General features: G+C 72.3%; 46 protein-coding genes and 2 tRNA genes (2 of these 48 cut by a window edge). 25 read left to right on the top strand and 23 right to left on the bottom strand.

Annotated elements, in window-relative coordinates; translation table 11 throughout:
* Positions 1 to 470, bottom strand: partial view of a S66 peptidase family protein gene (locus FHX71_RS20555; protein ID WP_182619306.1) — the 5' portion only. 457 nt of this gene lie to the left of the window's left edge; only the first 470 of its 927 coding nucleotides appear in the window; its start codon is at positions 468 to 470; its stop codon lies beyond the left edge, outside the window.
* 237 nt (positions 471 to 707) lie between these two features.
* Here FHX71_RS20555 and FHX71_RS20550 point away from each other — a divergent pair, with 237 nt between their 5' ends.
* Both FHX71_RS20550 and FHX71_RS20545 read left to right on the top strand, forming a co-directional pair.
* Positions 708 to 1,238, top strand: coding sequence for a peptidoglycan-binding domain-containing protein (locus FHX71_RS20550; RefSeq protein ID WP_182619305.1), 531 nt, complete (start codon positions 708 to 710; stop codon positions 1,236 to 1,238).
* A 1-nt stretch (position 1,239) separates the two neighbouring features.
* The gene (locus FHX71_RS20545) at positions 1,240 to 1,923 is read left to right on the top strand and encodes a hypothetical protein (RefSeq protein ID WP_182619304.1); all 684 of its coding nucleotides are present in this window, start codon (positions 1,240 to 1,242) and stop codon (positions 1,921 to 1,923) included.
* 59 nt (positions 1,924 to 1,982) lie between these two features.
* Here the strand turns inward: FHX71_RS20545 and lat are convergent, their stop codons facing one another.
* Together lat and FHX71_RS20535 are read right to left on the bottom strand one after the other, a co-directional pair.
* Entirely contained in the window at positions 1,983 to 3,290 is a 1,308-nt protein-coding gene (lat, locus tag FHX71_RS20540) for an L-lysine 6-transaminase (RefSeq protein WP_182619303.1), read from the bottom strand.
* Between the two features lie 59 nt (positions 3,291 to 3,349).
* Positions 3,350 to 4,651: an MFS transporter gene (locus FHX71_RS20535; RefSeq protein WP_182619302.1), complete on the bottom strand. Its 1,302-nt coding sequence runs from the start codon at positions 4,649 to 4,651 to the stop codon at positions 3,350 to 3,352.
* Positions 4,652 to 4,808: 157 nt separating this feature from the next.
* Here FHX71_RS20535 and FHX71_RS20530 point away from each other — a divergent pair, with 157 nt between their 5' ends.
* Positions 4,809 to 5,225: a hypothetical protein gene (locus tag FHX71_RS20530; RefSeq protein WP_182619301.1), complete on the top strand. Its 417-nt coding sequence runs from the start codon at positions 4,809 to 4,811 to the stop codon at positions 5,223 to 5,225.
* Positions 5,226 to 5,250: 25 nt separating this feature from the next.
* Here FHX71_RS20530 and FHX71_RS20525 read toward each other — a convergent pair whose 3' ends face one another.
* Positions 5,251 to 5,754: a MarR family winged helix-turn-helix transcriptional regulator gene (locus FHX71_RS20525; protein WP_182619300.1), complete on the bottom strand. Its 504-nt coding sequence runs from the start codon at positions 5,752 to 5,754 to the stop codon at positions 5,251 to 5,253.
* A 100-nt stretch (positions 5,755 to 5,854) separates the two neighbouring features.
* On the opposite strand from FHX71_RS20525, the gene FHX71_RS20520 reads away from it, so the two are divergent.
* Positions 5,855 to 6,898 carry a maleylacetate reductase gene (locus FHX71_RS20520; RefSeq protein WP_312877154.1) on the top strand — a complete coding sequence of 348 codons (1,044 nt, stop codon included), beginning with the start codon at positions 5,855 to 5,857 and terminating at the stop codon, positions 6,896 to 6,898.
* A 46-nt stretch (positions 6,899 to 6,944) separates the two neighbouring features.
* On the opposite strand, the gene FHX71_RS20515 is transcribed toward FHX71_RS20520, so the two are convergent.
* Positions 6,945 to 7,637: a class I SAM-dependent methyltransferase gene (locus tag FHX71_RS20515; protein WP_182619298.1), complete on the bottom strand. Its 693-nt coding sequence runs from the start codon at positions 7,635 to 7,637 to the stop codon at positions 6,945 to 6,947.
* 135 nt (positions 7,638 to 7,772) lie between these two features.
* On the bottom strand, positions 7,773 to 8,348 hold the full coding sequence (locus FHX71_RS20510; RefSeq protein WP_182619297.1) for a DUF3800 domain-containing protein: 576 nt from the start codon (positions 8,346 to 8,348) through the stop codon (positions 7,773 to 7,775).
* Positions 8,349 to 8,576: 228 nt separating this feature from the next.
* Here FHX71_RS20510 and FHX71_RS20505 point away from each other — a divergent pair, with 228 nt between their 5' ends.
* Positions 8,577 to 8,777 (top strand): hypothetical protein, encoded by a 201-nt coding sequence (locus tag FHX71_RS20505; RefSeq protein WP_182619296.1) that lies wholly within the window; start codon positions 8,577 to 8,579, stop codon positions 8,775 to 8,777.
* A gap of 214 nt (positions 8,778 to 8,991) precedes the next feature.
* Here the strand turns inward: FHX71_RS20505 and FHX71_RS20500 are convergent, their stop codons facing one another.
* Positions 8,992 to 9,594: a TetR/AcrR family transcriptional regulator gene (locus tag FHX71_RS20500; protein WP_220490220.1), complete on the bottom strand. Its 603-nt coding sequence runs from the start codon at positions 9,592 to 9,594 to the stop codon at positions 8,992 to 8,994.
* A gap of 220 nt (positions 9,595 to 9,814) precedes the next feature.
* On the opposite strand from FHX71_RS20500, the gene FHX71_RS20495 reads away from it, so the two are divergent.
* The 7 genes from FHX71_RS20495 (at position 9,815) to FHX71_RS30165 (ending at position 19,492) form a co-directional block, all read left to right on the top strand.
* Positions 9,815 to 9,889, top strand: a tRNA-Gln gene (locus FHX71_RS20495).
* Between the two features lie 34 nt (positions 9,890 to 9,923).
* Positions 9,924 to 11,561, top strand: coding sequence for a bifunctional UDP-N-acetylglucosamine diphosphorylase/glucosamine-1-phosphate N-acetyltransferase GlmU (gene glmU, locus FHX71_RS20490; RefSeq protein ID WP_182619294.1), 1,638 nt, complete (start codon positions 9,924 to 9,926; stop codon positions 11,559 to 11,561).
* On the top strand, positions 11,561 to 12,544 hold the full coding sequence (locus FHX71_RS20485) for a ribose-phosphate diphosphokinase (protein WP_182619293.1): 984 nt from the start codon (positions 11,561 to 11,563) through the stop codon (positions 12,542 to 12,544). The genes glmU and FHX71_RS20485 overlap by 1 nt, the downstream gene beginning before the upstream one ends.
* A gap of 78 nt (positions 12,545 to 12,622) precedes the next feature.
* A complete protein-coding gene (locus FHX71_RS20480; RefSeq protein ID WP_182619292.1) occupies positions 12,623 to 13,828 on the top strand; it encodes a glycosyltransferase in 1,206 nt (401 codons plus the stop codon).
* A 223-nt stretch (positions 13,829 to 14,051) separates the two neighbouring features.
* On the top strand, positions 14,052 to 14,663 hold the full coding sequence (locus FHX71_RS20475) for a 50S ribosomal protein L25/general stress protein Ctc (protein ID WP_182619291.1): 612 nt from the start codon (positions 14,052 to 14,054) through the stop codon (positions 14,661 to 14,663).
* A gap of 135 nt (positions 14,664 to 14,798) precedes the next feature.
* On the top strand, positions 14,799 to 15,404 hold the full coding sequence (gene pth, locus FHX71_RS20470; RefSeq protein WP_182619290.1) for an aminoacyl-tRNA hydrolase: 606 nt from the start codon (positions 14,799 to 14,801) through the stop codon (positions 15,402 to 15,404).
* Positions 15,405 to 15,550: 146 nt separating this feature from the next.
* On the top strand, positions 15,551 to 19,492 hold the full coding sequence (locus tag FHX71_RS30165) for a DUF4082 domain-containing protein (RefSeq protein ID WP_182619289.1): 3,942 nt from the start codon (positions 15,551 to 15,553) through the stop codon (positions 19,490 to 19,492).
* A 120-nt stretch (positions 19,493 to 19,612) separates the two neighbouring features.
* Here the strand turns inward: FHX71_RS30165 and FHX71_RS20460 are convergent, their stop codons facing one another.
* From FHX71_RS20460 to FHX71_RS20445, 4 genes are all read right to left on the bottom strand, one after another.
* Positions 19,613 to 20,419 (bottom strand): hypothetical protein, encoded by an 807-nt coding sequence (locus FHX71_RS20460; RefSeq protein ID WP_182619288.1) that lies wholly within the window; start codon positions 20,417 to 20,419, stop codon positions 19,613 to 19,615.
* A 4-nt stretch (positions 20,420 to 20,423) separates the two neighbouring features.
* Positions 20,424 to 21,449, bottom strand: coding sequence for a hypothetical protein (locus tag FHX71_RS20455; protein WP_182619287.1), 1,026 nt, complete (start codon positions 21,447 to 21,449; stop codon positions 20,424 to 20,426).
* Positions 21,446 to 22,660 (bottom strand): MFS transporter, encoded by a 1,215-nt coding sequence (locus FHX71_RS20450; protein ID WP_312877153.1) that lies wholly within the window; start codon positions 22,658 to 22,660, stop codon positions 21,446 to 21,448. Before FHX71_RS20450 ends, FHX71_RS20455 begins: the two co-directional genes overlap by 4 nt.
* A gap of 307 nt (positions 22,661 to 22,967) precedes the next feature.
* Positions 22,968 to 24,038: an acyltransferase family protein gene (locus FHX71_RS20445; protein ID WP_182619285.1), complete on the bottom strand. Its 1,071-nt coding sequence runs from the start codon at positions 24,036 to 24,038 to the stop codon at positions 22,968 to 22,970.
* A 154-nt stretch (positions 24,039 to 24,192) separates the two neighbouring features.
* Between FHX71_RS20445 and mfd the strand changes: the two genes are divergently transcribed.
* The 6 genes from mfd to FHX71_RS20415 all read left to right on the top strand — a co-directional run bounded on the left by mfd (position 24,193) and on the right by FHX71_RS20415 (position 32,372).
* Positions 24,193 to 27,792 (top strand): transcription-repair coupling factor, encoded by a 3,600-nt coding sequence (mfd, locus tag FHX71_RS20440; protein ID WP_182619284.1) that lies wholly within the window; start codon positions 24,193 to 24,195, stop codon positions 27,790 to 27,792.
* Between the two features lie 115 nt (positions 27,793 to 27,907).
* Positions 27,908 to 28,834 (top strand): ABC transporter substrate-binding protein, encoded by a 927-nt coding sequence (locus tag FHX71_RS20435; RefSeq protein WP_182619283.1) that lies wholly within the window; start codon positions 27,908 to 27,910, stop codon positions 28,832 to 28,834.
* A gap of 183 nt (positions 28,835 to 29,017) precedes the next feature.
* Positions 29,018 to 29,320 carry a helix-turn-helix transcriptional regulator gene (locus FHX71_RS20430; protein WP_182619282.1) on the top strand — a complete coding sequence of 101 codons (303 nt, stop codon included), beginning with the start codon at positions 29,018 to 29,020 and terminating at the stop codon, positions 29,318 to 29,320.
* A gap of 86 nt (positions 29,321 to 29,406) precedes the next feature.
* Positions 29,407 to 30,597, top strand: coding sequence for a type II toxin-antitoxin system HipA family toxin (locus FHX71_RS20425; RefSeq protein WP_182619281.1), 1,191 nt, complete (start codon positions 29,407 to 29,409; stop codon positions 30,595 to 30,597).
* A gap of 73 nt (positions 30,598 to 30,670) precedes the next feature.
* Positions 30,671 to 31,531, top strand: a complete 861-nt coding sequence (gene kynA / locus FHX71_RS20420; protein WP_182619280.1) for a tryptophan 2,3-dioxygenase — start codon at positions 30,671 to 30,673, stop codon at positions 31,529 to 31,531.
* Positions 31,524 to 32,372 carry an amidohydrolase family protein gene (locus FHX71_RS20415; protein ID WP_182619279.1) on the top strand — a complete coding sequence of 283 codons (849 nt, stop codon included), beginning with the start codon at positions 31,524 to 31,526 and terminating at the stop codon, positions 32,370 to 32,372. The genes kynA and FHX71_RS20415 overlap by 8 nt, the downstream gene beginning before the upstream one ends.
* A gap of 96 nt (positions 32,373 to 32,468) precedes the next feature.
* Here FHX71_RS20415 and FHX71_RS20410 read toward each other — a convergent pair whose 3' ends face one another.
* Positions 32,469 to 35,867, bottom strand: coding sequence for a galactose-binding domain-containing protein (locus FHX71_RS20410; RefSeq protein WP_312877152.1), 3,399 nt, complete (start codon positions 35,865 to 35,867; stop codon positions 32,469 to 32,471).
* 179 nt (positions 35,868 to 36,046) lie between these two features.
* Here FHX71_RS20410 and FHX71_RS20405 point away from each other — a divergent pair, with 179 nt between their 5' ends.
* Complete coding sequence (locus FHX71_RS20405) at positions 36,047 to 37,282, top strand: kynureninase (protein WP_182619278.1); 1,236 nt, start codon at positions 36,047 to 36,049, stop codon at positions 37,280 to 37,282.
* Positions 37,283 to 37,354: 72 nt separating this feature from the next.
* Here the strand turns inward: FHX71_RS20405 and FHX71_RS20400 are convergent, their stop codons facing one another.
* The 10 genes from FHX71_RS20400 to FHX71_RS20355 form a co-directional block, all read right to left on the bottom strand.
* Positions 37,355 to 38,995, bottom strand: a complete 1,641-nt coding sequence (locus FHX71_RS20400; RefSeq protein WP_182619277.1) for an AMP-binding protein — start codon at positions 38,993 to 38,995, stop codon at positions 37,355 to 37,357.
* 297 nt (positions 38,996 to 39,292) lie between these two features.
* Positions 39,293 to 40,096: a serine hydrolase gene (locus FHX71_RS20395; RefSeq protein ID WP_182619276.1), complete on the bottom strand. Its 804-nt coding sequence runs from the start codon at positions 40,094 to 40,096 to the stop codon at positions 39,293 to 39,295.
* Positions 40,097 to 40,189: 93 nt separating this feature from the next.
* Positions 40,190 to 40,903 (bottom strand): type 1 glutamine amidotransferase, encoded by a 714-nt coding sequence (locus FHX71_RS20390; RefSeq protein WP_182619275.1) that lies wholly within the window; start codon positions 40,901 to 40,903, stop codon positions 40,190 to 40,192.
* A complete protein-coding gene (locus FHX71_RS20385) occupies positions 40,900 to 42,126 on the bottom strand; it encodes an ABC transporter ATP-binding protein (RefSeq protein ID WP_182619274.1) in 1,227 nt (408 codons plus the stop codon). Before FHX71_RS20385 ends, FHX71_RS20390 begins: the two co-directional genes overlap by 4 nt.
* Positions 42,119 to 43,252 (bottom strand): ABC transporter ATP-binding protein, encoded by a 1,134-nt coding sequence (locus FHX71_RS20380; protein ID WP_182619273.1) that lies wholly within the window; start codon positions 43,250 to 43,252, stop codon positions 42,119 to 42,121. Before FHX71_RS20380 ends, FHX71_RS20385 begins: the two co-directional genes overlap by 8 nt.
* Positions 43,249 to 44,190: an ABC transporter permease gene (locus tag FHX71_RS20375; RefSeq protein ID WP_182619272.1), complete on the bottom strand. Its 942-nt coding sequence runs from the start codon at positions 44,188 to 44,190 to the stop codon at positions 43,249 to 43,251. The genes FHX71_RS20380 and FHX71_RS20375 overlap by 4 nt, the downstream gene beginning before the upstream one ends.
* Positions 44,183 to 45,187 carry an ABC transporter permease gene (locus FHX71_RS20370; protein ID WP_182619271.1) on the bottom strand — a complete coding sequence of 335 codons (1,005 nt, stop codon included), beginning with the start codon at positions 45,185 to 45,187 and terminating at the stop codon, positions 44,183 to 44,185. Before FHX71_RS20370 ends, FHX71_RS20375 begins: the two co-directional genes overlap by 8 nt.
* A gap of 90 nt (positions 45,188 to 45,277) precedes the next feature.
* Positions 45,278 to 46,900, bottom strand: coding sequence for a peptide ABC transporter substrate-binding protein (locus FHX71_RS20365; protein WP_182619270.1), 1,623 nt, complete (start codon positions 46,898 to 46,900; stop codon positions 45,278 to 45,280).
* A 191-nt stretch (positions 46,901 to 47,091) separates the two neighbouring features.
* Positions 47,092 to 47,769, bottom strand: coding sequence for an ABC transporter ATP-binding protein (locus FHX71_RS20360; protein ID WP_182619269.1), 678 nt, complete (start codon positions 47,767 to 47,769; stop codon positions 47,092 to 47,094).
* Between the two features lie 104 nt (positions 47,770 to 47,873).
* Positions 47,874 to 49,403 carry an ABC transporter permease gene (locus FHX71_RS20355; RefSeq protein WP_182619268.1) on the bottom strand — a complete coding sequence of 510 codons (1,530 nt, stop codon included), beginning with the start codon at positions 49,401 to 49,403 and terminating at the stop codon, positions 47,874 to 47,876.
* Positions 49,404 to 49,625: 222 nt separating this feature from the next.
* Here FHX71_RS20355 and eno point away from each other — a divergent pair, with 222 nt between their 5' ends.
* The 6 genes from eno to FHX71_RS20325 all read left to right on the top strand — a co-directional run bounded on the left by eno (position 49,626) and on the right by FHX71_RS20325 (position 55,696).
* Complete coding sequence (gene eno, locus FHX71_RS20350; RefSeq protein WP_182619267.1) at positions 49,626 to 50,906, top strand: phosphopyruvate hydratase; 1,281 nt, start codon at positions 49,626 to 49,628, stop codon at positions 50,904 to 50,906.
* A gap of 268 nt (positions 50,907 to 51,174) precedes the next feature.
* Entirely contained in the window at positions 51,175 to 52,176 is a 1,002-nt protein-coding gene (locus FHX71_RS29445; RefSeq protein ID WP_246403351.1) for a septum formation initiator family protein, read from the top strand.
* Between the two features lie 84 nt (positions 52,177 to 52,260).
* On the top strand, positions 52,261 to 52,761 hold the full coding sequence (locus FHX71_RS20340) for a DUF501 domain-containing protein (RefSeq protein ID WP_182619266.1): 501 nt from the start codon (positions 52,261 to 52,263) through the stop codon (positions 52,759 to 52,761).
* A 118-nt stretch (positions 52,762 to 52,879) separates the two neighbouring features.
* Positions 52,880 to 53,830, top strand: a complete 951-nt coding sequence (locus tag FHX71_RS20335) for a Ppx/GppA phosphatase family protein (RefSeq protein ID WP_182619265.1) — start codon at positions 52,880 to 52,882, stop codon at positions 53,828 to 53,830.
* Between the two features lie 162 nt (positions 53,831 to 53,992).
* The gene (locus FHX71_RS20330; protein ID WP_182619264.1) at positions 53,993 to 55,447 is read left to right on the top strand and encodes an NAD(P)/FAD-dependent oxidoreductase; all 1,455 of its coding nucleotides are present in this window, start codon (positions 53,993 to 53,995) and stop codon (positions 55,445 to 55,447) included.
* 175 nt (positions 55,448 to 55,622) lie between these two features.
* A tRNA-Leu gene (locus FHX71_RS20325) sits at positions 55,623 to 55,696 on the top strand.
* A 66-nt stretch (positions 55,697 to 55,762) separates the two neighbouring features.
* Here the strand turns inward: FHX71_RS20325 and FHX71_RS20320 are convergent.
* Positions 55,763 to 57,671, bottom strand: the 3' portion of a protein-coding gene (locus FHX71_RS20320) for an ATP-binding cassette domain-containing protein (RefSeq protein WP_182619263.1). 332 nt of this gene lie beyond the right edge of the window; only the last 1,909 of its 2,241 coding nucleotides appear in the window; its start codon lies off the right edge, out of view — the gene reads right to left on this strand; it ends in the stop codon at positions 55,763 to 55,765.

The raw sequence follows: 57,671 nt of genomic DNA, 5'->3' as shown, positions 1-57,671 counted from the left end.
CGCCGCAGGTGCTCGCGGGCGACGTCGGACTTGAGGAACGACATGGTCCCCGACATCGGCCCGTGCAGCGACACCAGCCCCAGCCGCGCGGCCACCGCCTGGTGCAGCACCGTGCAGTCGCTGTACCCGACGAGCACCTTGGGGTCCGTCGCGGCCAGCGCGTCCCAGTCGACGAGCTCGACCATCCGGGCCGCGCCGTAGCCGCCGCGCGCCGAGACGACCGCCCGGACGTCGGGGTCGAGCCAGGCCTCCTGGAAGTCCGCGGCCCTCGCCTCGTCGGAGCCGGCCAGGTACGGGTGCTCCGGGTGCGTGTCCAGCACGTGCGGCATCACCTGCACGTCGAGGCCCCAGTCACGGAGGTGGGCGACGCCGTCGTCGAGCCGGTCCGCCGGGACGGGGCCCGACGGGGCGACGACGGCGACGGTGTCGCCCGGGCGCAGGCGCGGCGGGCTGGTCAGGGGCCGCAGCATGCGGCCGACACTACAGCGCGGATCGTCTTGCGCTCAGTGGTGGTGCTTTCTTTCACTCATCTGAAATCTGACTGCGTGGCGTCGTCACGAACCAGGAGGAGCCAGACCATCGAAAAGCATGAGATCCGGTTTCGACTGGTGCGTCGCTTCCGTCTAGTAAGTGCAGATTGTTACGCTCGCAGCTGCCAGTAGATCCGCCCGGCTCCGCCGTCGGGTACACGAAGGAGCGCCGAGGCAATGCCCACGACCCGAACCTGGCTGCAGGCGGGCGGTGGCACCGTGGTCGTCGCCCTGATCGTCGCCGCCGTGGTGCAGGCGGCCCACTCCAGCGCGAACTGGGTGTCCAACGACCCGGTCGGCGAGTGCGGCAAGACGTCGGGAGGGCAGGTGGTCGCGGCGCAGAACATCCTGTCGGCCGCCACCGGGCTGGAGCCCGTCGACGGCGCCTGGGACGCCGAGTCGGACGTCGCGACCCGGGCCTTCCAGGCGTACAACGGCCTGCCCGTCGACGGCTGCGTCGACACCAGCACCTGGGTGACGATGCGCGCGCTGGCGATCTCGCTCTGCGACCCGGACTACAACTGCCAGGGCCCGGACCACCGCATCCGCTACGACGCGCCGGGCGGCGCGCGCGACGCCTACCTCGCGGAGAACGACTGCGACTGGGGCTCCTACGTGCGGCCCGGGGTGGCGCGGAGCCCGGTCTCGTCGAACAAGGTGATCGCGTTCTCGCGCGACGGCGTCACCGAGATCGAGTGCGGGGGCTGACGTGGTCACCACGATCGAGGAACCCAGGATCAGGCCCGAGTGGCTGCTCGGCGGGGCCGTGACGGTGCTCGGCGCGATCATCATCGTGGTGGTCACGATGGTGATCGGCGCCGGCGAGGACGAGCCCGTCGTCGTGCCGGCGGACGCCACGGAGCTCACCGCGGAGACCTGTGCCGCCGACCTGCGCCAGCCGCACTGGGTGCCCGACGACGTGACCCGGGCCGTCGCGGAGTGCCCCGCCGAGATCTCGGCCGGCATGGGCCGCACGACGGCGGAGGACCACCTGGGCACCTGGATCACGTACCCGCTGGAGGGCGCCGAGAACGAGGAGACGTTCCGGGGCCGGCCGGGCGGCGCGTGGCCGGACGAGGAGGTCCGCGCCGGGGCGTACCACCCGGCGTCGGCGATCATCTACGTGGCGTACCCGGGGTCGGAGGAGCTGTCCGGCAAGCTGGCCGGTGACACGGTGACCATCGAGTGGCAGGACCTGACGGAGTCGGGCCTGGAGGCGCGGGTCACCCGCGTGGACAACAACGGGTTCGGCCCGGTGCGGGTCGAGTGGACCGACGACCTGGGCTCCTACCTGCTGCTCGCCACGATCGGCCGCACGCCCACGGAGAACGCGGGCCCGAGCATCGCGGAGCTGATCCGTATCGCCGACAGCGTCGCCGCGAACGACGAATGACCGTGTCAGACGCTCAGGTCCCCCGGGGGACCTGAGCGTCTGACACGTGGTCAGGTTGGTCAGAGGGCGGCGGTGAGGGCCTCGTCGAGGGCCTGGACGCCGGCCTCCAGGGCCTCCGGGGTGACGGTCAGCGCCGGGCGGAACCGGACTGACCGCTCGCCGCAGCCCAGCAGCAGCACGCTCCGCTCGGTGAGCGCGGCCAGGACCCGGTCGCGCACCTCGCGCGACGGCAGGGTCAGCGCGCACATCAGGCCCCGGCCGCGGACGTCGGTCACGCCGTCGTGCCGCCCGGCCAGCTCGGTGAGCGCGTCCTGGAGCTGCTTGCCCATGGTGAGAGCCCGCTCGACCAGGCCCTCCTCCTCGTAGGTCTCCAGGATGCGGCGGGAGCGCACCATGTCGGTCAGGTTGCCGCCCCAGGTGGAGTTGATCCGCGACGAGACGGCGAACGCGTTGTCCGGCACCTCGTCCACGCGGCCGCCGGCCATGATGCCGCAGACCTGCGTCTTCTTGCCGAACGCGACGACGTCGGGGGAGATGCCGAGCTGCTGGTAGGCCCAGGCGGTGCCGGTGATCCCGGCGCCGGTCTGCACCTCGTCCATGACGAACAGCGCGTCGAACTCCCGGCACAGCTCCTGCATGCCCTGCAGGAACGACGGGCGGAAGTGGTGGTCGCCGCCCTCGCCCTGGATGGGCTCCATGATGAAGGCCGCGATGTCGTGCGGGCTGGCCTCGAACGCCGCGCGGGCGGCCCCGAGCGCCGCCGCCTCGGCGGCGTCCATGTCCTTGCCCTCCGCGATGTACGGCGAGGGGATGCGCGGCCAGTCGAACTTGGGGAACCGCGCGACCTTGCCCGGCTCCGTGTTCGTCAGCGACATCGTGTAGCCCGAGCGGCCGTGGAACGCGTGCTCCAGGTGCAGCACCTTGGTGCCGAGCTCCGGGGAGCGGCCGTTCGCCTCGTTGTGGCGGGACTTCCAGTCGAAGGCGACCTTGAGCGCGTTCTCGACGGCGAGCGCGCCGCCGTCGATGAAGAACAGGTGCGGCAGGGCGGGGTCGCCGAGCACCCGCGCGAACGTGTCGGCGAAGCGCGCCATCTCGACCGTGTAGATGTCGGAGTTGGACGGCTTGTTGATCGCGGCGGTGGCGAGCTCCTCGCGGAAGGCCGGGTCGTCGGCCAGGGCGGGATGGTTCATGCCGAGCGGCGAGGAGGCGAAGAAGGTGAACAGGTCCAGCCACTCGCGGCCGTCCCGCGCGTCGACGAGCGTGGAGCCGTGCGACCGGGTGAGGTCCAGGACCAGGTCGAACCCGTCGACCAGGAGGTGCTCACGAAGGGTGGGGAGCACAGCGGTGGGCTCAAGGTGTGTCGTCATGCTCGCAACGTAGGCAATGATCCTGCCAAATTTCAATGACTATGGAAAAGTTCCTGTCATCATCGGGTGAGCCGACGGCGGGTCGCGACCAGTTCCGCCGTCCCGAGTGCCAGCGTGGAACCGAGCATCACCAGGAGCGCCGCGGTCCAGCCGCCCGACGCCACGTGCACCGCGCCGATCACCGCGGGCGCCGACGCCGCCACCGCGTAGCCGAACGCCTGCACGGCCGCCACGGTCCGGCGGGTCTGGGCCACGGTGCGGCACTGCTGCGCGACCACCGTGAAGATCACGACGAAGTTCCCGCCCTGGGCGATCCCGGCGAGGCTCACCCACAGCAGCCACCACTGCGGTGCGAGCAGCAGGCCCGCCGGCAGCGACACCCACAGGACGCTCATCACCACGGCCGCGCCGCGCATCGGCACGCGGGCCGCCAGCGCGAGCGGGACCAGCACGCTGCCCACGATGGCGAGGCCCTGGAACGGCGCCGCGGCGTTGCCCGCGGTGGTCACCGACACACCCAGCAGGTCGCGCAGCAGCTCGGGCAGCCAGCCCGTCACCGCGAAGTACGAGAAGGACTGGCCCGCGAACGCCACGGTCAGCAGCCAGGTGATCGGCCGGCGCAGCACGCCGCCCCACGTCTCCTCGGGCCGCTCCACCAGGGGCGGCGCCGGGGTGCCGGTCGGGCCGTCGACCAGCGTCTCGGGCGGCGTCTCGCCGGGTGCGGCGCCGTCGTCGGCCCCGGACGTGCCCGGGCGCCGGACCGCGCGCCTGCCCTGCGGGTCCGGCAGACGGCGGGTGGTGACCTGCCACACCACGAGCGCGACCACCGCCACGACCGCCCACGACGCGATGGCGCCCCGCCAGCCGAGCAGTGCAGCGAACGGCGCGGTGAGCGACGTCGCGAACACCGAGCCCAGGTTCATCGTCGACGAGTACAGGCCCGTCGCCAGCGCCGTCCGCGCCGGGAAGTCCCGCGCGATGATCACCGGCACGACCACGTTGCCCACCGTGATGGCCGAGCCCAGCACGACCGTCCCCGCGAACGCCGCCACCACGCCCGCCGTGCCCGAGCCCGCCGACCGGATCAGCGTCCCCGCGATCACCCCGACCAGGGCGACCGTCACCGCCGCGTACGGCCCCACCCGGGCGATCAGCGTCGACGCAGCCGGCGCCACCACGCTGAAGCACAGCGCCGGGATGCCCACCAGGAGACCCGCGAGGGTCTGGTCGAGGCCCAGTCCGGCGGCGACGTCGGACATCACCGGCGGGAGGGATGTGATGGGGGTGCGCAGGTTCAGGGCGAAGACGAGGACCGCGACGAGCAGCGCGGAGCCGCCCGCCGCTGTGCGGATGTTGCTCATGATGCGTTCATTGTGCGTGACGGGGTCGGTTGGTTGCGCCGGGCGTCCATCACATCGCCACAGGGTGTGCCGTTCGTTACCTCGCCAGCCCAGGAGGGATTGCGGCATTCCCACTAGATTGGGCGACCGGTCACGACGGCAACAACTGAGGTGTGGAATGAACCAGCGGCAGGTCATCCCCGGGGTGGGGGCACTCGTCTGCGTGCTCGCGCTGTCCGGGTGCGGGTTCGATCTCGGCAAGAGGGACTACTCCGAGCCGCAGTTCGTGGGCTCCTACGTGGGGGACGGCGAGACGACCGTCGTCGCGCTCGGCGAGGACCGGACGTTCACCGCCACCGGGGTCCCCGACGAGCTGCTCGGCGCGGCGGCCCAGGGCGCTCCCGCCGAGATCGAGGGCACCTGGAAGTACAACTCGAGGAGCTCCGCGGACCACGTCGAGCTCACCGTCACCGACGCCGACGGGATGCCGGCGAAGCTCGGCGAGCTGCCGCTGTACGTCGCCGACGCCGACGACCTCTTCTTCCTGCCCGACCAGGTGGGGCGCGAGAAGGTCATGGTGACGCGGGACCGCTGACGGTCTGCGGCCGCCCAGGCTCTGCTCAGTCGTCGAACTGCGCTGTGACCGTGCGGAGCAAGGCAGCCAGCTGCGGGCGCTCGCCCGGGGACAGGGCGGTCAGCACCTTGGCCTCGATGTCGAGCAGGTCGCTCATCGCGGCGTCGACCCGGGCCAGACCCTCGTCGGTGAGCTCGACCAGCACGCCGCGGCGGTCGTCGGGGGAGCGGTGCCGCTGCACGAACCCGCGCGACTCCAGCCGGTCGATCCGGTTGGTCATGGTGCCGCTGGTCACCAGGGTCTGCGTGACGAGCGTGCCGGGCGACAGCCGGTAGGGCTCGCCGGCGCGGCGCAGCGCCGAGAGCACGTCGAACTCCCACGTCTCCAGGCTGTGCCGCGCGAACGCGGTGCGGCGCGCGAGATCGAGGTGCCGGGCCAGGCGGGACACCCGGCTGAACACCGTCAGCGGCTCGAGGTCGAGGTCCGGGCGCACGTGGTTCCACGCGGCGACGATGCGGTCGACCTCGTCGGCGGGACCTGTGTGCTCCATGGCGTGAGGCTACCGGATGTCTCGATATCAAGAATCTCGACAGGACACGTGGGCGCGGGCCATGGTCGGCGACGCCGTGACGACCGTAGGCTCATGCCTCGTGGGAACAGACATCAGGGTGCACGAGGTGTACGCCGGCCGGGTGCTGCAGGGCGCCGGGGCACGAGCCGTCGTGCCGGACGAGATCGAACGGCTCGGGGCGCAGCGGGTCCTGGTGGTGGCGGCGCCGTCGTCCGCCGAGACCGCGCAGGACCTGGCCACCGGCCTGGGGGAGCGGCACGCCGCGACCTTCGGCCGCCCGGCCCAGCACACGCCCGTCGAGGTGACCGCCGAGGCGCTGGCGCTGGCCCGCGAGGTGCGCGCGGACGCGCTCGTCGCGATCGGCGGCGGGTCGGCGATCGGGCTCTCCAAGGCGCTCGCGATCCGCACCGGCATGCCGCAGGTCGCCGTGCCCACCACCTACGCCGGGTCGGAGGCCACGCCCGTGCTCGGGGAGACCGAGGACGGCGTCAAGACGACCCGGCGCGACCCGGCGTTCGCCCCCGGCACCGTCGTCTACGACCCCGAGCTCACGCTCACCATGCCCCACGGGCTCACGCTCACGTCCGCGGTGAACGCGCTCGCGCACGCCGTCGAGGCGCTGTGGGACGCCGAGGCGAGCGCGGCGACCCGCGCCTACGGGGTCGAGGCCGCGGACGGCATCCTGTCCGCGCTCCCCGCCGTCCTGGACCGGCTGTCCGACGTCGACGCGCGGGCCCGGCTCCAGGAGGCCGCCTGGCTGGCGGGCGCCTGCCTCGCGCAGGCCCGGATGGGGCTGCACCACCAGCTCGCGCACGTGCTCGGCGGCACCTACGGCCTGCCGCACGCGGAGCTGCACACCCTGCTGCTGCCGCACGTCATGCGCTTCGACCTGGCCGCCGCCCCCGACGCCGCCGCCCGGTTGCGGCGCGTCGCCGACGGCGACCCGGCCGACGCCGTGGCAGCGCTCGCGGCCCGGCACGACGGCCCGACGACGCTCGGCGCGCTGGGCCTGCACCGCACCGCGCTGCGCGAGGTGGCCGAACGGGTCGCGGCCGCGCCCTACCCGAACCCGCGGCCGGTCACGGCCGACGCCGTGGAGGAGCTGCTGCTCGCTGCGTGGTGAGGGTCAGCCGGTGAGGGGCGGCCGGTGAGCGTCGGCCTGGTGGGCCTCAGGCCGCCCGGCGGCCCAGGAGGTGCGCCTGCGGGAACCCGCGCGCCGGGTCCTCGCCGGGCGCGATGATCAAGCGGGCGACCTCGGTCACGCCGCTGAGGCCGAGCAGCCCGGCGACGTGGTCGGGCGAGTATCGCCAGGCGGGCGACACCTTGTGGTCGAAGGGCTCGGCTGTCTCTGCGGCGCCGGGTGCGGCGTCGGGCGCGACGGCGTCCGCGGCGTCGAGCGCCTGGAACGACAGCAGGAGGTGGCCCCCGGGGGCGAGCACGCGGGCGAGCTCGGCGAGCGTCGCCGGGAGCGCGTCCGGCGGGGTGTGGATCACGGAGTAGTTCGCCAGCACCCCGGCGAGGCTGCCGGCCCCGACGCCGAGCGCGCCCATGTCGTTCATGTCGCCGACGTCGAACCGCACCCCCGGGCTCGCCTCGCGTGCGGCCGCCACGAGCCGCGGCGACAGGTCGACGCCGAACGCGTCGACGCCCCGGTCCCGCAGGTAGGCGGTCACGTGCCCGGGCCCGCAGCCGACGTCGGCCACCTGCCCGCCGCCGGACTGCCGGACCAGATCGGCGAACGCCCCGACCATGACGTGGTTCAGGGGCTGGCCGCCGAACGCCTCGCCGATGAACGCGGTGTAGGCCTCGGCCTTGTCGTCGTAGTCGGCACGGACGGCCGCGAGCTGCTCGGAAGACGTCACGCGCGGCAGCCTAGATCGTCCGATGTACTTGCTGAGGGCACGGACAGCCGTATGATGGCTGGTGCGACGGGCACTAGCCCTGAGAAGTGAGCCCGGGAGCCTACCCTTCAGGTGGGTGGCCCGGGCTTTGCGCTGTCAGGACACCTCGTGCAGCCGGGTGACCAGGGGCCGCACGCGATCGCGCCAGGAGCCGGCCCGCTGCCATGCCCAGGCGACCGCGTCAGCGGCCCAGAGCAAAGGTTCCTCATGACGATGCAGATGGTCGTAGCGGGTCTCGCTCTTGTGCAGCTCCTCGTACAACCACCTGCGGTCCTTGCTGACGACGCTCTCGTCGAGATCGAGGACGACCACACCGGCCTCCGCCGCGGCACAGCACTGCGCGAGCTTCCGGACGCACATCTCCCGTTGTTGCAGCCCGCGCCGCCCCGTGGACAGAACCACCATTGCCGTGACCTCGTGTGCGGTCAAGACGTCCAGGACGGCATGGCGTAGCTCGTCCCGCGCGCCGTTGAAGTGGACGCTGCGCCGTCCGCGGGGTCGGAGCTGGCGCAGCGCTCGGCGTAGGGACTGCAGGTGTTTGGGATGAACGAAGGCAGCTGCCATGAGGTAACCACGGGATTTCGACTCGTCGATGAAGACGTGGGCACGCCGCGGTAACTCATCAACGGTCTGGGGATCCGGTTTGTGGGGGTTGGAGTCGGTCGGCCGCACGGGCTTCCTGTCGTTGTGGATGCACGAAGGCGAGCCCCGGAATCTTGGGGCTCGCCTTCTCGTGCATGAACTCTATGGCGCTGGATGCTGTGCTGCCTGTTGGGCTGGCGGTCCGCCTCCAGGCCCTGCAGGCCACTGACTTTCGTTCAGGAATATGTCCGCTTCATGGCGGATGACGGCTCAGTTTCACCCTCAATATCACAGGGTGAAACAGGGTGCTCATTAAGCGTGAATATCCATTTCCCGTTGCAGAGTCCGGGTCGTGTGCTTAGCGTATGGAACGCGAACACTGTTCCGCTCACAGGTGATCATCCTGTGATTCCCGTTTTCCGGAAGGAAAAGCACATGTCTGTTGTTGACATCGTCTCGACCCTGCTCGACTCCCTCGGCATCACGCTGGCGCAGATCCGCGTCCTCCTGGGTTTCTGAGCAGGAAGTACGCCGCTCTGACGGCGTAAGCAACATCCCCAGCCAAAGCGAACACCTCCTGCGGAACAACGCAGGAGGTGTTCGTTCATTTGCGCCCGCGCAGACATTGTTGCCTCCGCGCAAACTGACTTGACGGCTCCGGGCATTTCACTGGTCTGCGGCAATTCGCCGGTCGTATTGACACCCGGTCAGCACAGCCCGGGGCGAGCCCGCGTCAGCGCGTCGTTCTGGTCAGGGTCGGCTTCTTCTCGATGTTGTGCAGGCCGTTCCACGCCAGGTTCACCAGGTGGGCCGCGACCTCGGTCTTCTTCGGGCTCCGCGCGTCCAGCCAGTACTGGCCCGTCAGCGCGATCATCCCGACCAGCATCTGCGCGTAGAGCGGGGCGGCCTTGGTGTCCAGCCCGTTCTGCCGGAACTGCGGCTCCAGGATCGCCTCGACCTGGGTGGCGACGTCGCCGATCAGGCTGGAGAACGTGCCGGTCGCCTGGGCGACGGGGGAGTCGCGCACGAGGATGCGGAAACCGTCCTCCGACGACTCGATGTAGTCCAGGAGGGCGAGCGCCGTCCGCTCCAGCAGCACCTTCGGGTGCCCGCCGGAGCCGAGCGCCCCGGTCAGGGCGTGGGTCAGGGCCTGCACCTCGCGGTCCACGACCACGGCGTAGATGCCCTCCTTGCCGCCGAAGTGCTCGTAGACCACGGGCTTGGACACCTCGGCGCGGGCCGCGATCTCCTCCACGCTGGTGCCCTCGAAGCCCTTCTGGGCGAACAGGCCGCGGCTGACCGTGAGCAGCTGCTCACGCCGCTGGCTGGCCGTCATGCGAGGTCGATGGGTACGTCGGTTTTCGGCGGCCATGGGGTTCATTGTGCCCGAGCGGCCGTTCCGGGCGTGTCGCGGGCGAGGTGCCGGGCCGGGGATGTGGCTGACGACTCCACGCCTCCGGCATGGGGCATGCCCCGGGACCTGGCAGACTGTTCACGGACGTGCGACGGTGGCACACGCCCGCTTCGGGTCACGACGGAGCCTCGCGCGCGCCCGGTCCGCCTTGGTGTAATCGGCAGCACAGAGGTTTTTGGTGCCTTTAGTCCAGGTTCGAATCCTGGGGGCGGAGCCATCCGGATCTGACGAACCCACCGATCGGAGCACTCGTGACCGAGACACCTCAGCCGGCAGCAGTGATCGTCCTCGCCGCCGGCCAGGGCACCCGCATGAAGTCAGCGCTGCCGAAGATCCTCCACCCGCTCGGCGGCAAGCCGATGGTGGGGCACGCGCTGGCCGCGGCCCGTGAGCTCGAGCCCGGGCAGGTCGCCGTGGTGGTCCGGCACGAGCGCGACCTCGTCGCCGAGGCCGTCGGCCGGCTCGACCCGGCCGCGATCCTCGTGGACCAGGACGACATCCCCGGCACCGGCCGCGCCGTGCAGTGCGCGCTCGCGGCGCTCGACTCCAAGGCCCAGGCTGCGTCCGCCGCGGCGGGCCTGGCCGACGGCGAGGTCGTGGGCGACGGCATCGAGGGTCCGGTCGTCGTCGTGGCGGGCGACGTGCCGCTGCTCGACGGCGCCACGCTCGGCCAGCTCCTGACGGCGCACCACGCGGACGGCAACGCCGTCACGGTGCTCACCACCGAGGTCGCCGACGCGACCGGCTACGGCCGGATCGTCCGCGAGAAGGACACGGGCGACGTGCTCGAGATCGTCGAGCACAAGGACGCGAGCGCGGACCAGCTCGGCATCCGGGAGATCAACTCGTCGGTCTACGTGTTCGACGCCGCCACGCTGCGCAGCGGGCTGAGCGGGCTGGACAGCAAGAACGCGCAGGGCGAGGTCTACCTGACCGACGTCGTCGCGTTCGCCCGCTCCGAGGGCCTGCACGTCCGCGCGCTGCTCGCCGACGACCCCATGCTGGTCGAGGGCGTCAACGACCGCGTGGCGCTCTCCGTCCTCGCCCGCGAGATGAACCGCCGTATCGTCGAGGAGTGGCAGCGCGCCGGCGTGACCGTGCAGGACCCGGCGACGACGTGGATCGACGTCGACGTCGAGCTCGCGCCCGACGTCACGCTCCTGCCCAACACGCAGCTCCAGGGCGCCACCGTGGTCGCCACCGGCGCCACGATCGGCCCGGACACGACGCTGACCGACGTCGAGGTCGGTCCCGGCGCCACGGTGATCCGCACGCACGGGTCGCTCGCCGTGATCGGCGAGGGCGCCTCCGTCGGCCCGTTCGCGTACCTGCGCCCCGGCACGAGCCTGGGCCGCAAGGGCAAGATCGGCACGTTCGTCGAGACCAAGAACGCCGAGATCGGCGAGGGCAGCAAGGTGCCGCACCTCTCCTACGTCGGTGACGCCGTGATCGGCGAGCACACCAACATCGGCGCGGCGTCGGTCACCGTCAACTACGACGGCGTGCACAAGCACCGCACCGTGATCGGCTCGCACGCGCGCACGGGCGCAGACAACATGTTCGTCGCACCCGTGACCGTGGGTGACGGCGCCTACACGGCTGCCGGGTCCGTGATCCGCCGCGACGTGCCCGCGGGCGCGCTCGGCGTCACGGCCGGGCAGCAGCGCAACATCGAGGGCTGGGTCGGCCGCCGTCGGCCCGGTACGGCGGCGGCGGACGCCGCGGCGTCCGCCAACGCGCCGTCGGGCCTCGGTGACCAGGCACAGCGTCAGCTTGCCCAGCAGAACGCAGCCGGGGCCCCCACGGCCCCGCAGGCCGCGGCCAGCCAGGCCGTCCCGGCCGACCAGGCCCCAGCTCCCGGGGCCGACGAGGAAGGAAAGTCGCACTGATGTCCAGCACCGTTCCCGGACCCAACCGCCACCCGCTCGTCCTGGCGGCGGGCCGAGCGCATCCCGAGCTGGCGAAGAACGTCGCGAAGGAGCTGGGCATTGACCTCCTGGGCGTGTCCGCCTACGACTTCGCGAACAGCGAGACCTACGTCCGCTTCAGCGACTCGGTGCGCGGCATGGACCTGTTCCTGCTCCAGTCGCACACCATGCCGGTCAACCAGTGGATCATGGAGCAGCTGCTCATGGTCGACGCCGCCAAGCGCGCCTCGGCGCACTCGGTCACCGTGGTCGCGCCGTTCTTCGGCTACGCCCGGCAGGACAAGAAGAGCCGCGGCCGCGAGCCGATCTCGGCCCGTCTCATCGCGGACATGTTCAAGACGGCGGGCGCGGACCGCCTGATGAGCGTGGACCTGCACACCGCGCAGATCCAGGGCTTCTTCGACGGGCCCGTGGACCACCTGTGGGCCATGCCGATCCTGGTCGACTACGTGCGAACGCGCGTCGACGTCGAGAACGTCACCGTCGTGTCGCCTGACGCCGGCCGCATCCGCGTCGCCGAGATCTGGGCGTCGAAGCTCGGCGGCGGCCCGCTGGCGTTCGTGCACAAGACGCGCGACGTCACGCGGCCCAACCAGTCCGTGGCCAACCGCGTCGTGGGCGACGTCCAGGGCCGGGACTGCGTGCTGGTGGACGACCTGATCGACACCGGCGGCACCATCGCCGAGGCCGTCAAGGTGATCATGGCCGCGGGCGCCAAGTCCGTGACCGTCGCGGCGACGCACGGCGTGCTGTCCGGACCGGCCGCGCAGCGGCTCACCGAGTGCGGGGCGCGCGAGGTCGTCGTGACCGACACCCTGCCGATCGAGGACGACCGCCGGTTCGACAACCTCAAGGTGCTCTCGATCGCGCCGCTGCTGGCCTCCGCGATCAACGAGGTGCACTCCGACGGCTCTGTGACCTCGCTGTTCGACGGCAACTCCTGATCCGCACCGCCGAGCGGGGCACTTGACTCAGACCCGGTCAACGGAGGACCGTGTCTTGACATCGATCTGGGAGGGTCAGTGACCGTCACCGTCGTGGTCCCCACGTTCAACGAGGGACCCAACGTCGCCGCGCTCACCGAGCGGCTCTGTGCCGCGTTCGGCGTGCTGCCCGACGACGGTCGCCGCTCCGGCGCCCCGAACGGACCCGAGGGCGGTCCCGCCCCGGTGGGGGCGCCCGAGCTCGCCGAGATCCTCTTCGTCGACGACTCGACCGACGACACCCCCGACCGCATCCGCGAGGTCGCGGCCGCCGCGCCCGTCCGGGTGCGGCTGCTGCACCGGGAGAAGCCGGAGGGCGGGCTGAGCGGCGCCGTCGTGGCCGGCCTGCGCACCGTGACCACCGAGTGGGCCGTGGTGATGGACGGCGACCTGCAGCACCCGCCCGAGCTGGTGCCCGCGCTCGTGACGCGCGGCCGGGAGTCCGGCCTCGACCTGGTGGTCGCCTCCCGCTACACGGGCGACGGCGACGCCGGGGGCCTGGACGGCTGGTGGCGGCACGGCGTCTCGATCGCCTCCGCCCTGCTCGCGCGCTCCATGTTCCCGGTGCGGCTGCGGAACGTCACCGACCCGCTCACGGGCTTCTTCGCCGCCCGCGTGGGGAGCCTGGACCTCGACGCCCTGCACCCGCGGGGCTTCAAGATCCTGCTGGAGCTGCTCGCACGCAACACCCTGGCCGTCGGCGAGGAGCCGTTCGTCTTCGGCGAGCGGTACGCGGGGCACTCCAAGGCGACCTTCAAGACCGGCCTGCGCTACCTCGAGCAGCTCGCGGCGCTGCGGTTCGGTCGGATGTCGCGGTTCGCGATCATCGGCGGCTTCGGCGCCGTGCTCAACGTGCTCATCCTGTGGCTGCTCACCGCCTTGAGCGTGCACTACGTGCAGGCCGCGGTGATCTCCGCCGTCGTGACGATCCTGATCAACTTCCTGCTGCAGGAGCGGTTCGTGTTCCGCGACCTGCGCAACGAGGGACGCGGCGTCTGGACGCGGTTCGCGCACTCCTTCGCGTTCAACGGCACCGAGGCGGCGATCCGCCTGCCCGTGCTGTGGTGGCTGGTCGAGCACACGGGCATGTGGCCCGTCCTGGTGCAGGCGGTGACGCTCGTCGTCGCGTTCCTGCTGCGGTTCGTCTTCCACGTGCAGGTCGTCTACAAGCCCCGGCGCACGCAGCCGGGGATCGGCGTCACACCGCCTCTCGGTGCGGACCGGGCCGACGAGCGGGTACAGTAGTCAGGTTGCCTCGGCGAGGGACGCCTGACGGCCGCGGCGGGACCAGATCCCGCAAGCTACGCGGTCGGCGTCCGTGATCGACTGGGCGGCCGTCGGCGGCCCGCGGCGGAGTTCTCCTCCTGCACCTCGCCCCACGTGCCCGCTCCGCGCCCGTCACGTGTCCCGCGCCGACGCAGCCGCCATCTTCGAGTTGCACACACAGACCTTCCAGGAGTGAGTTCCCATGGCCGAGATCAAGCTCGCCGCCGAGTCCCGCACCGAGTTCGGCAAGGGCGCGGCCCGCCGCATCCGCCGCGACAACAAGATCCCCGCCGTCCTGTACGGGCACGGCACCGACCCGGTGCACGTGACCCTGCCGGGCCACGAGTCGATGCTGGCCCTGCGCCAGACCAACGTCCTGCTCTCCATCGAGCTGGACGGCAAGGGCCAGCTGGCCGTCGCCAAGGACATCCAGCGCGACCCGGTCCGCAACATCATCGAGCACATCGACCTGCAGGTCGTGCGCGCCGGCGAGAAGATCACGGTCGACGTCACCGTGAACATCGTGGGCGAGTCGGCCCCGGGCACCATCCACCTGGTCGAGGAGCAGACCCTGTCGGTCGAGGCCGAGGCCACGCACCTGCCCGAGTCGGTCGAGGTCTCCATCGAGGGCCTGGAGAACGGCGCGCAGGTGCACGCCGGCGAGGTCACCCTGCCGGAGGGCTCGACGCTGCTCACCGACCCGAACGCCGTCGTCGTGCTCGTCACCGAGCCGCGCGGCGAGGCCAGCCCGGACGAGGCCGAGGAGTCGGCGGCGTCCGCCGCTTCGGCCACGGAGTCGTCCTCGGAGGCCTGAGCCCCTCCAGCGAGCCACAGCGTCCCGGCCTGAGCCGGACGTACCGGGCCGAGGTGGAACTTCCTGGCGCGCGCACGAGAGGATCGTGCGCGGCGCGGGTTCCACCTCGGCCCGTCCTGGTGAAAGGAACGTGACATGAGCGACCGGCCCTGGCTCGTCGTCGGGCTCGGCAACCCCGGCCCCAAGTACGCCGGCAACCGGCACAACGTGGGGCAGATGGTGCTGGACCTGCTGGCCGAGCGCACCGGCGCGCGCTTCTCCAAGCACGCGCGGGCCCAGGCCGTCGTCGCGGAGGCGCGGCTCGGGGTGCTGCCCGGCGGGGCGCCGGGCCCCCGGGTGATCCTGGCCAAGCCGACCACGTACATGAACACGTCCGGCGGCCCCGTCAGCGCGCTCGCCAAGTACTACGACATCGAGCCCGACCACGTGGTCATGGTGCACGACGAGGTGGACATCCCCTTCGACACCATCAAGCTCAAGGTCGGCGGCGGCGAGGGCGGCCACAACGGCCTGCGCGACACCACCAAGGCGCTCGGCACCAAGGAGTACCACCGGGTGCGCGTCGGCGTGGGCCGCCCGCCCGGCCGCATGGACACCGCCGACTACGTGCTCCGCGACTTCAGCGGCACGGAGAAGAAGGACCTGCCGATCCTGGTGGACGACGCCGCCGACGCCGTCGAGATGCTGCTCACCGAGGGTCTGCTCGCGGCCCAGGGCAAGTTCCACGTCGCCAAGGCCTGATCCCGCTCACCTGTCAGACCCCCAGGTCCCTCCCGTGACCTGGGGGTCTGACACGTTCTGCCGGGCCTTTCGGGACCGGGTGAACCGGGGGTGATCATCCCGTTTCGACACGACGTAACGGGTATCTGCGCTCCTAGGGTGTCGATGTGGGCAGCACCTTCGCACTTTCGTCACACCGGGTCCGCCAGGGCCGTCGTCCTCTGGCGGCCTTCGTCGTCGCCGTCCTCGCGGTCTCCTCAGCACTGCTGACGGTGGCACCCGCGGCGACCGCCGAGCCCTGCGCTCCCGGAGGCAACCCGATCGTCTGCGAGAACTCGAAGCCCGGCACCTCTCCCCAGGTCTGGGACATCGAGGGCGCCGGCGATCCCAGCATCCAGGGCTTCGCGACCCAGATGAGCACCGACGCCGGCAACCGGGTCGACTTCAAGATCGACACCGACGCCCGGAACTACACGGTCGACATCTACCGCACCGGTTGGTACCAGGGCCTGGGCGCCCGCAAGATCGACTCGGTCACGCCGAGCGGGACCCTGCCGCAGAACCAGCCGGAGTGCGGCTGGGACGTGACCACCGAGCTGGTCGACTGCGGGAGCTGGGCCGTCTCGGCGGGCTGGAACGTCCCGGCGACGGCCGTGTCCGGCGTCTACGTCGCCCTCCTGACGCGGACGGACAACGGCGGCCAGAGCCACATCACGTTCGTCGTGCGCGACGACGGCTCCACCTCCGACATGGTCTTCCAGACCGCGGACACCACCTGGCAGGCCTACAACACGTACGGCGGTTCCAGCTTCTACTCGGGCGGCGCCAACAACCGCGCGTACAAGCTCAGCTACAACCGCCCGTTCGCGACCCGCGGCCTGGAGCGCGGCCGCGACTTCTACTTCAGCTCCGAGTACGCGATGGTGCGCTTCCTGGAGCAGAACGGCTACGACGTCACGTACATCGCGGGGGCCGACACCAGCCGCGACGGCGCCCGCCTGCTCAACCACAAGACGTTCCTCTCGGTGGGGCACGACGAGTACTGGTCGGGCCCGCAGCGGGCCGCCGTCGAGCAGGCCAGGGACGCCGGCGTGCACCTCGCCTTCTTCGCCGGCAACGACGTGTACTGGCGCACGCGCTGGGAGCCCTCGACGGCCGGCCCGTCGACGAGCTACCGCACCCTGGTCTCGTACAAGGAGACGTGGGGCAACGCCAAGATCGACCCGTCCAGCGAGTGGACCGGGACCTGGCGCGACCCCCGGTACGCCGGCACGTCGGCCGGCGCGGGCCGCCCCGAGAACGCGCTCATCGGCACCCTCTACACGACCAACTACTCCGACCTGCCGGTCACCGTCCCAGCGGAGGAGGGCGACCTGCGGATCTGGCGGAACACCGGGCTCGACGCCCTGCCCGCCGGGACGTCCCAGGCGCTGGCGCAGCACACCGTCGGGTACGAGTCCAACGAGGACCTCGACAACGGGTCGCGGCCACCGGGCCTGATCCGCATGTCGAAGACCGTCGGCGAGGTACCCGAGTACCTGCAGGACTTCGGCAACGTGGTGGCGGCCGGCACGACCACGCACACCATCACCATGTACAAGGCGGCCAGCGGCGCGCTCGTGTTCTCGGCCGGCACCGTCCAGTGGGCGTGGGGCCTGGACCAGACGCACGACGGGAACGGCGCCCCGGCCGACTCCCGGATGCGCCAGGCCACCGTGAACCTGCTCGCGGACATGGGCGTCCAGCCGGACACGCTCGCCTCCGGCATCACGCCGGCGACGAAGTCCACGGACACCACGGCGCCGACGACCCAGATCACCAGCCCCGCCGCGCAGACCCAGGTCGGCGGCGGCTCCCGGGTCACGGTGAGCGGCACGGCGTCCGACACCGGCGGCCGCGTGGCCGGCGTGGAGGTCTCGCTCGACGGCGGCGGCACCTGGCACCCCGCGAACGGGCGCGCGAGCTGGACGTACACCGGTCAGGTGTTCGGGACCGGCACCGTCGAGCTGCGGGCGCGGGCGACCGACGACAGCGCCAACATCGGCACCGCCGTCAGCCGCAACGTGCAGGTCGCCTGCCCGTGCAACGTCTTCGGCGACGGGCCGCCTCCGAACGGGGCCGCCGACGACTCGTCCGCGGTCGAGCTCGGCCTGCGCTTCACCGCGGCCGACGACGGCTACGTCAGCGGCGTCCGCTTCTACAAGGCCGCCGGCAACACCGGGGTGCACCAGGGCACGCTGTGGAGCGCCGCCGGCGCCCAGCTCGCCCGCGTGCAGTTCTCGGGGGAGTCGGCCACCGGGTGGCAGACGGCGTCGTTCACCACGCCCGTCCCCGTCCTCGCGGGGCAGAAGTACGTGGTCTCGTACACCGCGCCCAACGGCAACTACGTCTCGACCCCCTGGGCCTTCCAGTCGAAGGGCCGCTCCGCCGGCCCGATCACCGTCGAGGGCGGGTTCGGGGCCGCGCCCGCGGGCCTGTACGGCGCGCCGGGCACCGTCCCCACCGAGTCGTGGGACAACTCCGCCTACTACGTGGACCCGGTGTTCACGGCGACGGACAACTCGGCGCTGCGTGTCGCCACGCGGGCCCCCGTGGCCAAGGAGGTGAGCGTGCCGCTGAACGCCCCGGTGCGCGCCTCCTTCTCCAAGAACGTCGTCGCCTCCTCGATCGGCGTCGTGGTCAAGGACGCCGCGGGTGCCACGGTGCCCGGCACGGTCTCCTACGACGCGCCGACCCGCACCGCCACCTTCACGCCGTCCGCCGCGTGGGCCGGCTTCGTGGAGCACACGGTGACGGTCACCGCGCAGTCGGTCGACGGGCTCCCCGTGTCCGAGGGTGGCACCTGGAGCTTCCGCACCGTGCGGCCGCCGTCGACCGTGTGCCCGTGCGGCCTGTACGACGACACCGTGGTGCCGGACATCACCGCCGCGGCGGACCCGGACGCCGTGGTGCTGGGCACCCGGTTCTCCCCGACCGCGGCCGGCAAGGTCTCCGGGATGCAGTTCTGGAAGTCGACGCAGATGGAGGGTCCGTTCGTGGCGACCCTCTGGGGCCCCTCCGGGCAGCTCGCCCAGGCGACGATCACCGACCCGGTGGCGCAGGGCTGGCAGGAGGTCGTGTTCGACACCCCGGTCGACGTCACGGCGGGCCAGGAGTACACGGTGAGCTACCGGGCGCCGTCCGGCGCCTACCCGGCGACGCTCGGCGGGCTCGGGGCCGCGCGGACCGTCGGGAAGCTGAGCACGCCGCAGAACGCCGGCGTCTACACCTACGGCACCGGGCGCCCGACGACGGCGGTCTCGACCGCCTACCTCGTCGACGTCCAGTTCGAGCCCGCCGCGTCCACCCCGACGATCGTGTCGCGGACGCCGTCGGCCGCCGCCGTCGACGTGCCGGTGGACACCGACGTGTCGGTGACCGCCTCGGAGGCCCTCGCCTCGGGGACCACGCTCACCCTGGCCGGACCCGGCGGCCAGGCCGTCGCCGGGACGCTCACCCGGAACGGCGCGACGGCGACGCTGGCGATCACCAGCGACCTCACCGCGGGCGCCACCTACACGGCGTCCTTCACCGGGAAGACCGCGGCGGGCGTCACGGTCGGCCCTGCGACGTGGACGTTCACCACGCAGGCGGCCGCGGGCTCGTGCCCGTGCTTCGTCTTCGGCAGCGCGGTACCTCCGATCGCGGCCGCCGACGACGGCGCGGCCGTGGAGCTGGGCACCCAGTTCTCCGCCGACCGGGCCGGCTCGATCACGGCGGTGCGGTTCTACCGGGGCCCGGGCAACACCGGGCCGCACACGGTGACGGTGTGGTCGGCCTCCGGGACGGCCCTGGCGTCCGCCGTGGGGCCGTCGGGCGGGGCGGAGGGCTGGCAGACGGTCCAGCTCGCGCAGCCGGTCCCGGTCACCGCGGGGACCACGTACGTGGTGTCGTACCTCGCGCCGCAGGGCCGGTACGCGGCCGGGCAGGGGTACTTCGCGCAGGCGCGGACCGTCGGGCCGCTGACCGCCCCGGTGGACGCCGGACGGTACGCCTACGGCGGCGGGTTCCCGCAGTACTCGTGGCTCAGCACCGGGTACTGGGTCGACCCCGTGTTCGTCGCCCAGTGACCCAGGGCTGAGGCGCTGACACCGAGCTGACAGACACACAGAGCGGCGCCGTCCTCCTCCGGGAGGACGGCGCCGCTTCGTGCGTCTCGGGTGGCGGGCGGCTCAACGCGCCCGGGCCGGTCAGCCGGCCGTCAGCGTGGCCAGCAGCTCGACGTCGCAGCCCTTGCGCTTCGGGGAGGCCACCAGCACGACGGTGCCGTCGTCCCGCTCCAGGGTCACGGTGGTGCGCTCGGGGCCGGCGGTGGTGCCGGTCTCGGCGAAGCCCCCGGTCGTGAACCACGAGCGGTAGCCGAGCAGCACGTCGGTGCAGCCGTCCTTCGTGGTGACGTCGAGGGCCACCTGGAACCGTCCGCCCTGCCCGGTCACCGAGCTGGTGTCGACGGTGGCGTCGTCCGGCACCCGCACGACGTCGGCGGGGAACTGGGCCACCAGGCCCGAACCGTCGCCGGTCCGCTGGGAGCGGCTCATCCGGCCGGCCGCGGGGATCTGGGCGACGCGCTCGCCGGGCGAGGCGCCCGCCTTCCCGGACGTGGCGGGCGGGGCGAGCTCGCTGCCGTCGCCGCCGCTCTGCCCGCCGCTGCCGCCGTCCGGCATGGGCACGGTCTGCCCGTCCTCCTGGGGGTCCACCTCCGCCTCCGCCGAGGGCGGGGCGGTCGGCGTGGTCGCGCCGTCGTCCGGCGCGCCGGAGCCGGTGGCGCTCGGCTCGGGGGACGACGACGTCGTCGCACCCGGCCCCTGCGCCGCCTCGTCCGGTCCGGCCGCGGACGGCGAGGCCGTGCAGCCGGTCAGCGCGAGGACCGCGGCCAGCAGCGGGGCGGTCGCGAGCGGCACGGCGTGCCGCGGGGCGAGCCGCGGCGACGCGGCGGGCCGGCCGGGGGCCGGTGTCATCGGGCGGGTACTGCTCCTGCGGGTGCGGGTCGTGCGCATGGTGTCATCCCCTGACCACGCTCGGGGACCAGGCCTGCGGGATGGCGACGACCGGTGCGGTCGCGCCGTCCGCGGGCAGGGCCCAGACGTCGGTGGTGCCGGGCTCGTCGGCGCGGGGCAGCCCGTAGAGCAGCGTCGCGTCGTCGAGCCAGGCGATCTGGTCGTCCACGTTGCGCTCCTCGCCGTCGAGCACGGTGGTCTCCATCGTGTCGAGGTCGAGCACCGCCGGGGTCCAGTGCGGAGTCGCGGCGCCCGGCTCGCGGGCGTCGTGCTTGAAGGCCAGACGGGTGCCGTCCGGCGACAGGGAGGGGCACTCCACGCCGTCGAGCAGCGTGACCAGGGTGCGTTCGTCCAGGTCGCCGCGCGCGAGCCACGTGCGGCCCAGCGACTGCGACTGGACCGTGGCGTAGAAGGTGGTCTCGTCGGCGAAGGTCACGCCCCACACGTTCCGGTCGACGGGGGCGATGCGCTCGCCGTCGACCAGCAGCGTGAAGTCCTCGAGGTTGCCGGACACGTCCGAGCCGTCGGCGCGGTGCACGGTCGTCTCCGTGGAGAAGCCCGTGGCGGCGTAGGAGTGGCCCGTCACGAACGAGGTGGTGGCCACGAGGCCCTCCGGCGACAGCCGGGTGCGGCTCGGGATGCCGGGCAGGGGCCAGCTCGCCGTGGTCTGCCACGCGTCGTCGAGCACCTCGGCCGCGTAGGACGTGACGACGCCGCGCTTGGTGTGCAGGCACACGGTCGTCTCGCCGTCGGTGTCCACCCGGTCGCACACGGCCGGCGTCACCTCGCGGGGCCCCGCGAGGTCGTCCAGCGCGACGGCGGACACGCGGCCGTACAGCTCGCCGGGCTCGGTGCCCCGGAACAGGACGTGCGGGCCGTCGAGCACGTCGTCGGCCACCTCGACCTGGCTCGGCGCGGCCTGGTCGGCCTGCGCGCGCACGACCTCGGTCGTGACGTACCAGCCCGTGCCGGCCAGGACGACGGCGGTGAGCAGGCCGAACCCCGTCCAGCGGGTCGCGTGGGGGCTCATGCGGGCGACTTCCGCAGCAGGAAGGCGCAGACCGGGAGGGCGATCACGAGCGCCGCCGTCGCGATCCACAGCGCGTCGGTCCGGCCCGTCGCGTACCAGAGCACGCCGAACCCGGCGGAGGCGACCATCCGGGCGACGGCCGTGACCGTCTGCGCCGTGCCGATCGCCGTGCCGCGCACCGCCGCGGGGACCAGCGCGCTGGTCAGGGCCGACAGGACGCCGTCCGTCGCGGCGTAGAAGGCGCCGAGCAGGACCAGGGCGACCACCGTCGTCGTCGCGCCCGCGAACGGAGCGGCCGCGCAGGCGTAGGCGGCCGCGAGCAGCAGGTGCCCCCAGACCAGGACGCGCCCGCGGCCGACGCGGTCGGCGAACCGGCCCACCGGCACCGCGAGCAGCATGTAGACGGCGTTCGTGCCGACGTACAGGAGCGGGAACCACTGGGTCGCGAACCCGTCCCGGTCCTGCAGGGCGAGGTAGACGAACCCGTCGCCCACGGTCAGCAGGCCGAGCAGCCCGGCGACGACGAGGAGGCGCACCGTGGCGCCGCCGCGCAGGAAGCTCCACGAGAACGGCCGTCCGGCGAGCTCCAGGCCGCCGGGCGCGTCGCACGTGCAGCCCTTGCACTTGGGCAGCCCGCGGGTCTCGCGGGTGCGGTGGGTCTTCAGCCAGGCCGCCTGCCGGGGCCGCAGGTCGGGGACCAGGAGCACGAGGGCGCCGACGCCGAGCACCGCGGCGCCCAGCGAGATCACGAAGACCGTGGTGTACCCGTCCGGGATGGCCCAGAGCACGATGAACGCGAGCAGCGGGCCGAGAGCGGCCCCCGCCGTGTCCAGGGCCCGGTGCACGCCGAAGGAGCGCCCGAGGTTGCGCGGGTTGGCCGACGCCGCGATCAGGGCGTCGCGCGGGGCCGTGCGGATGCCCTTGCCCACGCGGTCCGTGACGACCAGGCTCGCGATGGCGGGCAGTCCCGCGGCGAACAGCAGGCCGACCCGGGTCAGGGCGGACAGCCCGTAGCCGACGGCGGCGACCCACTTGGGCCGGTCGGTACGGTCGGCGGCCCAGCCGCCGGCCACCCGGACCAGCGCGCCGGCGCCCTGCACGAGGCCGTCGACCACGCCGTACGCGACCACGGACAGGCCGAGCGCCGCCGTGACGTAAAGCGGCAGGATCGCGGTGACCGCCTCGGACGAGACATCCGTCAGGAAGCTCACCACACCGAGGGTCACGACGGTCGACGAGACCCGCCCGGTACGGCGGCGCGCGGCGTCCTGCCGAGCGGGTGGTCGTGTGCCCGGCCGGTCGGGGGACGGATTTCCGGCCTGTGTGCCGGTCCCTCCCGGAGCAGCGCGGAGGAGCCCTGACATGTCGCTCAGGCTACGACCGGGGTCCCAGGTCAGGACTGGTCAGACAGGGGTGAACTGCGTTTCTCACCCGGGTGAGGCGGGGCGGCCCTAGACGTGTCAGACCCACAGGTCACCCGGGGGACCTGTGGGTCTGACACGGGGCGCTCAGCGGCGCTCAGCGGCCCGTTAGCCACTCGGGCGGGGCGAACAGCCAGCGCAGGCCGATCCGGGGGGCCAGCGCGCCCAGGCCCAGGCCGACGGCGATCGCCGCCGCCCAGAGCAGCACCGGCAGCACCTGCGACTGCGGTGCGGGCACCCAGATCCCGTTGCTGTAGAGCAGGAAAAGCAGGTAGAGCACCACGGAGGTGTGGGTGACGAAGACCGGCAGCGTGCGCGCGCCGAGCCAGCGCAGCCCGAGCGCGCCCGGCACGCGGGAGGCCAGCACGCTCACGGCCACCCCGGCCGGCACGCCGGCGACGTTGGCCAGGAGGTAGAGGCCGGGCATGTCGGCGAGGCCGAGCTGGCGCACCGTGACCTGGATGCCGAGCCACAGGGCCACGGCGCCCACTGCCCAGAGCCACGTGACCCGCTCGGCGAACCGTTCGAGCCACGGCCGCAGGTGCAGGCCCGCGAGGAAGAACACGGCGAACTGGGCCGTGCCCCGCCACGCGATGCTCTCCGGCTCCCAGCCGGCCAGCGCCCACCCGCTGACGGCCGCGGCCGCGAGGAGCTGCACCCACCAGGGCACCCGGCGCAGCGCCCGCGCGACCACGAAGAACGCGGCCAGCGTCCAGAGGAACCAGAGCTCCGACCGGGGGGCCAGCAGCGACCAGGTGAGCTCGTCCGCGAGGATGCCCCAGTCGGCGTCGGCCACCTGGTAGTAGCCCGTGACCAGGCGGACCACCAGGGAGATGGGCTCCCAGAGCACGAACACCCAGGCGAAGTACAGGAGCTTGCCGCGGGCCAGCCGGGACCACGGCACGGTCGTCCACTTGCCGGCGAACATCCCGGCGACGGCGAAGAACAGCGGCATCCGCAGGCTGCGCAGCGTCTCGTTCACCTCGCGCAGCACGCTCACCTCGTAGCCCGTCGACCACGTCCAGTTGGTCGCGTGGTAGAGCACCACCAGCCCGATGGCCAGGCCGCGCGCGGCGTCGGGCCAGTCGAGCCGGACGGCGGAGCGGGGCGCGGCGGCGCGTCCCGGGGCGGGTGTGCCGTGCCGCGGGGTACCGGAGGGGGTGAACATCGCCGGTCATCGTAGGACAGAGCGGGACGGAAGGCACGGCCAGAGCGGTGTCAGTGCCCAGGAGTAGCCTGGGACCCAGCCCCTCACCCATGCCCCTACCCCGGGTCGTGCCCGTGAAGGGCCCGTCGTCGTGCGCCCTCGAAGGACAGAACCCATGAACCTCACCGGCCTGCTCCCCACTCTTCTGCGTGATCCCGGCGCGTCCGCCGCCGTGGAGCACGTGCGCGCCCGCGGCTTCGTGGACGTGGTGGGCCCGGTGGGCGTACGCCCGCCCCTGCTGGTGGCGGCGTCCGAGCAGCGCCCCCTGGTGGTGGTGACGGCGACGGGCCGCGAGGCCGACGACCTGGCCGCGAGCCTGCGCGGCTACCTCCCCGAGGACCGGGGCGACGAGGTCGCCGTGCTCCCCGCCTGGGAGACCCTGCCGCACGAGCGGCTCAGCCCGCGCGCGGACACCGTGGCCAAGCGGCTCGCGGTGTTCCGCCGGCTCGCGCACCCGGCCGAGGGGCACGGCCAGGCGAGCACGATCCGGCTCCTGGTGATGCCGGTGCGCGCCCTGCTCCAGCCGGTCGTCGAGGGGCTGGGGGAGCTGGCGCCCGTCCAGCTCGAGACCGGCACCACCGCCGACCTGACCGACGTCGCCGAGCGGCTCACCGCCGCCGCGTACACGCGGGTCGACATGGTGGAGCGGCGCGGCGAGTTCGCGGTGCGCGGCGGCATCCTGGACATCTTCCCGCCCACCGAGGACCACCCGCTGCGGTGCGAGTTCTGGGGCGACGAGGTCACGGAGATCCGTTGGTTCGCCGTGGCCGACCAGCGCAGCCTGGAGATCGCCGAGCACGGCGTCTGGGCCCCGCCGTGCCGCGAGATCCTGCTGACCGACGCCGTGCGGGCCCGCGCCGCCGACCTCGTGGAGACCCTGCCGGGCGCGGTCGAGATGCTCGACAAGCTCTCCGCCGGCGTGGCCGTCGAGGGCATGGAGTCGCTCGCGCCGGTGCTGGTGGACCGCATGGTCCCCGTCCTGGAGCTGGTGCCCGACGACGCGCTGCTCGTGGTGAACGAGCCCGAGCGCGTGCGGCGCCGCGCCCACGACCTGGTGGCGACCACCGAGGAGTTCCTGGCCGCCGCCTGGACCGGCGCGGTGGCCGGCGGGGCGGCCCCGATCGACCTGTCCGCGGCGTCCTTCGAGACCTTCGCCGAGGTGCGCGAGATCGCGGCCCGGCGCGGCCTGGGCTGGTGGACCCTGTCCGCCTTCACGCAGGACACCGAGCTCACCGACGGGTCGGACGACGCGTCGTCGGGCGCCGACGAGACCGTGCTCACCGTCAGCGCGCGCGACGTCGAGTCCTACCGCGGCGACCTCGCCCGCGCCCTGGACGACGTGCACGGGCTGCAGGTCGCGAGCTGGCGGCTCGTGCTGACCACCGAGGGCCACGGGCCGGCCAAGCGCATGACCGAGCAGCTCTCCGCGGCCGGCACCGCGGCCCGGCTCGCGGTGTCGCTGGAGGAGGAGCCCGAGCCCGGCGTCGTGCACGTGCTCGCGGGCGGCGTCGGCAAGGGCTTCGTGGCGCCCGACCTCCAGCTCGCGGTCTTCTCCGAGCAGGACCTGACCGGGCGCGCCGGCTCGGGCACGCGCGACATGCGCAAGATGCCCAGCCGGCGCCGCAACGTCGTGGACCCGCTCCAGCTCAAGGCCGACGACTTCGTGGTGCACGAGCAGCACGGCGTCGGCCGGTTCGTCGAGATGGCGCAGCGCACCATGGGCACCGGCGGCAACCGGGCCACCCGCGAGTACCTCGTGATCGAGTACGCGAGCAGCAAGCGCGGCCAGCCGGGTGACCGGCTCTTCGTGCCCACCGACCAGCTCGACCAGGTCACCAAGTACACGGGCGGAGAGTCGCCGTCGCTGTCCAAGATGGGCGGCGCCGACTGGAAGAACACCAAGGCCAAGGCCCGCAAGCACGTCAAGGAGATCGCGAGCGAGCTGATCCGGCTCTACAGCGCGCGCATGGCGACGCAGGGTCACGCCTACGGCCCCGACACCCCGTGGCAGCGCGAGCTGGAGGACGCCTTCGCCTACGTGGAGACGCCCGACCAGCTCGCGACCATCGACGAGGTCAAGGCCGACATGGAGAAGTCCGTGCCGATGGACCGGCTGGTCTGCGGCGACGTCGGCTACGGCAAGACGGAGATCGCCATCCGCGCGGCCTTCAAGGCCGTGCAGGACGGCAAGCAGGTCGCCATCCTGGTCCCCACGACGCTCCTGGTGCAGCAGCACTTCGAGACCTTCTCCGAGCGGTACACCGGGTTCCCCGTGAACGTGCGTGCGCTCAGCCGCTTCCAGTCCGCCAAGGACTCCGAGGAGACGCTCGCCGGCCTCAAGGACGGCAGCGTCGACATCGTCATCGGCACGCACCGCCTCATCACCGGCTCCGTCGCCTTCAAGGACCTGGGCCTCGTGGTCATCGACGAGGAGCAGCGCTTCGGCGTCGAGCACAAGGAGACGCTCAAGCAGCTCCGCACCAACGTCGACGTGCTCGCCATGTCCGCCACCCCCATCCCGCGCACCCTGGAGATGGCGGTCACCGGCATCCGCGAGATGTCCACGCTGGCCACCCCGCCGGAGGAGCGCCACCCCGTGCTCACCTACGTGGGCGCCTACGAGGAGAAGCAGATCGCGGCCGCCCTGCGGCGCGAGCTGCTGCGCGAGGGCCAGGTCTTCTACGTGCACAACAAGGTGGAGACCATCCAGCGCGCCGCCGGCCGGCTCGCCGAGCTCGTGCCCGAGGCCCGGATCGGCGTGGCCCACGGCAAGATGAGCGAGCACCAGCTCGACCAGGTGATCCGCGCCTTCTGGGAGAAGGAGCTCGACGTCCTGGTCTGCACCACGATCATCGAGACCGGCCTGGACATCTCCAACGCCAACACCCTGATCCTGGAGCGCTCCGACATGCTGGGCCTGTCCCAGCTGCACCAGCTCCGCGGCCGCGTCGGCCGCGGGCGCGAGCGCGCCTACGCCTACTTCCTGTACCCGCCCGAGAAGCCCCTGACCGAGACGGCGCACGACCGGCTCGCCACCATGGCCGCCCACACCGACCTCGGCGCGGGCATGCAGATCGCCATGAAGGACCTCGAGATCCGCGGCGCGGGCAACCTGCTGGGCGGCGAGCAGTCCGGGCACATCGCCGGCGTCGGCTTCGACCTCTACGTCCGCATGGTCGGCGAGGCCGTGTCCGCGTTCCGCGGCGACCGCGAGGAGGAGACCCCCGAGGTCACCATCGAGCTGCCCGTCGACGCCCACCTGCCCGAGTCCTACATCGCCACCGAGCGGCTGCGGCTGGAGGCCTACAAGAAGATCGCGACCGCGCACGACGCCGGGGCGCTCGCGGAGGTCCGTGCCGAGCTCACCGACCGTTACGGCGTGCTGCCCGACGTCGCCGCCGCGCTGTTCGACGTCGCGGACTTCCGCAACCACGCGCGCGACGCCGAGCTCACGGACATCACGGCGCAGGGCAAGTACATCCGGTTCGCGCCGGTGAACCTGCCCGAGTCGGCGCAGCTCCGCCTCAAGCGGCTCTACCCGGGCACCATCCTCAAGCCGGCCATCCGCGCGGTCCTGGTGCCGTTCCCGACCACCGCGCGGATCGGCGGGCGCCCGCTGCGCGGGACCGAGGTGCTGGAGTGGGCGCGCGGCCTCATCGACGCCGTGATTCTGGCGGACGTGGGGGCTGCCGCTAAGGTCGGCACACGCTCGTGACGCCGGGGTCGCTGCCGTGGGAGTAGGTGAAACTCGAATTCACAGCAAACGACCCGGACCGTATAGGCTCCACCCGCGTAACCCGCTCATCATGTCGTTTTGTGGAGGACACCGCATGGCTCTCGGACATCGCGTGCGTGGACACCGCGCACGCGCGGTCATCGCCTCGATCGCGGCGACGACCGCGCTCGGCGCCCTGCTGACCGGCTGCGCGACCGATTCCGACCCGGCCGAGGGTGCCACGCAGGCGGTGGAGGTGCGCCCGGAGCTGCGCGCGATGCTGCCGGGTGAGCTGCGGGCCGAGTCGGCACGCATCGCCGTCGGCACGGAGTCGGGCTACCCACCCTTCGAGTACACCAACGAGGCCGGCCGCATCGTCGGCTTCGAGATCGACCTGTTCGACGCCGCATCGAAGCGGCTCGGGCTGAAGTACAACTTCGTGGACATGCCGTTCGACTCGCTGCTGGGCGAGCTCTACGCGAGCAACGTCAACGCGCTCGCCGCCGCCATGTCGGACACGAGCGAGCGCCAGATCGACTACGACTTCGTCGACTACTACAACGACAGCGACGCGATCATGGTCCCGGCCGGTAACCCGGAGGGCATCAAGGTCCTGGCCGACCTCTGCGGTCGTGTGGTGGCCGTGCTCACCGGCTCGACCCAGGCCGACGCGCTCGCCGCGCTGAACGCCAAGGAGTGCGCGGCCAAGCCGGCCAAGGTGCTGCAGTTCGACACCGACGCCGACGCGCTCGCCCAGGTACAGGCAGGCAAGGCCGACGCCGAGCTCACCCAGTGGTCGACCGGCGCCTACAACGCTAAGCAGGTCGGCTCGGGCGACATCTTCGAGGTGGGCAACACCGAGATCATCAACCCGACGCCGCTGGGCTTCGTGTTCCTGAAGGGCGACGTCGAGATGGTGCGGGCCTACCAGGCCGCGCTCCAGAGCCTCATCGACGACGGCACCTACGCCGAGATCCTGAAGAAGCACGACCTCTCCGCGGGCGCCCTGGAGACGGCCACGGTCAACAACCAGCAGCCGTGACGCACCGCTGAAACCGCGCCGGACGGGCCGCCCCCACACCAGGGGGCGGCCCGTCCTGCTGTGTGCCGCCGGGTGCCCGGCGACCGCCGCCGCGCGAACCTTGGGCCGCCGTCAGAAAATAGTGGTCACCCTGGTGACCGTTACCCGCCTCGTCGGTTAGCCTGATAACCGAAAGGAGCAGTCATGGCCAGAACATCCCTCCGTACCCAGCGCGATCTCGCGTCGCTCGGCGACCACGTGCGCGCCTGGCGCAAGATCCACGGCCTCACGGCCCAGCTCGTCGCCGACCGTGCGGGCATCACCCGCACCACGCTGCGAGCCATCGAGACCGGCACGGGGACGGTCAGTCTCGAGAACACGTTCGCCGTCCTGCGGGTGCTCGGCGTGGCCGATGCCATCGTCGGCGCGAGCGACCCCCTGACCACCGAGATGGGCCGGTTCCACGCGGACCGCGCCCTGCCGCAGCGGGTCAGGGTCCCCAGCTGAACCAACCGAGAAGGTGAGCGCCGTTGTCGATACGTGTCGAGGTCGAGCTTCCCGGCGGAGGACAGGTCCGCGCAGGTGATCTCGACATGCATCTCAACCGCGGCGGCGCCCTCGTGGGCTGCGCGTTCCGCTACGACGCCGCGTACCTGCGCGACACCCGCGCGTACGCGCTGTGCCCCGAGCTGCCGCTGACGCCGGGCAACATCCCGTCGGGCAGCGACCGTCCGCTGTTCGGTGTGCTCGCGGACTGCCAGCCCGACCAGTGGGGCCGCACCCTGCTGTTCAACGCCGAGCGGCGCGCCGCCCGCGCGGAGGGCCGCGGCTTCATGACGCTGACCGAGGTGGACTTCCTGCTGGGCGTGCAGGACGAGACCCGGCTGGGCGCCCTGCGCTTCTCGCTCGACGAGGGAAAGACGTTCATGGGGCCGCCGCGCGCGGAGGTCCCCGACCTGGTGGACCTGCCCTCGCTGACCGACGCCGCGGACGCCGTCGCGCAGCACCGGGAGACCGACCACGACGTGCGGCTGCTGGTCGCGGCCGGGACCTCGATGGGCGGCGCCCGGCCCAAGGTGACCGTGAAGGACGCCGAGGGCGACCTGTGGATGGCCAAGCTGCCCGAGAGCGGCGACCGGTGGGACGTGCAGGCGTGGGAGTACCTGACGCTGCGGCTCGCCTCGGACGCCGGCATCGAGGTGCCCGTCGCGCGGCTGCACCGCATCGGCCCGTCGCGCTCCATCCTGCTCACCCGCCGCTTCGACCGGCGGCCCGACGGCGGGCGCATCGGCTTCCTGTCCGCGGACAGCCTCACGCAGAAGGCGTTCTTCGAGGTCATCGACTACCGCACGCTCGCGGAGACGCTGGCGGACCACTCGGGGCGGCCGGCGACCGACGGCCACGACCTGTTCCGCCGGGTGGCGTTCACTCTGCTCGTGCGGAACGTCGACGACCACATGAAGAACCACGGGTTCCTGCGCCGCGCGGACGGCTGGTCGCTGGCCCCGCTGTTCGACGTCAACCCCAACCCGTTCGCGGTCGTGGAGTCGACGCCGCTGCGCCCGGGCGGCACCCGCATCGACCGGGACGTGCGGGTGCTGCTCGCCACCGCCGACTCGTACGGCCTGCGGCAGGACGACGCGCGGCGGGTGCTCGCCGAGGTGGCGGCCGCGACGTCGGGCTGGACGCGGATCGCGCAGGACATGTCGCTGCCGGCCGAGGAGATCGCGCTGATGGCGGAGGCGTTCGAGAACCCGAACCGGGACGAGGCGCAGGCCGCCTGATGTCTGACCGGGAGACTCTCATCGATGAGACTCTCATCGATGAGAGTCTTCGTAGCGGGGTTACGCTCGCCCCATGAGCGGCAACACCCGGCCCATCGAGGCCTCCATCCGCACGGACTTCCGCGACGAGATGGACTACGGCTCCTACCTGGGGCTCGACGCGCTGCTGTCGGCGCAGCACCCGGTGAGCGACCCGCCGCACCACGACGAGCTGCTGTTCATCATCCAGCATCAGACCACGGAGCTGTGGCTCAAGCTGGTGGTGCACGAGCTGCGCGGCGTGCGGCGGTTCCTCGACTCGGACGACCTGCCCCGCGCCCTCAAGGGACTGGCCCGGGTCAAGCACATCCAGCGCACCATCACCGAGCAGTGGTCGGTCCTGGCGACCCTGACCCCGAGCGAGTACGCGGAGTTCCGGGGCTCGCTGGGCCAGTCCTCGGGCTTCCAGTCCCACCAGTACCGCGCCGTGGAGTTCCTGCTCGGCAACAAGCACGCCGGCATGCTCCAGGTCTTCCGGGACAAGCCGGAGATCCACGCGCAGCTCGCCCAGCTCCTGCAGGAGCCCACGGTCTACGACGCGTTCCTGCGGCTGCTGGCCCGGCGCGGTCACCCGGTCCCGGCCGAGATCCTGGACCGCGACGTGACCCAGGCCTGGACCGAGCACCCCGAGCTGATCGCCGTGTTCAAGACGATCTACGAGGACCCGCACGCCCACTGGGAGCTGTACGAGGCGTGCGAGGACCTGGTCGACATCGAGGACGCGTTCCAGCTCTGGCGGTTCCGGCACCTGCGCACCGTGCAGCGCACCATCGGCTTCAAGACCGGCACGGGCGGGTCCAGCGGCGTCGGCTTCCTCAAGCGGGCGCTCGACCTGACGTTCTTCCCCGAGCTCATCTCGGTCCGCACCGAGATCGACGGTCCCCTCGGTGCCTGAGGCCCCGTCGACGACGCTCCCCGGCGTCGTCGACCGGCACGTGCACCTGGGCCTGGTCGACCGCGACCTGCTCGCCGGCGGGCCGGTCACCGAGGTGCACGACCTGGGCTGGGACCCGCGCGACGTGAGTGCCTGGGCCGCGGCGCCGCCGTCGGGTGTCCGGGTGCGGTTCGCCGGGCCGTTCCACACCGCGCCCGGCGGGTACCCGAGCGGGCGCTCGTGGGCGCCGGGCGACGCGGTGCGGCACGTCGCCTCGCCGGACGAGGCCGCCGAGGCCGTGTCCGACGTCGTCCGCGCGGGCGGCTTCGCGGTCAAGGTCGCCCTGCACGCGGGCATGTCCCTGCTGCCCGACGGCGTCCTGCTGGCCCTGGTCGGCGCGGCCCACGCCGCGGGGCTGCCGGTGCTGGTCCACGCCGAAGGTCCGGGCCAGGCCGAGCGTGCCATCGACGCGGGCGCGGACACGCTGGTGCACGTGCCGTGGACCGAGGCGCTCCCGGCCGGGGTGATCGCCCGGGCCACGCACATGACCTGGATCTCGACCCTCGCGATCCACGACGGTCCGGGCGGGTCTGCCGGCCTGACGCGCGCGCTCGACAACGCGCGGCGGTTCGTCGCCGCGGGCGGGCGCCTCGTGTACGGCACGGACATGGGCAACGGGCCGACGCCGGTCGGGGTGAACGAGCGCGAGATCGAGCTGCTCGGGCTGGTGCTCACGGGGGAGGCACTGCGCCGCGCCGTCGTCGGCCCGCCGGACGCCGCGCCCGCGCTGACGGCTCCGCTGCCCGTGCCGGAGACGGCGGCGGACCTGATCGACTGGTTGCGGTCCTCCACCCGGCTCTGAGCTCTGCCGCCCACCGCCGGTCGAGTGCCGTTCGCCGGTCGAGCTTGTCGAGACCCGGGTCTCGACAAGCTCGACCAGCGAAGGCGGCGTGCTACCTCAGTTGCGGTTGATCGTGAACGTCGACGTCGGGTTCTCGATGTCGCGGAAGTTGTTCCCGAACGTCAGCCCGTTGAACGTCGCCGACCCGACCGCCGGACCCTGGCCCGCCTCCGGCAGCGGGTTGGCCCAGATGCCGTAGCCAGACTTGGCGTCGTAGGCGTCACCGCTGCGCTGCGCACCGGTGATCGACACGTCCGTGAACACGGTGTCCTGCACGGGGTTGACCGGCTGCCCGCCGACGTACTGGGTCTGGAACATGATCCCGGAGTACGTCGGGTCCACGATGTCGAGGTCGTTCACCCGGATGGCGGTGAACGTCTTCGACGCCGAGAACAGCCACACCGCCGGGAACACCTGCGCGCCCCAGAAGTGCCCGCCGGAGCGCACCACGGAGATGCCCTCGAAGACGGTCGGCGCGGGGCCGAACCCCTCCATCGGGTACCCGAAGTCCAGCGAGCTGATCGTCACGCCCGAGTACACGAGCGTGTCGGCGATGTAGATGTTGCGGAACGTGTTGTCCTGCCCGCCGTAGACGGCCAGGCCCGCGGCCCGCCAGGTGTTCGTGGACGTCAGGTTCTCGAACACGTTGCCCCGCTGTCCGCTGCCCCCGGCGTCGGTCGCCGCGAACAGCGCGAACGAGTCGTCACCGGTGCCGCGCGCCTGGTTGTTGTGCACGTGGTTGTTCGCGCTGCCGTTGGTCATGTTCAGGGCGTCGGCGAACGTGTTCCGGATGCGGGAGCCCTTGATCTCCGAGCTGTCCATGTTGGCGGCCCAGAACATGCAGATCATGTGCTCGACCCAGATGTTGTCGATCGTCATGTCCGAGACGTTCGCGAAGTCGAAGACCTTGCCCGGGCCGTCGATGCGCGAGGTGTAGTTGCCGAAGTAGGCGAAGTCGCGGAACGTCGAGCCGTTCGCGGTGCCCTCGGCCCGGAAGCCGATGTCCGTGTTCTCCTGCCCGGCCGGCGCGTGGAACCGGGTAAACCACGGCCCGGCGCCCACGATGTCGACGGCCTTGCCGTAGACCTGGAACTTGCTCGCGGTCTGGTAGTCGCCCGCCGGCAGGTAGACGCCGGCGAGGTTGCCGGTGGTGTCCATCCGGAACCGGTCGAGCGCGTTCTGCACGTCCTGGTGCGTGAAGCCGCTGGGCTGCACGTACCGGGCCGGGTCCGGGTTGGCCTGCGCCGTCGCCTGCTCCAGGTCCACGAAGTCGACCGTGTACGGCCCGGGGTTGCTCGCCGTCTTCTGCAGGCGGATCGTCGAGCCGGCCGGGACCGTCCGCCCGAGCAGGGCGTTCGCCTCGTCGTAGATGTGCCGCGGCGCGCCCTGGCCGGGCTGGTTGCCCGGGCTGGCCTCGTTGCCGTACAGCCACGCGTAGCGCGAGGTCAGGTCGATGTTCTTGACGAACTGACCGTCCACGTAGACGCCCAGCGACCCGTTGGTGCCCCCGCCGCCCGCGGCGTCGGGCATGGAGAAGCGCACCACCAGGGAGTTGGCGGTCGCCCGCGTGGTCCACTCGACGTAGGACCCGGTCTGGCCCAGGGTGACGGCCTTGCGGCCGGACGCCTCGCCGGCCAGGTCGCCCACCACCCGGTTGGGCCCGACGGCGGTCGCGCCGCCGCCCGACACGCCGTCCTCCGCCTCGTACGTGTCGAACGGCAGGTCGGCACCGCGGCCGATGAACAGCGACCGGGTCGCCTCGTTGTTCGCCCGCTTCGCCGCGACCTCGGTCGGGTCGGGTGCCGCCGTCACGGTGACGTCGAACGAGCCGTCGGCCGCCGTCCACGTCCCGAGGTTCACGCTCTGGCTGGTCGCGCCCGGTGCGATGGTCCCCGAGACGGAGCCCGTCAGCGTGCGCAGCACCGCGCCGGAACCGTTCCGCAGCACCACCGTGAGCCCGTGCGCGCCCGACGACGTCGCGAGCGAACCGCGGTTCGCGATCGTCGCCGAGAACGTGACCGTCTCGCCCGCCGCCGGTGTGGTGGGCGTCCAGGCGACGGTCGGGACCAGGTCGGAGCTCGCGATCTCGGTGACCACCAGCGGGTCCGGCCGCGTGTAGCCGTTGTCGGTCTCCGACTGCTCGGCCACGGCACCTGACGGGTCCGCCTCCGCGCCGATCTCGTACGACCCCGCCGTCAAGGTGCCGACGTCGGCCGTGACCGTGGCCTGCGCGCCCGCGGCGAGCGCGCCCACCTGGCCGGTCGCCACCTCGTCGCCGTCCACCGTGAACGACACGTCCGTGGCCGTCGAGGCCCGCGTGCCGATGTTCTTCACGACGGCGGACAGGGTCACGTCGTCCGACTCCGTGGGCGACGCCGGGGTGGCCGTGACGCCCGTGACCGTGAGGTTCGGGTTGGCCGCGGGCGTGCCGAACACCTGCAGCTCGGCCACCTGACCGTTGCCCGAACCCGTGTTCGCGGTGAACCGCAGCCGCACCTCCCGCGCGGTACCCGTGACCGGGACCGTCACCGTGTTGCCCGTCGCCGGGGAGAAGGCACGTGCGGCCGACGGCGCGAGCGTGGCCCACGCGTCACCTGAACCGGTGCGGCCCTGCACCTCGAAGGTCTGGGTACGCGGCCCCCACGCCGTGGCCGGCGGCAGCTTCACGACGACGTCGCTCAGCTCCGCCGCGGACTCCAGCGTCACCGCCAGGGTGCTCGGGTACTGCCCGCCCGCGCCCTCCCAGTACGTGCTCGTGTTGCCGTCGTTGGCGTTGGCCGCCACGTACGTCCACTCGGTCGACGACGCCGCGATCGTGCGGCCCGCCGCCAGGTCCGTGCCGGTCGGGTCCTGCGGATCCTCCGGGTCCGGGGTGTCGCGTGTGCCCCGCACCTCCAGCTCGGAGAGCTGCCCGGCCGGCCAGCCCGTGTTCGCCGTGATCGCGACCCGCACGTAGCGGGCCTCCGTGTTCGGCACGTCGATGGTCACCGTGTTGCCCGACGCCGGGTCGAACCGGCGCTGGGCGCTCGCGGCCAGGGTGGTGAAGGCGGAGCCGTCGGCGCCGGCCTGGACCGACAGGGTCTGGGTCCTGGCCTCCCAGCCGGCGGGCAGCTTGAGCACGACCTCCTCGACGGTGGCGCCGGAGCCGAGGTCGACCTGCGCCCACTGCGGCAGGCTGTTGTTGGTCGACTCCCAGTACGTGGCCGAGTTGCCGTCGGTGAGGTTGTCGGCCAGGTAGGGCGCGTTGGCGCTGCTGGCCGCGGCCGACGCGCCGGCGGACAGGACGGCGGGCGCGGCGGCTGCCGTCGTCGTCGGAACGAGGACCACCGCGGCGAGGGCCGTCGCGGTGAGTGCGGACAGGAGCCCGGGGGCGAGCCCCCGTCGTGGTGCATGGCGTGCGGCGGAGCGGAACATCATCGTCCCCGATCTCCCGTCGTCGTCGACGGGGGTCGTCACCAGGATTGACCTTGGGTACTTGCCATGGTTCTGTACGCAAAAACGCATACTCTTGTCGAGTTCTTGCGCTTGAATGGCTCGGACATTACTGAGGCCAGGGCTGGGGCGTCAAGGGTTCCGGCGGGTCCGGCACGGACACGACGTACGCTCGGGCCGGAACCGAACGACCTGGAGCCTCCGTGACCGACACCGCACCGTCCGCAGACCTGCCCGCCGCGCTGCGCGAGCGGGCCGCCGCCCTCGACGCCGCCGACCCGCTGGCGCACTACCGCGACCGCTTCGTCCCGAGCGAGGGGCTGGTCGCCTACCTCGACGGCAACTCGCTGGGCCGGCCGCTCGCCGCGACCCGCGAGCGGCTGGCGTCCTTCGTGGACGGGCCCTGGGCCGCGCGTCTGATCCGCTCCTGGGACGAGGGCTGGATGGACGCGCCGACCGAGCTGGGCGACACGCTCGGCCGGGTCGCGCTGGGCGCGGCGCCGGGGCAGACCGTCGTCGCGGACTCCACGACGGTGCTCCTCTACAAGCTGGCCCGCGCCGCGGTCGACGCCCGGCCCGGCCGCACCGTGATCGTCGCCGACACGGAGAACTTCCCCACGGACCGGTTCGTGCTGCAGGGCATCGCCGCCGAGCGCGGCCTGGAGCTCCGCTGGATCACGCCCGACGCCGAGGCGGGCGTCACGGCCGACGAGGTCGCGGCCGCCGTCGGCCCGGACACGGCGCTCGTGCTGCTCAGCCACGTCGCGTTCAAGTCCGGCTACATCGCCGACCTGCCCGCGATCACCCGCGTGGTGCACGACGCCGGCGCGCTGGTCCTCTGGGACCTGTGCCACTCGGCGGGCTCGGTCCCGCTGGACCTGGACGCCGACGGCGTGGACATCGCCGTCGGCTGCACGTACAAGTACCTCAACGGCGGGCCCGGCTCACCGGCCTTCGCGTACCTGGCCGCCGGCCTGCAGGCCGAGGTGCGGCAGCCGGTCCAGGGCTGGATGGGGGCCGCCGACCCGTTCGCGATGGGGCCGCAGTACGAGCCCGCCGTCGGCATCCGGCAGCTCATCAGCGGCACGCCGCCCGTGATCGGCATGCTGCCGATGCGCGACATGCTCGCCCTGATCGAGGAGGCGGGCATGCCGGCCGTCCGCGAGAAGTCGCTCGCGCTGACCGCGTTCGCGATCGAGCTCGCCGACGAGCACCTGCCCGGCGTGCGCGTGGCGTCGCCGCGCGACCCGGAGCACCGGGGGAGCCACGTCATGCTCGACCACCCCGACTTCAAGCGGGTGGTCGCGCAGTCGTGGGAGCGGGGCGTGATCCCGGACTTCCGCCCGCCGCAGGGCCTCCGTGTGGGGCTCTCCCCGCTGAGCACGAGCTTCACGGAGCTGGCGGAGGGCCTGTGGCTGATCCGATCCCTCCTCCCCTGACCCTGATCTCTCCTCGTTGAGTGCTGGGTATTTGTCCTCTCGAACCGGTTCGAGAGGACAAATACCCAGCACTCAACGAGGGAGGGTGTGGCGGGTGACCTTGCCTGTCGGGTTGCGGGGGAGCTCCGGCAGGAAGTGGACGTCGCGGGGGAGGGAGAAGCGCGGGAGCTTCGGTCGGAGACGGTCCAGCAGGGTCTCGGCGGTGAGCGTCGCGCCCTCGCGCAGCACCACGTACGCGGCGAACCGCTGGCCGAACCTCTCGTCGGGCACGCCGAGCACCGCGGCGTCCGCGACCTCCGGCAGCGCGGCGATCGCGTCCTCGACCGGGCGGGGGAACACGTTCTCGCCGCCCGAGACGATCATGTCGTCGGCGCGGCCCACCACGTAGAGGCGGCCGTCGTCCTCCAGCCGGCCGCGGTCGCCGGTCGCCATCAGGTCGCCGAACATCGGCTGGCCCGTGCCGTTGGTGTACCCCTCGAACAGCATGCCGTTGCCCACGCAGATCTGGCCGACGGCGCCCCGCGGGACCGGTCGGCCGTCGTCGTCCAGGATGCCCAGGCGGGTGCCGAGCGGCGGCCGGCCCGCCGTCGTCGGCTCCGCGGCCAGGTCCGCCGGCGTGGAGATCGAAGCCCAGGAGGCCTCGGTCGAGCCGTACAGGCCGTAGAGCACCGGACCGAACTCGTCGAGGAACTGGGTGATCCGCTCGGCCGGCATCGCCGATCCGGAGTAGGCGACGACGCGCAGCGACGACGTGTCGTACCGGGCCTTCACCTCGGCGGGCAGATCCAGGATGCGCTGCAGCATGACCGGCACAGCGACCAGGGCGGTCACCCGCCGCTCGGCGATCGTGCGCAGCGCCTGCTCGGCGTCGAACCGGCGCGGCAGCACCAGCTCCGCGTGCAGCGCCATGCCGAGCTGCAGGGCCGCCAGTCCCCAGGTGTGGAAGACGGGCGTGGTGATCATCATGCGCTCACCGGTGCGCAGCGGGATGGCCGACAGCAGCGAGGCGGCCTCGCTCAGGCCGTGCGGCTGCGGGCGGCGCGCACCCTTGGGGGTGCTCGTGGTGCCCGAGGTCATGACGACGGTGCGGCCGGGCCGCTCCGGGATCGGCACCCGTGCGGGGGCACCTTGTGCGACGAGGCCGGCCAGGCCGGAGGCCCCGTCGTCGGCCCAGGTGCTGACGACCGGGAGGTCCGCGGGGAGGTCGGGCCCCTGGTCGAGGAACTCCTGGTCGGCGAGCAGGAGGACGGGCCGCTGCTCGACGACGACCGCCGAGACCTGCGCGGGCGAGAGGCCCGAGTTGAGCAGCAGCGTGGTCGCGCCCAGCTTCGCCAGCGCCACCATGGCCTCGACGAGGCCGCCGTGGTTGCGGCACAGCACGGCGACGGGCGTACGCGGGCCGACGCCGCGGTCGCGCAGGGAGTTGGCCAGCCGGTTCGCGTTGTCGTCGAGCTCGCGGAAGGTCGCGCTGCGCTGCTCGTCGGCGAACGCCGTCTGGTGCGGGGCGCGGACGGCGCTGGCCCGGTACCCGCCGGCGATCGACGGGCCCCACGTGACGAGCTGCCAGATCGCGCCGACGTCGCGGTGCACGCGCAGCCCCGGGGCCAGCACGCCCGACCGGACGAGGTGGAAGCCCTGGTTGAGCAGGTTCTCCCTGCGCTCGACCTGCGCGAGGCCGCCGGCGCGGACCTCCGCGGTACTGGTGCTCAGCACGTCGCCTCCCTTGGCTCGCCGCTATTGCACCCGCATTCAATAGGAAACGGTCGTGGGAGGCAACCCCTCCCGGATCGACTCCCGGTTGACTCTGGTCGACGGCGGGGCCGCGTCGCCCGTCTCCTCCTACGAGACCTAAGTTTCTTCGCTTTGGGGCGGCCGAAAGCGAAGAAACTTAGGTCTCAAAGGAGAGGGGACAGACGTGGGTGCGCGGCGGCGACCCGGGTCAGGAGCAGAACCAGGTCAGGGACGAGCACCTCGTCAGGTTCGAGCAGCCCGTCTGGTACCAGCGCCCCGTCAGGCGAGCGCGACCGCCAGCGCGCCCAGCGCCTTCAGGGTCTCCTCGGCGGCCTGCTCGTCGTATCCGCGGGTGCACACCGCGATGACCAGTGCGTCCGGGCCCGGTTCGCCGACGAACGCGACGTCGTGCCGGATGCCGTCCACCCAGCCGGACTTGGAGCCGAACGGCACGGCGTCCGGCTTGCCCGGGGCGGGGACGGCGGCGGTGAGCTGCCGGTCCGTCTGGCGGCCCAGCAGCTCGCACATCCAGGCGGTCCGCTCCGGTCCGGCGAGCCTGCCCGTGACGACGGCGGACATCAGCAGGCACAGGTCGGCCGCCGTCGTGCGGTGCGAGGCGCCGGCCTGCTCGGCCGCCAGGTCGGAGTACTTGCGGCCGAAGGTCGAGCGGGTCGCTCCGGCGTCGGCCAGCACCTGGTTCACGGCGGGCAAGCCCACGCGCTCGGCGACGATGTTGGTCGCCTCGTTGGACGAGACCGTGACCATCCGGTCGATCACGTCGCCGAGCGGCATCGGCGTGCCGTCGGGCGGGAGGCCGTCGTCGACGTCGTCGGGCTCGATCGTGTACTCGCCCGCGCCGGGCACCTGCGACGTGAAGGTCCGGGTCGCGGTGCAGGTCTCGTCGAGGCTCGCCGCGCCGGCGTCGAGCTCGCGCGCCGCGGCGACCAGCACCGCGAGCTTCACGGTCGAGGCCGCATAGAAGTCCAGCTCGTCCTGGCGCGCGGCCAGCACCTCGCCCGACGCCCGCGCGACCCGGTAGGCCACGACCGGCACCCCGTCGCTGTGCGTCCCTGTCGAGACCATGTGCGTGCTCGTCCTCTCGTCGATCCTCGTCCGGGCGAACCGCGGCGACGTCGCCCCGGTTCTACCTCGCTGGAGTTCTACTTCGCCCTGGTTCTACTTCGCCGTGGCGTGCACGACGTCGGACCAGGCGCGCACCAGCGCGCGCGACTGCGCCTCGTTCTCGTCCGCCCGGGCCAGCGCCGCCTCGGCCAGCGCGGCCCGGTCGATGCCCTGCTCCGACAGCGCGGCCTCGTCCCAGCTCGCGACCCGCTCCGGCCGCGCCTCGGGGTGGAACTGCAGGCCCCAGGCCGTCTCGCCCACGCGGAACGCCTGGTTGCGGCAGGCGTCGCTCGTCACCAGCAGCGTGGCCGACGGCGGCAGGCCGGTCACCGAGTCCTCGTGGTTCTCGATCATCCACAGCGGCCCGTCCGGCACGCCGGGCAGGTCGCCGAACACCGGGTCGCCGACGGCGTCGGGCAGCACCGTGAGTGCGCACATACCGCGCTCCGTCTCGCCCGACCGCGCCGTCACCGTGCCGCCCGCGACGTGCGCCAGGAGCTGCCCGCCGAGGCACAGCCCGAGCAGCGGCACGCCGTCGGCCAGCGCCTGGACGGTCAGCGCGCGCTCGCGGGCCAGGAACGGGTGGCCGGCGTCGTCGTCGGGCATGAAGCCGCCGCCCAGCAGGACCACGCCCCCGAACCCGGCGAGGGTCTCCGGGAGCTCGGCGCCCGGGGTGAGGACGGGGTCGAGCCCGGCCTCGGGGAGCCACTGCTCCAGCCGGCCCAGGGAGCTGGTGGGGGAGTTCAGGACCACCAGGACGCGCGTCATACCCGGCCTCCCGGCGCGGCCAGCTCGCGCGCGAAGTGGCACGCGGCGACGTGGGGCGAGGCCCCCGGCCCGACGGCGGCTACCCCCGCACCGGCCGTTCCCGCACCCCGCGTGACCAGCGCGGGAACGTCCGTCTCGCAGGTCTGCGGGATCAGCCGCAGGCCCGCGTTCCCCGTTCCCGGGCCGACGGCGTCCGCGCCTTCCGCGGGCGGTGCGGCTGGGGCGCGCGTCGCCTCCGGCAGCGTGGGCGCCAGCCAGCAGCGCGTGTGGAACGGGCAGCCCGACGGCGGGTCCGCCGGCGAGGGCGGGTCGCCCTCCAGCACGATGGCGCCGACGGCGCCCCCGACACCCGCGGACGCCTCCGTGACCAGCCGCACCGACGGGTCCGGCACCGGCACCGCCGAGAGCAGCGCCTGCGTGTACGGGTGCTGGGCGGCGTCGTACACCTCGGCCTCGGGGCCCTGCTCCACGATGCGCCCCAGATACATGACGGCGACGTCGTGCGCGATGTGCCGCACCACGCCGAGGTCGTGCGCGACGAACAGGTAGGACAGGCCCAGCTCGTCCTGGAGGTCCTCCAGCAGGTTGATGACCTGGCCCTGCACCGACACGTCGAGCGCCGAGACGGGCTCGTCGCAGACCAGGATCTTGGGCCGCAGCGCGAGCGCGCGGGCGATCCCGACGCGCTGCCGCTGGCCGCCCGAGAACTGGTGCGGGTACCGGTTCGCGTGGTCGGGGTCCAGGCCGACGAGCTCCAGCAGGTCGCCGACGGCGGTCCGGAGCCCGCCCGCCGGGTCGATGCCGTGGATCGCGAACGGCTCGCCCACGATCTCGCTCACCGACATCCGCGGGTTGAGCGACGTGTACGGGTCCTGGAACACCATCTGCACGTCGCGGCGGAGCTGCTTGCGGCCGGCGCGGGACAGGCGGGTCACGTCCTCGCCGTCGACCAGCACCTGGCCGCTGGTCGGCGCCTCGACGCCCACCAGCACCCGCGCGAGGGTCGACTTGCCCGAGCCCGACTCGCCGACGAGGCCCAGGGTGCGGCCCCGGTCCAGGGTGAGCGAGACGCCGTCGACCGCCTTGACGGCGCGCGCCGCGCGGTGGAACAACCCGCGTTGGACCGGGTAGTGCTTGACGAGGTCGCGGACCTCGAGCACGGTCCGGCCGTCCGCCGGCCGCTCGTCGACGAGCTCGGCGCCCGCCGGTCGTGACTCAGTCATCGGGGTCTCCCTTCGCCGTCGGGCCGGGTGTCGAGCTGGACGCCGTCGGGCCGGACGCCGCCGCGCCGGACACCGCCGCAACAGAGGCCGAACCGACAGCCGCGCCGGAGGCCGCCGGTTCCCGCCCCGCCAGGACGTCCGCCGCGAAGTGGCACGCCGACATCCGCCCGGGCGCCGGAACAGCCTGCGGCGGCACGTCGGTACGGCAGACGTCGCGGACGGCGTCGCACCGCGGGTGGAACGGGCAGCCCGACGGCATCGCGGCCGGGCTCGGCGGGCGGCCCGGGATCACGGGCAGGCGGCCGGTCCCGGCCGCGGACGGGATGGACCGCAGGAGCGCCCGCGTGTACGGGTGCGCGGGCGCCGTGTAGACCGGCACCACGGGTGCCTGCTCGACGGCGCGCCCCGCGTACATGACCGTCACGTCGTCGGCGACCCCCGCCACGACGCCCAGGTCGTGCGTGATGAGCACGAGGCCCATCTGCCGTTCCGCCTGGATCTCCGCGAGCAGCCGAAGCACCTGCGCCTGGACGGTGACGTCGAGGGCGGTGGTGGGCTCGTCCGCGATGAGCACGTCGGGGTCCATGGACAGCGCCATCGCGATCATCACGCGCTGGCGCATGCCGCCCGAGAACTGGTGCGGGTACTCCGAGACACGAGCCTTCGCATTGGGCACCTTGACCAGGTCGAGCAGCTCGACCGCCCGCTGGCGGGCGTCCCGGCGCGACAGCCCGCGCCGCGCCCGGAGCGCCTCGGTGAGCTGGTAGCCCACCGTGTGCACCGGGTTGAGCGCGGCCAGCGCGTCCTGGAACACCATCGCCACCTGCTCGCCGCAGCGGGCGCGGTGCTCCTTGCGGCTCAGGCTGAGCAGGTCGGTGCCGTCCAGCTTCACCGTCCCGCGCGTCACCCGGGCGGTGTCCGGGAGCAGACCCAGCACGGCCAGCGACGAGACCGACTTGCCCGACCCGGACTCGCCGACGATCGCGAGCGTGCGGCCCGCCTCGACGCGGTAGGACAGGCCGTCGACGGCGCGCACCACGCCGTCGGGCGTACGGAACTCGACGGCGAGGTCGGTGACCTCGAGAAGGGGCGCGTCGCTCTCCGCCGGGGTCACGGGCGCGCTCATGCCGTCAGCCTCGGGTCGAGCGCGTCACGCAGCGCGTCGCCCAGCACCACCAGCGACAGGACCGTCGCGAGCAGGCAGCCCAGCGGGATCAGCAGCATGTGCGGGTACCCGCCGAGCACCCAGGACGAGCCGTTCTCGATCATGATCCCCCAGGAGATGGCGGGCGGCCGGACCCCGATGCCCAGGAACGCGAGCACGGCCTCGGCGCCGATCACCCCGGCGATCGCCGTCGGGACCAGGGCGGTCACCGGGCCGATCGCGTTGGGCAGCACGTGCCGGAACATGATCCGCAGGTCGGAGGCGCCCAGCGCGCGGGCGGCCGTGACGTAGTCGAGGTTCTTGGCCTCCAGCACGCTCGCCCGGACGTACCGGGCGTAGCCCATCCAGCCGAACAGCGTCAGCACGATCGCGGGCAGCATGATCGTGGTGAACGTGCCGGAGCCGAGGTCCACGTTCTTGAACAGGCTCAGCAGCAGCATCGCCGCGAGCAGGTACGGGATGACCAGGAAGACCTCGATGGTGCGGGACACCACGAAGTCCACCCAACCCAGGTAGTACCCAGCGAGCAGGCCGAGCACGACGCCGATCACCAGCGCCGTGCCGACCACCACGAGGGCGAGCAGCAGCGACGGCCGGGAGCCGTGGGCGAGCTGGGCCAGGGTGTCGCACCCGAAGGAGTCCGTGCCGAGCGGGTACTCGTTGCCGAACCCCTGCGGCCTGGTCTTGGCGTCCCCGATGATGCAGCGCCGCGGGCTCACCGAGGTGAACAGCGCGGGGAACGCGGCCATGACCACGAAGAACGCGATGATCAGGCCGGACACGATGACGTCGGGCCGGCGGCGCAGGCTGCGCCAGGCGTCGGAGGCCAGGGTGCGCGACGCGGCGTCGGCGACCTTGCCGGCCCCTTCGCCCACCGATCGGGAGGCTGCCTCACTCATAACGGATCCTCGGGTCGAGCGCGGCGTAGGCGATGTCCACGACGATCATCACCACCACCGTGACAGCGGTCAGGATGGTCACGATGCCGAGCACCAGGCCGACGTCGCTGCTCTGCACGGCGTCCCACAGGACGCCGCCCATGCCGTAGATGTTCATGATCCCCTCGGTGATGACGGCGCCGCTCAGGGCCTCCGCGAAGGTGAGCCCCACCGCCGTCACCACGGGGATCGACGAGTTGCGCACCACGTGGTGCACCACGACGCGGCCCTCGCCCAGGCCCTTGGACCGGGCGGTGCGCACGTGGTCGCCGCCGTACGACTCGAGCTGGCTGGCGCGCACCAGGCGGATGAAGGCGGCCGAGCCGGCCAGGCCCAGCAGGATGCCGGGCACCGCGACCGTGGCCCACGGGTGCTCCGGGTCGAACGACGGCTTGAACCAGTACGGCGGCCAGCTGTCCTCGCCGAACGTGTCCTTGGCCCAGCCGCTGAGCGGCACCGTGACGATCTCCTTGTAGACCAGGAGCAGCACGAACACGGGCAGGGCGTCGATGAGCACCGACGTCAGCCGGATGCCGTGGTCCGACGGCGACCCGCGCCAGCGGGCGGCCACCGAGCCGAGCACCATGCCCAGCACCAGCCACGTGATCGTGACCATGACGAACAGCCGCAGCGTGTTCGGGGCCGCTGCGGCGACGATGTCCGTCACCTCGCGGCCCCGCAGGTTGGTGCCGAGGTCGCCCTGGGCGTACTGGCCGAGCCGCTCCGCGAACGGGCCGAGGCACGGGTTGCCGGGCTGGTCGTAGCAGGGGTCGTCGAGCCCGAACCGCTGCTCGACGGCGGCCACCTGGGCCGGCGAGGGAATCTTGTCGCCGAAGAACGCGAGGGCGGGGTTGCCGTTGAGCTGGATCGCGAGGGTCGTGAGCAGGTGCAGCACGAACATCACCAGGAACAGCATGCCGACCGCCTGCACGACACGACGAAGAACGTAACGCCCCATGGGGTCCTTCCGGGGGGATGGGGGTTCACGTGTCAGACGTACAGGTCACCGGGGTGACCTGTACGTCTGACACGTGCGGGGTGGATCTGGTTACTCCGTGACCGTCAGCTCGCGCACGCGGACGGCGCCGCTGAACGGGTCGAGCACCACGTCGTCGAGGCGCTCGCTGTAGTACTCGGCGCCCGCGTTGAACCGGAACGGGATGGTCGGGAACTCGTCGGCCAGGATGGCCTCGGCCTCCTGGTACTTCACGACCGCCTCGTCCAGGGTCGGGGCCTGGTCGCCCTCGGCGAGCTTGTCCTCGAACTCCTCGCTGTACCAGCCGAAGTTGCCCGCGCCCTCCTCGCCCACGGCGTAGAAGGACAGGTAGTTCTCGTTCAGCGGGTAGTCCGGGAACCAGTTGTTCCGGAAGATGCCGTCGAAGCCGTGCTCGGACCGGATGGTGAAGAAGTCCGGGTTCGGCTTGAGCTCGTACGGGATGTCGAGGTTGGCCTCGATGGAGTCACCGATGGCCTTGAAGTACTCGATCTCGGTCTCGTCGTCGCTCAGGCCGATCGTCAGCGTCTCGCCCTCGGGCCAGCCGCCGGCCTCCTCCAGCGCGGCCTTCGCCGCATCCGGGTCGAACGTGCACCACTCGCAGGTGCCGGCCTCGCCGCCGGGCACGCCGTCCGGCACGACCCACGAGTCGGCCGGGGTGGCCAGGCCGCCCGAGAGCTGGTCGATGATCGTGTCCCGGTCGATGGCCAGGGAGATCGCCTTGCGGAACTCCTTGTCCTGCCACGGGCCGCCCTCGTACAGCGGGAAGGCGATGTAGGTCAGGGCCGCGCCGGGCGCCTGGGCCAGCCGCTCGGAGAGCTCCGGGTCCTCCTGCGCCGCGGCCAGGTCGGCCGGTGCCGGGTAGCTGACGTCGATGTCGCCGGCCTCGAAGTCGGCCCAGGACGACGCCCCGGAGTACTCGCGCCAGTTGATGGCGTCGACACCCTCGGGCGTCTCGTCCAGCGGGTAGTCCTCCCAGCGCTGCGCGTCGACGGCGACGCCCTGATCCCACTCGGTCACCTGGAAGGGGCCGTTGCCGATCGGCGTGACCGCGCAGGCCTCGACGTCGGCCAGGCACTCCTCGGCGACCGGGAAGAAGCCGGTGTACCCGAGCATCGTGGAGAAGCCCGCGAACGGCGCCGTCAGCTCGACCTCGAGCGTCAGGTCGTCCACGACGGTGAGCCCGGACAGCTCCTCGACCGAGTTCTCCTCGGCGATGTTGCCGTCGTCGTCCAGCTCGTCCTGCATCTCCTCGTAGCCCTTGAAGCGCTCGAAGAAGTAGTTGCTGTACAGCTCGGAGTGGCCGGCCGTGTAGTTCCAGGAGCGGGCGAACGCAGCGGCGTCGACGGGCTCACCGTTCTGGAACGTCAGGTCGGGCTTGATCTTGATGGTCCAGACGACGTTGTCCTCGGACTCGATCGACTCGGCCACGTAGTTGTACGGCTCCGTGGTCTCCGGGTCGTAGCGCACCAGGCCGTCGTAGACGACGTCAAGGATCGCGATGTTGTCGGCGTTGCCGGAGTCGCCCGGGAAGAGCGTCTCCATGTCCTGGTCGATCGTGAGCTTCAGGGTGACCGGTCCGTCGTCGTCGGCGGTGTCGCTCGGGCTGCACCCGGCCACGGTCAGGGCCACCACAGCCGCCCCCGCGGCGAAGGTGGCGAAACGTGCTTGCCTCACTGATTGCCTCCCCAGATCGTCTCCCCGGTCAACTGGCGGGGAGGTTTGGACCATATCGCCACGGGAGAGGGGTCGCCTGGAAACTCGTGTTAATCGTCTGTAACGATTCGTCAGGTCTCCTTCCTTGCGAGCGGCCTGCGGGTCGGCAGTCCCCTCAGGGGACTGCCGACCCGCAGGGGACCAGGCCGGGATCAGGCCGCCGTCAGGTCCTTCACCGCGCCCTTGGCGATCCGCAGCCGGCGCGGCGTCCGCTGCGCGACCACCGAGTCGTGCGTGACCAGCACGATCGTCAGTCCCTGGTCCTTCCACAGCCCCACGATGAGGTCCACGATCTCGTCGCGGGTCTCCTCGTCGAGGTTGCCGGTGGGCTCGTCGGCCAGCAGCACCTTGGGGTTCTTCACCAGCGCCCGCGCGATGGCGACGCGCTGCTGCTGCCCGCCCGAGAGCTCGCCCGGCAGGTGGTCGCCCCGGTCGCCGAGCCCCACGGACTCCAGCGCCGCCAGCGCCCGCGCGTTCCGGGTCTGCCGCGGGATCTTGGCCGGCACGAGCGCCGTCTCCACGTTCTCCAGCGCGGTGAGCGTCGGGATCAGGTTGAAGTTCTGGAACACGAACCCGATGGTCTCGGCCCGCGCCGCGGTGAGCTGCGCGTCGCTCATCCCGGCCAGGTCGGCCCCGTCGAGCTTAACGGTGCCCGACGTCGGACGGTCCAGCCCGCCGAGCATCTGCAGCAGGGTGGACTTGCCGCCGCCGGTCGGGCCCTGGACGGCCACGAGCTCGCCGTCGCCGATGGTCAGGGACACACCCCGGAGCGCACGCACGACACGCTTGCCCTGCTGGTACGTCTTCGTCAGGTCGTCGATCTGATACATGGGTAGTCAGTCCTTTCAGCTGTGCCTGTTGTCGCGTGAACCTGCGGTTCCGCTCCGGGCGCGTGCCTCGTTCCTCGGCCCGCACCCTGCGCTGCACCTCCGGCTCACGCGAGAGAGCGAAGAGCTTCGACCGGCCGCAGGCGTGCCGCACGCTGGCCGCCGACCACGCCCGCGATCAGCCCGCCCAGCACGGCGAGGCCGACGGCGGCCAGGACGATCCACAGACTGACCGGGGCCTGGAGGGCGACGTCGACGGCGCTGCTCGCGGCGTCGGCCATCCCGGCAGGGCGCACCCCGCCGAAGCCGCCGGTCGCACCGCCGGCCCCGCCCGCGCCGCCGCCGTCGGGCAGCGCAGCGCCGCCGCCACCGCCCGGGCCGCCCATCGTGAAGCCGCCGCCCGAGGTGCCGCCGCTCAGCGTGATGCCCGCCAGGTTGATCGCGAACACGGCCAGGGCGCCGATCGCCAGGCCGGCGACACCGCCGATCAGGCCCTGCACCACGGACTCCCCGGCCACCTGGCCGACGACGCGGCCCTTGCTCCAGCCGATCGCCTTGAGGGTGCCCAGCTCGCGGGTGCGGCGGTTCACGCCGGAGACGGTGAACAGGATCGCGAGGCCGAAGGCCGCGGCCAGCACGATGATGCTCAGCCAGGTGCCGAGCGTCCCGATCAGGTTGGACGCCGTCGAGAGCGAGCCGGTGACGTTCTCGGCGAGGTCGGACTGCGTGCTCACGGAGGCGTCGGGCAGCTCGCCCTCGATCGCGGCCGCGACGGCGTCCACGTTCTCGGCCGAGTCGACCTGCACGTAGACGTCGGTGACCTGGTCGGCGAGGTCCGCGAGGGTCTGGGCCGTGGCGAGCGGCACGTAGACGTCGGACGCGGTCGCGACGCCGTCGCCCGTCGTGGAGGAGACGGTGCCGACGATCTCCAGCTTCTCGCCGCCCGTGGTGATCGTGTCGCCGACGGCGAGCTCCTGCTGCTCGGCGTACGTGGCGTCCAGGACGGCGACATTCTCGTCGCCCGCCTCCAGCGTCCGGCCGTCGGCCACCGTGGCGGTGGTCAGCGGCCCGACGGCGGCGGCGTCCGGGTCCACGCCCGTGACGGTGAACTGCTCGATCTCGAAGGACGACCCGCCGGCCGACCCCTCGGCCGAACCGTCCTCGCCCATCTGGAGCTGCGCGGGGCCGCCGCCCTCCTGCATGGCCTCGAAGTCCGGCATCTCGCCGGAGAAGGACATGTTCTGCAGGTCCAGGGTCGCGGCGACGCCGGTCACGTGGTCCAGGCCGGAGACCGACTCCAGCGCGGCGGCGTCGAACGAGGTGGAACCCATGGCCGTGCTCAGGCGGTCCTGCGCGAGGCTGCGGGTGCCGTCCTCGCCGGCCTCGCCCTCGTCCCCGCCGAAGTCGAACCGGCCGGGACCGCCGCCCTCGCCCGGCCCCTCGGCGGCCTGGTTGACCGTGATGTCGGTACCGACGCCGTAGACCGACTCGAGCACCTCGGACTGGGCGTTCCTGACGCCGGTCGAGACCGCGTTGACGACGATGACCAGCGCGATCGCGACGGCGAGGCCGATCGCGACCACGACCGTCTGCTTGCGTCGGTTGCGCAGCTCTCTGCGCAGATAGGTGAAGAACATGGGCTCCTGCCTGGGGTCCTGAGGAACGTGCGGGGACGTTGGTGTCCGGGCGGACCGCCGCGCCGGACGGTCGGGACGCTAGGAACGCACGCTGTGGCCGCACTGCCGCCAACCTGTGGTGGCGCTGTGAACTGCGGCCTCGTGGACGGTTCCGCGCCCCCTCGCCCGACGTCCTAGGCTGGGGGCCGTAACCTCCGAGCAACATCCTTAGAAGGAGACCCCGTGGCTAGCATCGAAGCCGTTGGAGCACGCGAGATCCTCGACTCGCGCGGCAACCCCACCGTGGAGGTGGAGATCGTCCTCGACGACAACACCTTCGCCCGTGCGGCGGTCCCGTCCGGTGCCTCGACCGGCGCGTTCGAGGCCGTCGAGCTGCGTGACGGCGACAAGGGCCGTTACCTGGGCAAGGGCGTCGAGAAGGCGGTCGCGGCCGTCAACGACGAGATCGCCCCCGAGCTCATCGGGTACGACGCCGAGGAGCAGCGCATCATCGACCAGGCCCTCCTGGACCTGGACGGCACGCCGAACAAGGGCAAGCTGGGCGCCAACGCGATCCTGGGCGTGTCCCTCGCCGTCGCGAAGGCCGCCGCCAAGAGCTCGGGCCTGGACCTGTTCCGCTACGTGGGCGGCCCGAACGCGCACGTCCTGCCCGTGCCGATGATGAACATCCTGAACGGCGGGTCCCACGCGGACTCGAACGTCGACATCCAGGAGTTCATGGTCGCCCCGATCGGCGCCCCCACGTTCCGTGAGGCGCTCCGCACCGGCACCGAGGTGTACCACTCCCTCAAGTCCGTGCTGAAGGAGAAGGGCCTGGGCACCGGCCTGGGCGACGAGGGCGGCTTCGCGCCGAACCTCGGCAGCAACCGCGAGGCGCTCGACCTGATCCTCGTCGCGATCGAGCGCGCCGGCCTCACGCCGGGCACCGACGTGGGCCTGGCGCTCGACGTCGCGTCCACCGAGTTCTTCTCGGAGGGCGTGTACGCGTTCGAGGGCGGCAAGAAGACGCCGGACGAGATGATCGCGTACTACGAGCAGCTCGTGGCGGACTACCCGCTGGTCTCGATCGAGGACCCGCTGTCCGAGGACGAGTGGGACTCGTGGAGCGGCCTCATGAGCAAGGTCGGCGACAAGGTGCAGATCGTCGGCGACGACCTGTTCGTCACCAACCCGGAGCGCCTGGCCAAGGGCATCGAGCTCAAGTCGGCCAACTCGCTGCTGGTCAAGCTCAACCAGATCGGCACGCTCACCGAGACGCTCGACGCCGTGACGCTGGCGCAGCGCAACGGCTTCACCACGATGACCTCGCACCGCTCCGGCGAGACCGAGGACACCACCATCGCGGACCTGTCCGTCGCGACGAACGCCGGCCAGATCAAGACCGGTGCCCCCGCCCGTGGCGAGCGCATCAACAAGTACAACCAGCTCCTGCGCATCGAAGAGGCGCTCGACGAGGCCGGCACCTACGCCGGTCGCTCGGCGTTCCCGCGCTTCCAGGGCTGATCGGGGCCTGATCCGCCCGATCCGGGCTGGTCCGGGCCTGACGGCGCCGGTCGAGGGGGCCTCAACCGTTCGACCGGTGCCGGTGCGGCAGTACCGCGCAGAGCTGTCAGACACGCGCTGACGTGTCAGACGTACAGGTTCCTCGGGTGACCTGTACGTCTGACACGTCCGGCGGTGTCTGACAGCTTTTTGGGTTCCACAGGTTCGACACACGGCGCGCCGAAGGTAATGCCGGTACAAAGGACCGGCGAATCGGCACAATCGACCCATGCCTTCCTCACGTCGCCCGGCGCGGCCCTCGGGTTCGGCGCGCGGCTCGGGCGCGCGCCCGTCGTCGACCCCGCGCGCGGGGTCGGGATCGTCCGGCGCGAAGGGCGGCAAGGGCGCCACGCCGGCGAAGAAGCAGCCCCGGAAGGGCTCGACCGCCAAGGACTCGCCGAAGGGCACGACGGCGAAGGGCTCCGCCGCGAAGGGCGCCTCGGCCAAGGACGCGAAGGCTCCCAAGACCGCGAAGGCCCCGAGGGCTGCGGCGGGCAAGAAGCAGGGGCCGACCACGGCGGCCCGGTCGACTGCGCAGCCGTCGTCCGCCCGCTCGACGACGGGGGCGACCGCCGGACGCAAGCCCGCCACGCCGTCGACGTCGGCGAGCCGCCGCGCGGCCCCGCCGCGCACCGCCGCCGCCTCCCGGCCCGCCGCCCGCGCCACGGGTGCCGCCCGCACGGCGGGCGCCGCTCCCCGGGGCACGCGTCCGACGTCGGGCAGCGGGGCGAAGCGACCCGCGCAGCCGCGCCGCCGGAGCACGGCCACGGGCAGTGTCGCGCCGCCCACCCGCCCCGCTCGCGCGGACCGCAGGCGCAGCAGCTACGGGTTCGTGATGCCCGAGGTGCTCACCGTCCGCGCGATGGTGCTGTCCGTCGTGGTGCTCCTCGCGGTGGTGCTGCTGCTGCCGACGGTGCGCGCCGTCGTGACGCAGCAGGCCGAGCTGCGCGACCTGCGCTCCGAGCTGAGCCAGCAGGAGGAGCAGAAGTCCGAGCTCGAGACCGAGCTGGCGCGCTGGGACGACCGGTCGTACGTGATCGAGCAGGCGCGGTCGCGCCTGCAGTTCGTCATGCCGGGGGACAAGGTGTGGCGTCCGCTCGACACCGACTCGGTGGAGCAGGAGCAGCCGGAGCCCGGGGTCGTCGAGCCGTCGCCGGGCGCGTCCGAGGACGGCGCCGCGCCCTGGTACACGAGCGTCTGGGACTCCGTGCGGATCGCGGACGGGGAGTAGGCGGCACGACGGCGCGCGGTGCCGGGCTCGGGCCGGGCGAAGCCCGAGCCCGGTGCAGGCCGCGCCCTGGGAGACAATGGGGCGGTGAACACCGCGACTGAGACCGTGTCCGACGACGACCTGCGTGTCCTTGCCGAGCAGCTCGGCCGGGAGCCCCGCGGCGTCGTGGGGATCGCGGCGCGCTGCGTGTGCGGGCGTCCGACGGTGGCGCGCACCGCGCCCCGGCTGCCCGACGGCACCCCGTTCCCGACCGTCTTCTACCTGACCCACCCCGGTGCGGTCGCCGCCGCCTCGACGCTGGAGGCCAACGGCGTCATGAAGGAGATGACGGCGCGGCTCGAGACCGACGAGGAGCTCGCCGCCGCCTACCGGAAGGCGCACGAGCACTACCTGGCGCAGCGCGAGGCGATCGGCCACGTCGACGAGATCGACGGCATCTCCGCCGGCGGTATGCCGACGCGCGTCAAGTGCCTGCACGTCCTGTTCGCGCACGCGCTCGCCGCCGGCCCGGGCGTGAACCCGCTCGGCGACGAGGCGCTCGCGCTGGCCCGGGACACGTGGCGCCCGGACCGCTGCACCTGCTGAGCCCTGCCGGACGCCCGGCCCTGCCTGGCGCCTGGAACCGCCGGCGGGCCGACGTGAGGTTTCTCGCGATCCGGCACGTCCGGCGTCGCGCGGCGGGAGTGCCTGGAAGAATCCCCGTGTGACTTCCACTCGCGTGGCCGCGATCGACTGCGGCACCAACTCGATCCGCCTGCTGGTCGCGGACGTCGACGCCGCCGGAAACCTCACGGAGCTCGACCGCCGCATGGAGGTGGTGCGGCTGGGCCAGGGCGTGGACCGCACCGGTGAGCTCGCGCCCGAGGCGCTGGAGCGCACCCTCGCGGCGACCCGGCAGTACGCGACCGCCGTCGAGGCCGCGGGCGCCGAGCGCGTGCGGTTCGTGGCGACGTCGGCCACGCGGGACGCACGCAACCGCGACGCGTTCTTCGACGGGGTCCGGGACGCGCTCGGCGTCGACGTCGAGGTGATCAGCGGGCACGAGGAGGCGCAGCTGTCGTTCCGCGGCGCGACCGGTGCCGTCGCGGAGAACCACGCCGGCCCGTTCCTCGTGGTCGACCTCGGCGGCGGCTCCACGGAGCTGGTGCTCGGCACGAGCACGGTTGACGCGAGCATCTCGATGGACATCGGCTCGGTCCGGATGACGGAGCGGCACCTGCACGGCGACCCGCCGTCGGCCGGCGAGATCGAGGAGGCGCGTGCCGATGTCCGTGCCCACCTGGACGACGCCGCCCGCGTGGTCCCGCTCGGGGAGACCGCCACGCTCGTGGGGCTGGCGGGCTCGATCACGACCGTCACCGCACACGCCCTTGGCCTGGCCGAGTACCGGCGCGAGCGCGTGAACCAGGCGGAGCTGCCGGTCGAGACCGTGCTGGAGTCCTGCGCGGCGCTCCTCGCGGCGCCGCGGGCCGAGCGCACGGCGATGGGCTTCCTGCACCCGGGGCGGGTCGACGTGATCGCGGCCGGGGCGCTCGTGTGGTCCGAGGTGATCCAGCGCGTCGCGGCCGACGTCCGGACGGCGGGCGGGTCGCTGACGCACGTGGTCACGAGCGAGTACGACATCCTCGACGGGATCGCGCTGTCGATGGGCTGACCGTCGAAGTCGCGGTGCCCGGATTCGGCGGATCGGGAACTCGCGTCGCACCTGGTCCGTTGACCGGGCACGATACGCAGCGAAGCGGCGTGGTGGGCGTCACGCTCCCGCCGCTCTTTGCCATGTGAAGAAACACGCTTAGGGCGCGGTACCCTGGGAATCATGCCTCAGAACGACCTGACCTCGGTCAGCCATGCTTCCGACCCGGCGACGCCGCGCCCGCGGAAGGTGCCGCGCATCGTGGTGCTCGGCGGCGGGTCCGTCGGCCTCTACGTGGCGCGCCGCCTGCGAAAGAAGCTGAAGAAGCGGGAAGCGGCCATCGTCGTCGTCGACCCGCGCCCGTACATGACGTATGCGCCCTTCCTGCCGGAGGCCGCGGCCGGCTCGATCGACGCCCGTGACGTCGTCGCCCCGCACCGGAAGGCCCTCAAGGGCATCGACGTGCTGCAGGGCAAGGTCACCACGATCGAGCATGGTCGCAAGGCCGTGAAGATCCAGCCCGAGGAGGGCGACGAGTACGAGGTGACGTACGACCAGCTGGTCGTCGGCCTCGGCTCGGTGTCGCGCACGCTGCCCATCCCGGGCCTCGCGGAGTCGGCCATCGGCTTCAAGAACGTGGAAGAGGCCATCGCGGTCCGTAACCACGTCATCAGCCGGCTGGACATCGCCTCCTCGACCTGGGACGCCGACCTGCGCAAGCGCATGCTCACGTTCACGTTCGTGGGCGGCGGGTTCGCCGGGATCGAGGCGCTCGCCGAGATCGAGGACATGGCGCGGTACGCGACGCGTCAGTACGACACGATCGAGACCTCCGACCTGCGCTTCGTCATGATCGAGGGCGCGGGCCGCATCCTGCCCGAGGTCACCGAGCCGATGGGCGAGTACGCCCTCGCCGAGCTGAAGAAGCGCGGCATCGAGTTCCACCTCAACACGTTCCTGTCGTCCTGCGTGGACGGGCACGTCGTGACCTCGACCGGCGTCGAGTTCGACACCGAGACGATCGTGTGGACCGCCGGCGTCAAGGCGAACCCGGTCATCAAGGAGGCGTCCGACCTCCCGTTCGACAAGCTGGGCCGCGTCATCGTGCTCCCCACCCTGCAGGTGGCCACGGAGGACGGCGAGATCATCGACGGCGCCTGGGCCGCCGGCGACTGCGCCGCCGTGCCGGACGTGCTCAACCCGGGCAAGTTCTGCCCGCCGAACGCGCAGCACGCGATCCGCGAGGCCGTGCGCCTGGCCGACAACATCGTCGCGCTCTACAAGGACAAGCCCGCCGTCGAGTACAACCACAAGAACGTCGGTGTGGTCGCGTCGCTGGGTCTGTACAAGGGCGTCGCCGAGCTGTTCGGGTTCGTCAAGCTCCGCGGCTTCCCGGCCTGGGTGGCCCACCGCGGCTACCACGTCATGGCGATGCCGACCGGCAACCGCAAGGTCCGCATCCTGATCGGCTGGATCGGCCAGTTCCTGCTGGGCCGCGAGCTGGTCTCGCTGGGCTCGCTGCACGACCCGCGGCAGGAGTTCCGCAACGCGTCGGTGCCGCCGAAGCCCGTGGGCGAGAAGGTCGAGCAGAAGGCGGAGTCGTCCGCCGAGCGCGCCGAGTCGGGCGCCAAGGCCTGACACCGCCGCCCCAGGGCAGGCACCGAGCCCCTGGCTCCGCGCCGTCAGATGCTCCCGCGGCTGTCAGACGTACAGGTCACCCGGGTGACCTGTACGTCTGACAGCTCCGGGATGTTCTGACAGGCCGGGGCCAGGGGCTCCGTCGTCGGGTGCCGCTCGGTAGTCTCTGGGGTGCGCCCCCATAGCCCAACTGGCAGAGGCAGCCGGCTTAAACCCGGCACAGTCCCGGTTCGAACCCGGGTGGGGGCACTGTCCGGCCGGGCCTTGGGCTCGGCGCCGGGCCTCGGGCGGGGTGCCCGGCCGGGGCGCCCCGGCTCAGGCGAGCAGCTCCGCGAGGTGGCGGCCCGTCAGCGAGGACTCCTGACGGGCGAGGTCAGCGGGCGTGCCCTCGAAGACCACGCGGCCGCCGTCGTGCCCGCCGCCCGGACCCATGTCGATCACCCAGTCGGCCCGCGCGACGACCGACAGGTTGTGCTCGACGACGATCACGGACCGGCCGGAGTCGACGAGGCGGTCGAGCAGGCCGGACAGGTTGTCGACGTCCTGCATGTGCAGCCCGGCGGTCGGCTCGTCGAGCACGAACGTCGGGGTGTCGCCGCCCATCTCGATCGCCAGCTTGAGGCGCTGCCGCTCGCCGCCGGACAGCGTGTTCAGGTGCTGGCCGAGGGAGATGTAGTCCAGCCCGACGTCGGACAGGCGCGACAGCATGGGGAGCACCGTCTTCTCCGTGAAGAAGTTCAGGGCCTCCTCGACGGACATGGCGAGTACCTCGGCGATGTTCTTACCCCGCAGGGTGTAGCCCAGCACCTCGTCGGTGAACCGCTTGCCGCCGCACGCCTCGCACACGCTCGCGACGCCCGCCATGAAGGCGAGGTCGGTGTAGATGAGGCCCACGCCCTTGCACTCTGGGCACGCGCCCGCCGAGTTTGCGCTGAACAGTGCCGGCTTGACCCCGTTGGCCCGGGCGTACTGCTTGCGGATGGGTTCCAGGATGCCGGTGTAGGTCGCGGGGTTGGACCGCCGGGACCCGCGGATCACCGACTGGTCGACGAACGTGACGCCGTCGCGCGGCAGGCAGCCGTGGATGAGCGAGCTCTTGCCCGACCCGGCCACGCCGGTCACCGCGACCAGCACCCCGAGCGGCACGTCCACCGAGACGTCCCGGAGGTTGTGCAGGTTCGCGTGCTCGATGCGCAGCACCCCGGTCGGCGTGCGGGGCGTGGCCTTGACCGTCACGGCCTGGTCCAGGTGCTTGCCGGTCGCAGTCCCCGAGGTGCGCAGGCCCGCGAGGTCGCCCTGATAGACGACGGTGCCGCCGTGGGTGCCGGCGCCCGGCCCCATGTCGACCAGGTGGTCCGCGGCCGCCATGACCTCGGGCTTGTGCTCGACGACGAGCACCGTGTTGCCCTTGTCCCGCAGGCGCTGGAGGAGGGCGTTCATCTGCCGCACGTCGTGCGGGTGCAGCCCGATGGTCGGCTCGTCGAACACGTAGGTCACGTCCGTCAGGGCCGAGCCCATGTGCCGCACCATCTTGGTGCGCTGGGCCTCCCCGCCCGAGAGCGATGACGACTCGCGGTCCAGCGACAGGTAGCCGAGCCCGATCTGCTCGAACGTGGCGAGCAGGTCGTTGAGCCCGTCCAGGATGGGCTGCACGTGCGGGTCGGCGAGGTCACGCACCAGCTCGGCCAGGTCGGTCAGCTGCATGGCCGCGGCCTCGCCGATGTGCTTGCCCTTGACGAGGGACGACCGCGCCCGGTCGTTGAGCCGGGTGCCGCCGCAGTCGGGGCACGACGCGAACGTGGCGAGCCGGTCCACGGCCGCCCGCATCGCGCCCTTCATCGACTCGACGTCCTTGACCAGGTAGAGCCGCGTGATCTTGGGGACCAGCGACTCGTAGGTCACGTTGATGCCGCCCGCGACGACCTTCCGCTCGTCGCCGTGCATCAGGTCGTGCCACTCGGTCTCGGTGTAGTCCTTCAGCGGCTTGTCGACGTCGAACAGGCCGGAGTCCGCGTAGACCTTCCAGTACCAGGTGCCGACCCCGAAGTTGGGGAACGTGATGGCTCCCTCCTTCAGCGACTTGCTCCGGTCCACCAGGGCCTCGGTGTCGATCGTGGACACGCGGCCCAGGCCCTCGCAGCCGGGGCACATGCCCTGCGGGTCGTTGAAGGAGAACAGGTTCGAGCCGCCGACGTACGGCTCACCGAGCCGCGACCAGATGACG

This window comes from Promicromonospora sukumoe (genome assembly GCF_014137995.1).
Classification (GTDB): Bacteria; Actinomycetota; Actinomycetes; order Actinomycetales; family Cellulomonadaceae; genus Promicromonospora; species Promicromonospora sukumoe.
This window is presented reverse-complemented; position numbering and strand designations above follow the sequence as displayed.

Excerpts from the sequence above, each read along its gene's own strand:
- FHX71_RS20550 (WP_182619305.1), top strand. The coding sequence starts at position 708 with ATGCCCACGACCCGAACCTGGCTGCAGGCGGGCGGTGGCACCGTGGTC.
- lat (WP_182619303.1), bottom strand. The coding sequence starts at position 3,290 with ATGACGACACACCTTGAGCCCACCGCTGTGCTCCCCACCCTTCGTGAG.
- FHX71_RS20535 (WP_182619302.1), bottom strand. The coding sequence starts at position 4,651 with ATGAGCAACATCCGCACAGCGGCGGGCGGCTCCGCGCTGCTCGTCGCG.
- FHX71_RS20530 (WP_182619301.1), top strand. The coding sequence starts at position 4,809 with ATGAACCAGCGGCAGGTCATCCCCGGGGTGGGGGCACTCGTCTGCGTG.
- FHX71_RS20525 (WP_182619300.1), bottom strand. The coding sequence starts at position 5,754 with ATGGAGCACACAGGTCCCGCCGACGAGGTCGACCGCATCGTCGCCGCG.
- FHX71_RS20500 (WP_220490220.1), bottom strand. The coding sequence starts at position 9,594 with ATGACGGCCAGCCAGCGGCGTGAGCAGCTGCTCACGGTCAGCCGCGGC.
- FHX71_RS20485 (WP_182619293.1), top strand. The coding sequence starts at position 11,561 with ATGTCCAGCACCGTTCCCGGACCCAACCGCCACCCGCTCGTCCTGGCG.
- FHX71_RS20475 (WP_182619291.1), top strand. The coding sequence starts at position 14,052 with ATGGCCGAGATCAAGCTCGCCGCCGAGTCCCGCACCGAGTTCGGCAAG.
- pth (WP_182619290.1), top strand. The coding sequence starts at position 14,799 with ATGAGCGACCGGCCCTGGCTCGTCGTCGGGCTCGGCAACCCCGGCCCC.
- FHX71_RS20460 (WP_182619288.1), bottom strand. The coding sequence starts at position 20,419 with ATGCGCACGACCCGCACCCGCAGGAGCAGTACCCGCCCGATGACACCG.
- FHX71_RS20455 (WP_182619287.1), bottom strand. The coding sequence starts at position 21,449 with ATGAGCCCCCACGCGACCCGCTGGACGGGGTTCGGCCTGCTCACCGCC.
- FHX71_RS20445 (WP_182619285.1), bottom strand. The coding sequence starts at position 24,038 with ATGTTCACCCCCTCCGGTACCCCGCGGCACGGCACACCCGCCCCGGGA.
- mfd (WP_182619284.1), top strand. The coding sequence starts at position 24,193 with ATGAACCTCACCGGCCTGCTCCCCACTCTTCTGCGTGATCCCGGCGCG.
- FHX71_RS20435 (WP_182619283.1), top strand. The coding sequence starts at position 27,908 with ATGGCTCTCGGACATCGCGTGCGTGGACACCGCGCACGCGCGGTCATC.
- FHX71_RS20430 (WP_182619282.1), top strand. The coding sequence starts at position 29,018 with ATGGCCAGAACATCCCTCCGTACCCAGCGCGATCTCGCGTCGCTCGGC.
- FHX71_RS20425 (WP_182619281.1), top strand. The coding sequence starts at position 29,407 with ATGCATCTCAACCGCGGCGGCGCCCTCGTGGGCTGCGCGTTCCGCTAC.
- kynA (WP_182619280.1), top strand. The coding sequence starts at position 30,671 with ATGAGCGGCAACACCCGGCCCATCGAGGCCTCCATCCGCACGGACTTC.
- FHX71_RS20395 (WP_182619276.1), bottom strand. The coding sequence starts at position 40,096 with ATGGTCTCGACAGGGACGCACAGCGACGGGGTGCCGGTCGTGGCCTAC.
- FHX71_RS20390 (WP_182619275.1), bottom strand. The coding sequence starts at position 40,903 with ATGACGCGCGTCCTGGTGGTCCTGAACTCCCCCACCAGCTCCCTGGGC.
- FHX71_RS20385 (WP_182619274.1), bottom strand. The coding sequence starts at position 42,126 with ATGACTGAGTCACGACCGGCGGGCGCCGAGCTCGTCGACGAGCGGCCG.
- FHX71_RS20380 (WP_182619273.1), bottom strand. The coding sequence starts at position 43,252 with ATGAGCGCGCCCGTGACCCCGGCGGAGAGCGACGCGCCCCTTCTCGAG.
- FHX71_RS20375 (WP_182619272.1), bottom strand. The coding sequence starts at position 44,190 with ATGAGTGAGGCAGCCTCCCGATCGGTGGGCGAAGGGGCCGGCAAGGTC.
- FHX71_RS20370 (WP_182619271.1), bottom strand. The coding sequence starts at position 45,187 with ATGGGGCGTTACGTTCTTCGTCGTGTCGTGCAGGCGGTCGGCATGCTG.
- FHX71_RS20360 (WP_182619269.1), bottom strand. The coding sequence starts at position 47,769 with ATGTATCAGATCGACGACCTGACGAAGACGTACCAGCAGGGCAAGCGT.
- FHX71_RS20355 (WP_182619268.1), bottom strand. The coding sequence starts at position 49,403 with ATGTTCTTCACCTATCTGCGCAGAGAGCTGCGCAACCGACGCAAGCAG.
- FHX71_RS29445 (WP_246403351.1), top strand. The coding sequence starts at position 51,175 with ATGCCTTCCTCACGTCGCCCGGCGCGGCCCTCGGGTTCGGCGCGCGGC.
- FHX71_RS20330 (WP_182619264.1), top strand. The coding sequence starts at position 53,993 with ATGCCTCAGAACGACCTGACCTCGGTCAGCCATGCTTCCGACCCGGCG.